The sequence below is a fragment of the Kitasatospora acidiphila genome, assembly GCF_006636205.1.
GTDB lineage: Bacteria > Actinomycetota > Actinomycetes > Streptomycetales > Streptomycetaceae > Kitasatospora > Kitasatospora acidiphila.
Genome location: NZ_VIGB01000003.1, coordinates 970,198 through 1,027,330 on the forward strand (window position 1 = coordinate 970,198; position 57,133 = coordinate 1,027,330).

Below are 57,133 nucleotides of genomic sequence, written 5' to 3' on the forward strand. Positions count from 1 at the left end.
CATCGAGGCCGACCACCCCCATCAGCTGAGCGTGTTCTTCCGCTACCGGGGCCAGCACTCCGCCCGCCTCGGCGAGGGCCGCTCCGGGCTCACCGCCGCCGCACCCGGCAGCGCCGCAGCCGTCCGCGCCCAACTGGGTGTCCGCAACTCCAGCACCTTCCGCATCACCGGGCCCGCCGTCCGGGTGTGATCCGGCGGGACCGACAGTTGAGCCCCGAGGGATGTCATCCCCCGGGGCCCGGCGTTCGGTTGGGGCCCACCGAGCAGAACTCGGCTCGGGCCGACCGATCAGAAGAAGTCGCGACGCTCGATGATCTCCTCGCGCTCGATGACCTCTTCGCCGCCGAAGAGGCCACCGAAGAAGCCGTCGCGCTCCACGACGGTCTCACGCTCGATGATCTCCTCCCGGCCCCAGCGGTCACGGCGCACGATCTCCTCGCGCTCGATGACCTCCTCGCCGCCGAAGAAGCCGTCGCGCTCGATGATCTCCTCGCGCTCGTAGTACTCGCGCATGGTCACTCCCCTGCCCTGGTCACTGCTGCTGACGTGCTGACAAGCGAGACCCTAACGCAGTCCCTCGAACGTGATCGAAACAGGTGTGCAACAGCTTCGCCACCGGTTCTGACCTCCTCTCACTCGGCGTCCGCCGCCCCCGGGACACTCGGCATCCGCCACCGCGGAACCGGTTCACCAGTCGCCGCGTCCCATCGCCGGAACCGGCACCCGCGATCACGGGGTGCGACGAGAGGCGGGGGACGAGCATGCGAACCAAGCGCACGGGCTGGGTGGCGGGGCTTGCAGCGCTGGCGGCGCTACTCGCGGGGTGCGGCAGCAGCGGCGCACCAGGAGCGGGCGAGCTGCGCGCGGCGCCGGTGGCCGAAGCGGTACCGACCGATTCGGAGCTGAAGGGCACCGCGGCCGGCACCGAGGCGTTCGGCCTGGACCTCTACCGGACCGTGGGCGGGCAGCGGAACATGGTGCTCTCCCCCGCCGGACTGGCCTCGGCGCTGGGAATGGCGCTGCCGGGTGCGCGTGGCACCACGGCGCGGGAGATGAGCACCGTGCTGCACACCGACCTGCCCGCCGACCGCTACGCGATGGCACTCGGCGCGCTGACCGGCGATCAGAAGTCGGGCGGCGACGGCCTGGTGCTGAAGCAATCGGACACCGCCTGGACCCAGCGCGGCTACCCGGTGAGCCAGGACTACCTGGCGCTGCTTGCCGCGGCCTTCCACGCCGGCCTCTACACGGCGGACTTCGAGAAGGACCCGCAGGGAGCGACCAAGGCCGTGAACGCGCTGGTCGAGCAGCAGACCGGGGGTCGGATCAAGAACCTCTTCGACCCGGGCTCGCTGGGCCCCGGCACCCTGCTGACGCTCACCGACGCGCTCTACTTCACGGCGAAGTGGCAGCAGCCGTTCAAGCCGGAGGACAGCGCCGACCAGCCGTTCCACCGGCTTGACGGCAGCACGGATACCGTCCGCATGATGAACCAGACGAGCCGGCTGGGCTATGCCCACGGCGGTGGCGGGAGCTCCGGCCCGTCCTGGCAGGCGGTGGAACTCCCGTATCAGGGCGGCAATCTGGCGATGGACCTGGTGCTGCCCGACTCGGGCGAGCTCGAAGCCTTCCGCAAGAGCCTGAGCGGTGCCGCCCTGGACGGCATGCTCGGCGCGCTCCACGACACCGAGGTGGAGCTGGCGGTGCCGAAGTTCGGTTTCAACAGCGGCGGGTCGCTGAATGAGCCGCTGGCCGCCCTCGGCATGGGCTCGGCCTTCGGCCCGTCGGCCGACTTCTCCGGGCTGGCCGCCCCTGGGGCGAAGCCGCCGACGATCGACCAGGTGGTGCAGAAGGCCATGGTGCTGGTGGACGAGAAGGGCACCACGGCGGCGGCCGGCAGCGGGGTCCACATGGGCGCGACTGCGGCGGCGCCGCCGCAGGTCGCGGTGCACCTGGTCCTCGACCGCCCGTTCTTCTTCCTGATTCGCAATGTGCAGACCGGACAGCCGCTCTTTCTCGGCCAGGTGACCGATCCGGCGACGAACTGAGTATTTTCGCTTTATTCAAGCACCTCTTGACGGCTTTTCGGTTAGCACACTATCTTGCCGATGGATCGGCAGATCAGAAGTGGACTGGCCCGGAAAGAAGTTGACCGACTTTCTGATTTGTCAGATTAGTCAGGGGGTGCCTCGATGAATACTGAAGAACCGGATGTGACGGAAGTGAACTCCGTCGCAGCGTCGGAGTCCTGGCCGGCTTCGGAGCCCCGCCCGGGCTCGGGGTCCTGGTCAGGCTCGGCATCCTGGCCGGGTTCGCAGTCCTGGTCGGAGCCGGAGCCGGAGTCCTGGTCAGGCCCGGTCGCGCTGATCGGTGCCCGGCTCATCGACGGCACAGGGGCTGCGGCGTGCCCCGCCACCGATCTGCTGATCGAGGGTGGGCGAATCATCCGGCTAGGGCCCACCGGTTCGGTCGGAATTCCGCCACACGCCCGGCTCGTTCCGTGTGACGGGCTGTCGGTGCTGCCGGGATTCATCGATTCGCACACCCATGTGGAACGCGATATTCCCGCCGTCCTGCACGGTTTTCTACAGGATGGCGTGACCAGCATCGGCAATACCGGCAGCGGCCCCCAGCTGATCGAGGAGCTGCACCGCGCCGGGCGGCAGCCCGGTGCGGCCAACGTCTTCGTCGCCGGGCCCGCGATCACCGCGCCCGGCGGCTATCCGGTGATCCGCGGCGACGGCTCGGCGGCCCGCCCCGTCCACACCGCAGACGAGGCCCGGGCCGCGGTTGACGAACTGGCTGCCCGCGGCGTGGACTTCATCAAGGTCACCCAGGAGTCCTTCGACTTCAACTACCGATCGCCAGGCCGGCTCCCGGTGCTGCCCCCCGCCCTGATCCAGGCGGCGGCCCGCCGGGCGCACGAGCACGGGCTGCCGGTCCGCTCCCATGTCCACCACGTCGACCAGCTCGATGCCGCGCTGGCTGCCGCCGTGGACAGCATCGAGCACCTGCTCTTCCCGCTGCCCCCGGAGACCGGATACGTCGAACTGCAGCGCGCCGGCCGACTGCGCCTGGATGCCCTGCCCGATTTCGCCCGGTGGATCGATCGCATGGTCGCGGCCGGCGTGCGCCTGGTGCCGACCCTCGGCAGCGAGCTGACCAGCATCCGCATCGGTCTGCCCGAACTGCCGGACGCCACCCTGACCGAGATCGAGCAGCTGCTGGTCGAGGTGGTCCGGCGCTTCACGGCGGCCGGCGGGCGGATCGCGCTGGGCAGCGACTGGGTCGGGCTCCCCGGGATCCCCGCCGGGCGCCCCCGCCAGGAGCTGCACCGGCTGCTCGCCGCCGGGCTGACCCCGCTGCAGGTGATCGAGGCCGCGACCCAGGGCGCTGCGGCGGTCTGCGGCCGAGCCGGCCGGCTCGGAGTGCTGGCCCCCGGCCTGCCGGCCGACCTGCTTCTGGTCGACGGCGATCCCAGCGCCGATCTCGCGGCACTTGACGCCCTTCGCGTGGTCCTCAAGGACGGCCGAGTGGTGGCCGGCCGACTGCCCGTCGCCCCGGCGACGGCCCTGCCGAGCTGACGGACTGCCATGGCCTCCGACTCCGCCTCCACCACCCGGTCCGGCGCACCGCCCCGCCCCGGCCGCTCGCCCTGGCAGACGCTGCTGGCGGTCTCGGTCGGCTCGTTCATGACCATCCTGGACACCACGGTGGTCAATGTCGCGGTGCATGCGCTGCAACTGCACTATGCGGCGCCCACGTCCGAGGTCCAGTGGGTGGTCAGCGGCTATGCCCTGGCGCTCGGCATCGCCACCCCGCTGGCCGGCGAGCTGGGCGACCGGTTCGGCACCAAGCGGGTGTTCCTCGCCTCGCTCGTCGGCTTCGCCGGTGCGTCACTGCTCTGCGGGCTGGCACCGACCCTCGGGCTGCTGATCGCCGCCCGGGTGCTGCAGGGCCTGGCCGGGGGCTTCGCCCTGCCGCTGGGCTCCGCGCGGCTGTTCACCGCCTTCCCGCCCGAGCGGCGGGGCATCGCCTTCGGCGTCTTCGGCCTGGTGCTGGTCTTCGCCCCGATGATCGGGCCGCTGGTCGGCGGCGCCTTCATCGACGCCCATCTGACCAGCTGGATCTTCTTCGTCAACGTCCCGATCGGGGTGGTCGGGGTGCTGCTCGGCCACCGCGTGCTGGCGCCCGACGAACCTCGGGATCCCTCCCGCCCGCGACCGGACTGGCTGAGCCTGGCCGCCATCTGCCCCGCCTTCGGCGGTCTGCTGCTGGGAGCCACGCAGCTCGGGTCGGGTCGGCGTGCGATGGCGCTGCTCGCCTTCGGGGTGGGGGCGGCGGCACTCGTCTTCCTGGTGGTGCGGCAGTTCTCGGGCCACGCGGGTCCGTTCGACTTCCGGCTCTACCGCCTGCGCAGCTACGGGATCGGCAGCGCGATCAACGTTCTCGGTCAAGTCCCGTTCTTCGGCACGCAGTTCCTGCTCCCGCTCTCCATCCAGGTGGTCCATGGCGCCACCGCGCTCGACGCCGGCTTGGCCGTCCTGCCCATGGCGGTGGCGGGCGGCGCCACCGGGCTGCTCGGTGGCCGGATCCGGGACCGCTGGGGGCCGCGGCTGCCGCTCACCGCCGGGTTCCTGCTGCTCGCCGTGGGCATCGCGCTGCTGCGGGCCAGGGCCGGCGACCCGGATCCGGCCCGGCTGGCCCTGCCACTGGTGATCGCCGGGGCCGGCGCCGGGGTCGTCCCGCCGCTCACCCAGGTCACCGCGCTCAGTGATGTCCCGCGCCCGGCCGTCACCCGCGGGACCGCGCTCTTCCAGGCCACCCAGCGCGTCTGCCAGGCCCTGGGCGTCGCCGTGCTCAGTGCGCTCGCCATACGCTCCGTCACCACCCCGGTCGGCAGCCCCCGGTATGCGGCCCAGTTCGCCTCCGGCCTGGCGGATGCCTACGGGCTGGCCCTGCTGCTCGCGCTCTGCTGCGCGGCTCTGGCGCTGCTCCTCCCAGGCGGGCGGCTGGAGCGGCGGGAGGACCAACCGCAGCCGGTCGATGCCTGAGCCCCAACCTGCCGCACCTGCCCGCCCCGCCCGGCACTGAGCGCGCTGAGCCTGCGCTGAGCCCAGGCTGACCCACCTGCCCGTGACCCACGCCACCGAGGAGCCCGCCGCCGCCCGGACCCCGCTCGGCCGCCGAGCCCCGCGCACCCGCTGACCATCCGCCTCCCAGGCACCGAACCGCCTGGGCCACTCGGGCCGCCCCGAAGCGGCCATCCGCCCCCGAAACGGCCAACCGCGCCAACCGCCCCGGCGGTTTGCGGGAGCACCCGACCCCGGCCCACCCGCGAACGCCGCCCACCACAACACCCGGCGAGGACCCATTGCTGACCGGCCCCCGCGTACCCGCTCAGGCCCATGCTCCGTCAGAGCAACCGCCACCGGCCACCGGATTGACACCCCTGCGCGGACGAGACGCCGAACTCGACCAGCTCACCCTGTGGATGGACCGGGTCCTCGGGAGCCGGCAAGCACTGCTAGCAGCGGTCAGTGGACCGGCGGGCTACGGCCGGACGCGGCTGTTCAGCGAGGGTGAACACCTCGCCGACGCACGCGGCTTCCGAGTGGTCCGGGTGCTCCGCGGCACCGCCGAGCCGCTGGCCGCCAGCCTGGTCGCCGCGCTCGGCTCGGCGGCATCGGCAGGTGCCATGGCAACGGCAAGCGGCACGGCAAGTGGCGCGGCAAGTGGCACAGCATCGGCGGTCGGCGCGGCATCTGCTACCGGCATGGCAACGATCGCGGCGACCGGCCCAGGAGCCCCGGCGGGCCCGGCCGGCCAGGCAGGCCCGGCGACCGGCCCAGCCTCCGGCGATACCGCATCAGGCGGTGCCCCGGTCCACCCCGCGCTGCGCCGGGCCCACAGCCTGCTGGCCGAGCACCTCCGCACCGCCCCCGTGCTCATCACCTGCGACCACCCCGCCGTGCCATTGCCGATGCTGCGTCAACTGGTGGCCGCGTACCGCGAGAAGGCCTTGCTGGTGCTCGCCGGTGAGGCCTGGAGCGGCGAGCCACCCGTCACCGCGGACCGCGTCCCCCGGCTGCTGCTACGCCCGCTCGCCCCCGCCGCCGTGCTGCAGGTGGGCGCCGACCTGCTCGGCGCGCCACCGGATGCGGAGCTGGCCGAGCTGTTGGGCATGGCCCAGGGCAGCCCCCGGCTACTGATCGAACTGCTCAACGCGCTCGATGCAGACGCCACCCTGCGACTCGACGGCGGCCACGCCCGCCTGACCGAGGCGACCGCACCCACCACCGCGCTGCACGAACTGGCCGGTCGCCGGATCGGGGCGGTGCCCTCGCCCGCCCGTGAACTGCTGGAAGCCGCAGCCGTGTTGGGACGCTCCAGTCTCCCCGAGGACGTGGCCCAGCTGCTTCAACGCCCAGTGGGCGCACTCGCCACCGCACTCCGCGCAGCCGCAAGCACCGGCCTGCTGGACAGCACATCGGACGAGCTGACGTTCCGCCATGAGCTGCTGCGCCAAGTGGTCCTGTCCGATCTCCCGCGCGCGATCCGGGCCGCACTGCACCGGCAGGCGCTGAGCATCCAGTTGGCGCGCGGCCACTCCATCACCGCGGCCGCCCCGCACCTGCTGCACGGCGCCCACCCCGACGACCCGGCCACCGGCACCCTGCTACGCGTCGCGGCCAGCGAGTCCTTGGCCGACAACCCGGGCACGGCAGCCGCGTTGGCCCTGCGCGGCGTCGACGTCCTCGCCGACGCCCGCGCCGCCACCCCGATGGTGGCCCTCGCCGCCGAGGCCTGCCTGCGCTCGGGCGCGGTGGCGAAGGCGATGAGCCTCGCCCGCAACGCCCTCGGCGCGGAGCTCCACCCCCCGAACCAACCGCCACCCGCCGCACCTGCAGCCGCAGCCGCCCACGCCCGCACCCCGCTGGGCAGCCCCGGCCGCCCGCTCCCAGCTCCGACAGCCAGCCCACTCACGCCCGCACCCGCACCAGACCCGATCGTCGCCGCCCGGCTGCGCACCTCGCTGGCCACCGCCCTGCTCCTGCGCGGCGAGTACCGCGAGTGCCTCGCCACCGTGGCCGAGCCGGCCACCCTCCCCGGACTGCCGGCCACGGTGCGACTGGATGCGCTCCTCACCAAGATCGCGGCGCTGGCAGCGCAAACGGCTCCTGACGCCGCCCGCCAACTGGCAGAGGTCCAGCGGCTCGCCCTCGCCCAGGGGCTTGACCCCCGTGCCGCCGTCCGGCTCGGCGAAGCCACGCTCGCCTGGCGGCACGGGCAGGTCGGCGAGGCGCTGACGCTCGCCGCAGAGGCAGTCGCCCTGCGCGCCGACGGCTCGGCGGTCGGCTGGCACAGTCCGCCCGAGCTGCTGCATGCCCTGCTGCTGGTGCAGCTCGGCCACACCACCCAGGCCAGGGCGGCACTGGCGGCGGCCCCGGCCGGCGCCGAGTTCACCGTTCCGCTGCTGCGCCACCTGGTCACCGCCCAACTCGCCATGGCCGAGGGCCGCCCGCTGGACGCCCTGGCCGAGGCGACCGCGGCGCTCAACCAAGCCCGTACCGCCGGGTTCGACTGGCCGGAGCAGCAGGCGCGCACCATCCTGGCCACCCTCGCGGTGCAGCGCGGCGAGTTCACGTCAGCGACCGAGCACGCGCGCGCCCTGACCAAGCAGCCGGCGCGATCCGCCGCACGCCCGGGGACCGCACCTCACCCAGCGGCGCCCACCCCCGCCAAGTCCCCACGGCCCAAGTCCGCACGCGCCAAGTCCCCGCACCCGCAGCCGCCGCTCCCCGCTCTCCCAAGCCCGAACCCGAACCCGAACCCGAGCCCGAGCCCGAGCCCGAGCCCGACCACCACCGCCCAGTGGATCGAGGCCCAACTCGCCGCCGCCGAGGACGACTCGGACCACCTGCGCACCGCACTCGCCACCCTGTGGCCAAGTCCCGCCCCAGCCACCGCGCCCACGCTCCTCGCCCGTGAACCGGCGCTCGCCCCCTGGCTGGTGCGCGCGCTACTGCTGACCGGGCGACCGGACGACGCCGCCGCTGTCAGCAGGGCGATCCGGGCGCTCGCGGATGCCAACCCTGATACCCCCGCCATCCACGCGGCCGCCGCCCACACCGACGGGCTGCTGAGGCATGACGCCCCCTCACTGGAGAGGGCGGCCCATGGCCACCGTGACGCCTGGGCCCGGGTCTCGGCCGTCGAGGACTTGGGCGCGTTGCTGCGGACGGTCGACCGGGCCGGGGCCATCAAGAAGTTGGAGGAGGCGCTGGACGGCTATCTGCACCTGGGCGCGGATCGTGACGCCGCCCGGGCCCGACGGCGACTGCGTGCACTGGGCATGCGGCAGCGATCGCTCCGGGAACGCCCCGGCCACCCTCGGGAACGCCGCCCGGCCAACGGCTGGCCGAGTCTCACCGACACGGAGCGCACGGTGGCCGAGTACGCCGCCCAAGGCATGACCAACCGCCAGATCGCCGGCCGGATGTTCCTCTCCCCGCACACCGTGGCGTTCCATCTGCGCCAGATCTTCCGCAAGTTGGGCATCCACTCACGCCTTGAGCTCGCACTGCGGGTCCGCGAGGGCTGAGCCCGCGCCACCGCCCACGCCCCCTGGAACACCGCCTGCCTCCGCAACCTCAGAGGCCGAGCCGCACCGTCCCCGCCGGGAGCCCGAAGGCGATCAGCGCCGACAGCGGGGTCCCGAGGTCGCGGGGCGAGAACACGTCCGAGCCGTCATAGCCGACGATCTCCGCCAGCCGCCACCAGCGGAGACCGGTCATGTTCTCAGCCGCGAGCTCCTCGTCGGACATCGCGCCACGGGGCTGGAACACCGTTGTGCGGACGAGGAAGTAGTCGTTGACCACCCCGTCATAGCCGGGCGCGTGCCCGGGATCGACAACCTCCTGATGCCACACATGCGGCGGGTCATCGTCGATGGCGAGTCCCACCTCCTCGTACAGCTCCCGACGAAGGGCGGCCAGCGGGGTCTCCCCCTGCTCAACGCCACCACCGGGTGCCGCCCAGACGACAATCGGTCCGGACGGCTTCGGAATGACGAGCCGACACAGCAGGGTGCGATCGTCCTCGTCCATGATGAGCGCGCGGACCGCATGCCGGAGGTTCATCGAAGTCGAAGCCATCCGGCCATGTTATCGAACACCCGGACGCTGGCCGCCGGCCGCCGATCGCCCCCAAACGAAGCGACTCGCGCGGCAACAGCAGCTCGATCCGCTCCGCTGAGCAAAAGTGAGCCTCCACCGATTTGAAGTCACAGGTCGAAGGGCCGGCGTGACGGTCTTTCGAGGTGCCCACGCTGGTCGTGGCTGGGAGACTGTGCAGTGGATCGTCTGTCAGCTCGGCACGTGACCTCTGGGCCTCCGGGATGACATGTCCGATCATGAGTGGATGACTGCCTTCTACCATGTGTGCTTCGTGGTCCCGGACATCGAGCAGGCGATGCAAGACTTTCAGCGTTCGGCCGGCGTTGAGTGGAGTGATCCTGCGTGCGACCGGCTTGGTGAGTGGGACTACCGCATCGCCTTCACCGCAGGCGGGCCGCCCTTCATCGAGCTCATCCAAGGGCCACCACGCAGTCCCTGGGACGCGTCCAAGGGAGCCAGGTTCGATCACATCGGCTTCTGGACCAGCGATCTGCGGCAAGGTTCCCGGCGTTTGGAGGAAGCGGGCATGCCCATGGACTTCTCCGGCTGTCCCTACGGGCGGCCGTTCGCCTATCACCAGGTGGACAGCATCGGTGCACGGATCGAACTCGTAGATGTCAGCAGGCAAGCCGGCTTTCTCAGCAGGTGGCATCCGGGTGAGAACCCGATGGCCGCTATCGATGAGACGTCCAGAAGCTGAGCTCATGTCGCACTGTGCAGCCTCGAACGGTGTTCCTGTGTCGCATCCCCTCCAACGGCCGTCAGGGGCACCCCGGATGCTCCTGCCCCGCTCCGCTCCGGGCGATGGTTGTGCGCCGCGGGATCAGCATCACCGCCCGTACGCCCACCTGCCCGGACGTCGGCCTAGCCGAGGCGCGTTCACCGGCGAGCTGTCCCCCACCCACGCGAGAACTAACTCGCCGTCGCCGAACGACATCTCCTCCGACTCGCCGCCGCTGTACATGTCGGCGGTGTCGATGAGGTTGATCCCGGCCTCGAGAGCGGCGTCGACAATGGCGGTGGCTTCGTCCTGGGTGGTGCGTCCGATCCTGCCGAAGTTCATCGCGCCGAGCGCGAGGGTGCTGACCTGCACACCGGTGCGGCCCAGGTTGCGGTACTGCATGGCCGTGTTCCTCCATGACGGGTTGAAGCGTGACGGCCGGGTGGCCGAACGGCGGACGGCGGACGGCGCGATGGCCGCCCGGCCGGGTGGCCGGACGGCGTGATGGCCGGACGGCCGGGTGGCGCGATAGCCGGACGGCCATGCGTGGCGCGGGTCGGCTGGGTGGCGCGATAGCCGGACGGCCATGCGTGGCGCGGGTCGGCTGGGTGGCGCGATAGCCGGACGGCCATGCGTGGCGCGGGTCGGCTGGGTGGGCCTACTTGGATTCGACTCGTCCGAGCGGGTCGGGCCTAGCCGTGAGCACCTCACACGCCGTCCTCCAGGCGGGATCCCCGGGGTAGAGCTCGCTACGGAGGTAGGCCCAGGTGAGTCGCTGGACTGCGGCGACTCGCTCGGGGTTCTCGTCCGTGGTCTCGGCGACGTCGTACCCGGAGACCCCGCCGAGACCGTGCTCCGCGCCGAACAGCGTGAGCAGGGACTTGGGGCCCGGAGCGAGGACATACGGGTCGGTGTGCCAGGCCGCGCCGCGAACCGTCAGGTGGGCGGAGGGGTCGTTGTCGCCGGCGACCACGAGGGCGGGCGTCGTCATCCCGGAGAAGTCCGTGGTCAGCAAGAACGGGTAGTTCTGGGCCACGAACTCGGTGAGGGCATCGCCGCCTCTGCCGGGCGCGGCGAGCAGCACGCCCGCCTTGATCCGGGGCTCGGCCAAGTCCACCTCCGTGCCGTCGTGGGGGTCGGTGAGCCGAGCGCCCAGCAGCACGCTCGCGGTGTGGCCACCCATCGAGTGCCCGGCCACGGCGACCTTGCTCCGGTCCAGGCGTCCGAGGAGCTGCGGGACGGCGGTTTCGATCACGTCGAGCTGGTCGAGGATGAGCTTCATGTCCTCGGCCCGCGACCGCCAGTACAGCGGCGCCCCAGGGGTGCCGGGGTCCAGGCGCAGCGTCCTGGAGCTCAGATGGGTGGGTTGGATGACGACGAAGCCGTGCGCCGCCCAGTAGTTGGCGAGTGGGGCGTAGCCGTTCAGTGAGGAGAGGTTGTTCGAGGGTCCGTGGCCGTGCGAGAGGAGGATGATCGGCAGGTCGCTTCCGGCCACCGGGGCGGAGACGCGAACATGCAGGTCCACGGCGCGGCCGGGAGCCGGCAGGACCACTGGACTGACCGAGAGGACGGCAGCGGGCTCGCCGATGGTGTCAGCTGTATAAGTCGATGAAGTCATGAGGTGCCTTTCCCTTCCCGCGGCCTTGCTGCCGGTCTCGTTCGGCTGGCGGCGGCGGGTGAGACGGACGGGAGGGTTCGCTTCGACTAAGCTCAAAGCGGAACCTTGTTCCAGATACGATACGGAACAGCGTTCCGCTTAGTCAACCGCCGAGGGAGAACGTGGTGTCCACTGCAGACCGGTCCACAGAGGTGCCGACTCGAAGCAAGCGGGCCGACGCGCTGCGCAACCAGCAGGCGCTCCTCGCCGCCGCGGCCGAGGTGTTCGTCACCTCCGGCGTCGATGCGCCGATCCGCGAGATCGCGGCCAGAGCCGGCGTCGGAGTCGGGACGATCTACCGCCACTTCCCGACCCGCGCGGAACTCGTCGTCGCCGTCTACCGCCATCAGGTGGAAGCCTGCGCCGAGGCCGGTCCGAACCTGCTGGCCGACACCGCGTCTCCCCTCGCAGCGCTCCGCCAGTGGGTCGACCTCTTCGTTGACTTCCTGGTCACCAAGCACGGACTCGCCGGCGCCCTGCAATCGGACAGCGGCTTCGACGCGCTGCACGCCTACTTCCTCGACCGCTTGGTACCCGTCTGCTCTCAGCTACTCGACGCCGCGGTCGAGGCCGGCGAGATCAAGCCGGGCACGCAGGCCTACGAACTGATGCGAGGCATCGGCAACCTCTGCATCGGGGGCAACAGCGATCCCCGCTACGACCCTCGCCGCTTGATCGCGCTGCTCCTCCAGGGCCTGCGGCAACCACAGTCACCCTGACGGGTGCCACAACCTCAGTGCCACAACCTCAGTGCCTCAGACCGAGTCCGTCAGCCATCAACGGCCCAACAGCCGCTCCCAGCCGATCACCTGACGAGCAAGCTCATCAGCCCTCCTCGGGACCGTGCCCCGCGAACCAGTCGAGCCGCTCCCCGTGCGGTCCCGTGAACGCCACCGGCTGCTCATCGAGAGCCAGGACGAACGCGGCCCGGTCGGCCGGAGCGGGCTCCGGCAGCTTGTCCAGCAGTTCGGGGAAGACTCCGGGCGCCTCATTGGAGATCCAGTGGCACGGCAGGTCGCGCACCGTCCGCGTGAACTGCGCGCGTGCCTGCGGGTCGAGGTAGGCCAGCACGGCGCTGTGGAACACCACCGGGGTGGCCCCGTCGGGCACCTGGGCGACCAACTGGCGCACCGTCTCGTTGAGATCGCCGCGAACCAGGTGTGCCGGCTCGGTGCGGGCCACCCCGAGGGCACCGCGCAGCCGCTCCAGCCACTCGGTCTGCTCCGGCCACACCAGGCTCTCCAGCCAGCCGGCATCCTCCGGGTCGGCCGGGTCGAGTGGGTTGAGGTCGACCCCGGCCCGCCAGACCACCTCGGGCAGCTGACGAGGCGTCGGCACCGGTCCTGAGGTCCGGCAGGGCAGCGTGACCGGACTGCCCGTCGGGCCGAACTCCTCGCCCCGGTCATAGCGGTAGCGGTACCGGTCCGGATAGAGGCACAGCCCGGCCGAGGCGCCGACCTCGATCAGCGCCAGCGGTTGCGGCAGCGCGGCCAGCAGCGGCAGCAGGGTCGCGCAACGCGCACTCTCGTTCGTCTGGGTCCGCCGGGTGAGCACCAGACTGCGCACCCGCTCCCAGTTGGCCACCACCCAGTCGAGGAACCGGTCGGCCGCGTCGACGGGTGCGCCGAGATGCCGGGCTGCGGCCAGCAGGAGGTTGGGCTGACGCTTGATCGGCGGAAGCGTGTGCAGCAGGGCGAGGAGCCGCTCGTCCCCGGCGACGCCGAAACTCAGCGCCTCATAGCTGGGCGAATGTCCCCTCGCCTGGTACCGCGCGAACCTCCGGTACTCGTCCGCGATCGCGAGCCCGTCGAGCTCTGCGGCGACCCCGGCCGGCGACCGACTGCCCATCACTGCCTCCACTGCTGCCACCGCCCTATCGCCGGTGATCACGCCCTGACCTGCGTGATGGGAGAAGGCGCCGCGAGTCGATGTCACTATGATCACAACTGCTGGCCGCTGCCTCTGCCTCCGTTCCTCTCGCACGGGTTCATGGCTCGCCATCACCCTCACCCTCACCCGCGCCCCGCGCCGTGTCGACCACCGCATCCGCCCCGGCACCACGCGGCGCATCCGTCCACCCACCGCGCCATGCCACATGCCCGTCCGGCCGCACCAGGACCAGCGGCGCGCGGTAGCAGCCGGCCACCGCGGCGTCCCGGCAGACCGTGACCGCCAGCGGGACACGGCGCGCGCGGCACGCCCGCTCCAGCGGCCCCGGGTCGGCGGCCTGCGGATCGAAGGCCAGCAGCCGGAAGCCGGGGCCGAAGAGGTCCAGGGTGGAGCGGCCCGGAGCGAGCCAGGCGTGCGGAGCGCGCGATCCGGGGCGGCTGTTGGGGCGGTCCACCGGCTCGTCGGCAAGGGCAGCGGCGCCGCCCACCAACTCCTCCTCCGGCAGCACGATCTGCGAGGCATAGCGGTAGCCCATGTGGATCATGGGCGCGTCGAACTCCCGCCGGGCTCCTTCTGCTTCCAATCGTGCGGCCAGGTCGGCGCGGACGGCGGCACCGACCGGGCCGTCCTCGTACAGCTCGGCGGGCAAGGTCCGGTCGATGGTGCGCCGCAGGTTGCGGTGTGCCTCGTCCAGCGCTTCGAGGGCCACCGGGCGGCGTTCGGCCTGATAGCTGTCGAGTAGCGCCGGGCCTGCCCAGCCGGCGAGTTCGGCGGCGAGCTTCCAGCCCAGGTTGGCGGCGGCGGCGATGCCGGCGTTCGCGCCGAAGCCGCCGGAGGGCGAGAGGGTGTGCGCCGCGTCGCCGAGCAGGAAGACACGGCCGCTGCGGAACTCGGTGGCCAACCGGTGGGTCAGCCGCCAGTACTGATCGGAGAGCACGCGCAGCGGGGTCGGCACCGCGATGGCGCGACGGAGCAGGGCCATCGCCGGTTGCGCGGCCTCGGGTGTCCCGCCGCACCGGATGGAGAGCCGGAACATCCCCTGGCCGTCCACCGCACGCAACGGGAACCTGAGGGCGTCGGAGAGCAGCAGGTAGTAGAAGAGGGCGTGCCGCTCACCGAGTCGGGCGCGCAGCTCGGGGGCCTCGAAGAGGATGTTGCGCAGCACCTGGGTGGGGTACCTGGCGGGTGCGGTGATGCCGATCGCGGCGCGCACCGCGGAGTCGGCGCCGTCGGCGGCCACCAGGTAGCGGGCCTGGATCGTCGCGGTGGCGTGGCGGGCGCGGTCGTTGACCTTCGCGGTGACCGAGTCGTTCGCCTGTTGGAGGCCTTCCAGGCGGTGGCGCAGCAGGAGCGGCCCGCCGGGATGGTGGCCGAGGGCGTCGGCGAGCAGCGGGGTGAGCCAGTGCTGGGGGCAGATGGCCTCGGGTTCGGGGGTGTGGCGGAACGGGGCCCTGGTGGCTGTGGTGCCGACCCGCAACCGGTGGACCTCATGGCCGCCGACTCGGGTGACCCATGCGGTGTCGAGGCTGTGGTCCGTGGGCCAGCCGGCCTCGCGGATCCGGTCGGCCAGGCCCCAGCGGCGGAAATGCTCCATGGCACGCGGGCCGACGGCGCTCACCTTGGGGTGCGGGACGGTGCCGTCACCCGCGTCGATCAGCACGAAGTCGACGCCTTGGAAACGCAGTTCGAGGGCGAGCGCCAGCCCGACCGGTCCGGCGCCGACGATCAGCACCTCGGTTTCGGATGGCAGGCTCTGTTGGGCGTCCCTCATGCTCTGGTGGGCGTCCCTCATGCTCCGAGGGGCCTCCGTCGAGCTCTCCGTCATGAGCCGCCTCCGAAGAGTCCGTCCAGGTAGTCCAAGGTCCCGCCGACGTGCTCCGGTATGAGCTCGCAGTCGCGCACCGCCTGTCGCAACCGGCGGGTGCGGCGGCGCAGCAGCTCCCGGGCTCGGAGCGGGTCGGGCACTGGGGTAGGGGCCCGGGTGAGCGCGAACGGCGGACCGGCGGTGCGCCCGGGCACACCGGACGGGATGGTGGCCAGCAACTCGGCCAGGGGGCGGAGCACGCCGTTCATCACATCGATGGCGGCGTTCATCAGCGCCGAGCGGCGCAGGCTGGGCGTGCTCGCCTCGCCGAAGTGCTGGACCATCAACTGCGCTGTCAGAGCGTAGGACTCGTCGCAGAGCCGGGCCAGCTCACGAGCCGTCGGGTCGGTGATCTGCTGCTGGTTTCCGTTGGCGGTGTGCCTGGTCGGGTTGCGCAGCACGGGGTAGCCGAGGGCGGGGACCAGGTGACCGCTCGGGTCGGGGTCGAGGGGGCCGAGGCTGTCGAGCAGGACCGCGATCCTCCGGAAGGAGTCGTAGTGCGATTCCTCTCCCGACCCTCCCGACCCTCCCGATCCTTGCTGCTCCGGGGCTGACTCCTGCCCCTCGCCCTGTTCGGTGACGAAGTCGATGGCGAACAGGGCGCTGGAGAGGTCGTCGACTTGGAGCTGGTAGTCGGGATGGGTCGAGTTGACGGCCTGCCGGAGGAAGACGTGGTGTTCGCCGCCGGCTCGCCGGGTGCCCTTCTCGAACAGCTCCGGCTGGTGGCGCAGCCCCTCGCGAATGGCGGCGTAGAGACCGCTGAGCGTGTCGGAGCGGGCCGGCCCGGTGGCGGTGCGGCTGCCGTAACACGGTTCGGGAAAGGTGCGGTCGGGCTGTTCGAGGGTGATGAAGCGCTGGACGCTGCCCGGGGTGAGGCCTTCCAGCGCGAGGTCGAGCGGGATCCGCGACTGGCGGTTGACGGTGCCGAAGTCGATGGCGGGGAACCGGAACGGCTCACCGATCGCGGTCAGCACGTTGTTGACGACCAGGAAGTGGGTCATCTCCTCGCGGGCGACTCGCAGCAGGGTGCTGCGGATGCCGTGGTCGAGCGTTTCGCCGCCGTCGCCGCTGATCAGCCGCAGCCGCTCCGCACTCCAGGCACCGTGCCGCTGGTAGGCCAGGCCGGCGCCGTGCGTGGGCAGGGAGTAGGCGGCGTACAAGTACTGCAGGGTGACGGCCAGTTCGAGGGTGACGGCCTCGTGCAGGGCGGCGACCAGCTGGGCGCGGGTGGTCAGGTGGGTCGGGGCCCGTCGCCGGGCGGAGTCGAAGGTGAGCAGGGCGGGTGGGGCCTGCTGCTTGCGCAGGTAGGCGAGCAGCAGGCGGGCCTTGGGCTCGGTGAGGTCGCGGGTGGGCGGCATGTAGTAGGTGCGGGTCTTGTTGCGCGGGTCGCACATCTGCCAGACCAGCCGGGCGTAGGTTTCCACTCGGGCCCGGTCGGCCAGGCTGAAGACCTCTTCCTTCATGAAGCTGGAGGTCAGCTCGTAGAAGGCGAAGACCTCGCGGTAGAGGAGGTCGAAGGTCAGCTGCTCGGGCGGCAGTTCGGCGAGCCGCCAGTCATCGGGCAGGACCCGCACGGCGGCATGGCCGACGCCGGACCAGTAGCCGTGGATGTCGGCGTCGTCGTAGCGCTCCGCGGCGCTCGCTGCCAGGCCGGCCGCGCTGCGGTCGGCCGGGGCGAGCGGGTCGGACGGGCCGGGAGCGTCGGGCGGGGCGAACAGCAGGCGGGCGCAGCCCGCTTGGGCGCCGCGCACCGTGAATCGGGCCAGGCCGTCGGAGTCGGTGTCCAGGCTGCACGACTCGCCCCAGTCACCCCGGTCGGCCCGGTCCACCGGTTCGGGGCCGCCGGACCGCAGGCGCACCACCGGCTCGGCGGCACCCTCGTCCAGGGGGCGCGCCCTCGGGTTCGGGTACTGCTCGACTCGGATGCCCTGGACGGCGGTTGGGCGACCGCGAACCAGGGAGCGGATGGTGACCTCGGTGTCGTACTCGGCGTCTCCCGGGTGGCGGGGGTGTTCCATGATCAACCCGGCCTGGTCGCTCTGGATGTTCACCTCCTGCTCGTGCAGGGCCGGCAGCCGGGTGCCATCGGGGGCGACCCAGTCCAGTCGCAGCGGTTCCACCGGGTCGGCCGGGCCGGGCGCGCCAGCCGGGCCGGGCGCGCGGGGAACGGTGAGCACGGTGCGTGGCAGCGGGTCGGGCAGCTCCGCGATCAGCTGGTCGGTGCCGGCGGTGCGCAGCTCCCAGTGGCCGCGGCCCGCTCGACCGCCGCCGGGTGCCGCGATCAGGTTGACGCCGACCTGCTGGTCGTCGACGGCGACGCAGAGCTGCCGCGGTGCGGCGGGCGTCAGCGGCTGCGGCTCGGGCCCAGGCCCGGGGCGGGCGGTCAGCAGGCGCCCGGCGGGGCAGCTGCGCAGCTCGCCGCTGTGCCAGGGGGCGATGGTGCCGTCCAGCTGCCAGCCGAGGGGCCGCCCGGTGGGCAGCGGGGTGGGCGGCAGATTGAGTGCGAACTGCACCACCAGGCCGGCCGCCGCGCCGCTCTCGGTGAGCTCACGCAGCCGGGCCACGGTCGGCGAGGGCTCGTCGGACGGCCAGCTCAGCGCCCCGGCCGGCACGGTGAACTGGTGGACGCTGCGCAACGGCAGCCGTGGCACGGCCGACCGACCGGGTGGGAAGACCTGCCAGCGGGGTGGCTGCCAGCCCGTCACCTCGCCGCTGCACAGATAGCCGACGTCATGGGAGCGGCCGAGCCGCCCGAAGCAGAAGTGGCCCACCATCAGGGTGGTGGTCCAGGAGGAGGCCGGATCGATGTCGAAGACCCGGGCCCGGTTGGCGGTGGTGGCGAAGTACTCGTTGTAGTGGCCCCACATGTCGACGCTGCGGCCGATCACCGGGTCGGGCTCGGGCGGCTGCGGGTCGACACCGGTGACGGTGGCATCGACGGTGAAGTGGCCGTTGCCGCCGAAGTGGGCGCCCGGGGCGGTGCGCAGCTCCAACTGGTCGAGCTGCTGGTGGTATTCGTGGGCCGGGCGGTCGGCCGGAAACGGCTGGCCGGCCGGGGTGAGCGCGGCGTTTCGCGCCAGATCCAGCAGGCCGGTGCGCAGACCGGTGGGCAGCTGGGTGGTGGCCGTCCCGGAGAAGTGCAGCCGTGGCAGGTCGAAGACGCTCATGCGCCCACCTCGCAGGGCTCGTCGGCTTCGAGTGCCGAGGCCGGATAGCGGTGGATCTGGCGCACCGCCTGCTGGGCGGACTCCACGGCGCCCTCGATCCAGGCGGGATAGCTGGAGCAGTGCTCGCCGGCGAAGAACAGCCGGCCCTGTGGCCGGGCCATCCGGTCGCGCTCCTCGTCGCAGGCGACGGCGTCCTTGCCCCAGCGCACGGCGGCGGCCCCTTGGGTGGAGGGCTCGCTGCCCCAGACCTGGTCGGCCACGGCCAGCACCATGCCGGGGCGCCGCAGTTCGGGGTGGACGGCGCCGAGTTCCTCCAGCACGGCCGCGATCCGGGTGGGTCGGCTGAGCGAGCCGAGCTGGTCGGCGTCCCGGCCGATGGTGTAGCTGGCCAGCAGGGCGGCGCCCAGCCGCGGGTCGCCCTCGACGGGTGGGTAGTAGGTCTGGCGGATCAGCCCGCCGGTGAAGGAGCCGCCGCCTCGGATGCCGTCGCACTCCCAGAACGGCTCCCGGCAGTGCAGCGCGACCTTGGTGGCGTTCCAGTAGCGCTGGCTGCCGATGGCGGCCATCTTCTCGTCGTCCAGCCCGTGCAGCTCCAGGCCGCGCAGCACCGAGAACGGGATGGTGCAGAGCACGAAGTCGCAAGCACGGGTCCGAGTGCCGAAGCCGTGCCGGATGCGCAGCCGGACCTGACGGCTGCCGACCTCCAGGCCGGTCACCTCGTTGCCGCAGTGCACCGGGCCGCGGATCCGCTTGCGCAGCCGGTGCACCAGTTGGTCGAGGCCGCCGCGGAGCCGTAGCAGGGTGGAGCCGGTCTCGTTGACGATGTCGTCGACGAAGCGGTAGAGCCGCCCGCGGCAGCCGGCCCTGATCTGCGGATGGTCGGCGAACAGGGCGCGCAGGTCGATCAGTTCGGCGCTGCCGGAGGTGCCGGTGTAGCGGCTCAGGTCGATCCCGGCGACCAGGCCCATCAGCTCGGCGTCCAGTCCGTGGCTGACCGCGTCGCGGAAGTCGCCGGGGGCGAGCGCGTTGACCCGGACCGCCATCCAGGCGCCGAAGAGCAGCATCTCCGGGCTGTAGCAGGAGAGTTCGGCGGCAGGCAGCCGGCTGCTCAGCTCCTCGACCAGGGTGGCGGAGGCCTCGCGGATCCGCTGGTGGCCCTGGCTGGTGTGGACGTAGGCCGCCTCGTCCTGGAAGAGCGTGGTGAACTCCTGCAGTTGGTCGGCGAGCCCGAGGGTGCGCAGGTAGCCCATGGTGCGCTCGTGGGCGGCGGGTATCCGCATCGCGCCCAGCTCGACCAGCGGACCGGGGCGACCGGGCAGGAAGCGGTGGGTGCGTATCCGGCCGCCGATCTCCGGGTGGCCCTCCAACACGTCGACCTGGTGGCCGAGCCGCTCCAGCTCGTAGGCCGCCACCAGGCCGGCGACACCGGCTCCGATGATCGTGACGCGCTTCGCCGCCATGCCATCCCCTTCGGTCGGGCGACCGGCTGGTGCTGGTCGTCGGTCGGTGGCTGGTTCCCCGACTATCTATCAATTGTCCGAAAGGTCACCCTTCGTCCACATCCCCAGACCTGACGGGTTATCAGCGACCGAGCCACACGGTCACCACCCGTTCACGCCAACTGACCGCCGATCACCCCGCATGATCGAACGGTTTGCCATGGCACGCACCCGAACGACCCATTGCCACAGCCATGCTGGAGAGCGACCACACGCGCGCCTGAGAAGGAGGGATCAGCGATGGCACGAACGACACCGCAGCCGCAGTCCGCACCGCCCACTGCCCACGGCCCGATGCCCCAGGCGCTGGAAAGCGCGGTCTACGGGCTGTTCGCCACCTGTGCACTGGATCTCGCCGTGCGGCACGGCGTCTTCCGCGAGCTGACCGAGCACGGGCCTAGCCGCTCGGCAGAGTTGGCCACCGCGCTCGGGGTGGACCAGGACACCCTCGGGCGGCTGCTCACCCTGCTCCGCTCCCTGGAGGTGCTGGCCGCCGACGGCGAGGGCCGCTACACCGTGCCCGATCAGGCCCGCCCCTACCTGGACGGCAGTGACGCGCGGTATCTCGGCGGCTTCGTCCACCACCTGGTCGACAGCACGTTCGGCCGGCTGCGGCACCTGGAGAGCTGCCTCACCCGGGGCAAGGCCGCGGCCGACGCCACCCGGCCCGAGCCCTTCGCCGAGATCTACCGGGACGAGGAGGCCACCGATCGCTTCCTGGACGCCATGTGGCAGCTCAGCTTCGACGTGTCCGGGGAGCTGGTGGAGGCGGCCGGCTTGGATCAGGTCCACCACCTGGTGGATGTCGGCGGTGCCGGCGGACCGTTCTCGGTGGCGGCGCTGCTGCGCCGTCCCGGGCTCCGCGCCACCGTGTTCGATCTGCCGCAGGTGGCACCACGGCTGCAGCAGGCCCGGCAGCGGTACCGGCTCGGCGCCCGGCTCGCCTTCATCCCCGGGGACTTCCACCGGGACGAACTGCCGCGCGGGGATTGCCTGGCGTTCGGCTACATCCTCTCCGACTGGACCGACGACACCTGCCTGGAGCTGCTGCGCAAGGCGCATCGCGCGCTGGCACCGGGCGGCCTGGTGCTGGTCATGGAGCGGCTCTTCGACGAGGACGGCTACCGTCCGCTGGCGACCGCCGCGATGAACCTGTCGATGCAGGCGGAGACCCAGGGGCGCCATCGCACTGCGGCGGAGTATCTCGCCCTGCTGCGGAGGGCCGGGTTCGCCGGCTGCGAGGTGCGCCGTTCCGGCCGGGAGAAGCACTTGGTGATCGGGCGGCGTGCCGACAACGCCCATCCGCCCGGACGGTGGTGGTGAGCCATGACCGAATGCCCGGAGCCTTCGGCCGGTCCGGCACTCCCCGGCCGGAGCGAGGAAATACTGCGCATGCAGAGCTCGTTCGGGCGGGCCGCACTGAGCGCGGCTCAGCGGGAGCAGCTCGCCGACTACTACGAGGAGGCCTGCCGGCCACACGGCGAGAAGTCGGCCGCGTCCCGGGAGGAGCGCCAAGTGGTCGCGCTGCTCACTCGTCCGTTCAGCCGGCAGCCGGACATCCCCGAGTACTACCGCTACACCAGCCTGCATGTCTACGACTGGTTCCTGACGCTCTATCACCGCGAGCCGGTGGCGGCCGGGATCACTGCCCTCCGGGCCACCCTGCTCGACTTGGCGGAGCGGGAGCGGACTCCGCTGCCGCCGCAGCCCGGGTACGGCCCCGCCGAGGCTACGGAACGCCGCGCCAGGTTGGCCGGCCTGATCGAGACGCTCGACGGCCTGCTCACCGCTCCCTGGGGGCAGTCCGACGAGCGGCTCGGCCGACGGCTCCAGGTGCTGGTCCAGTGCACCGGCCTGCCGCAGTCGTCGATCCACCACGAGCACCTGTTCCTTCGTTCGGTGCACGCCTGCGAGCTCGCGTTCTTCCTCACCCGTTGGAGTGCTTGTCAGGCGATAGCGGCCATCTGCGCGGGCGACCGGAAGTCGGCGGTGCAGCACACCCTGCGTACCGCCGGCTGCGCGGATCTGTTCAGCGGTGTGCTCCATGTGCTGCGCACGCTCTCGCCGGAGCAGTTCATGAGCTTCCGGGCGGCGACCGGTGCGGCCAGCGCCGTGCAGTCGCTCAACTACCATCTGGCCGAGCTGGCGGTCTACGGGTTCGACCCGCGCAAGGCCGAGATCTTCCTGCGGCTGCGCCATCTGCAGCGGCTCAACCAGTCGCCCTACCGGGACTTCTGGCCGCTGCGGGCCGCCGTGCGGACCGTTCGCGACCCGGATCTCAGTGCGGCGCTCAGCATGGTGGAGCGCTCGCTGCGCTCCTGGCGGGGTCGGCATTACGGCTTCGGCCGCATCTATCTGCCACAGGACATCAAGGGCTCCGGCGGCACCGAGGGCGCCGGCTATCTCAAACGCATCGTCGACAAGGAGATCTGCGCCACCGGCCCACCCGGCCCGGTGCCCGAGGCCATGTTCCGCTTCGGGCTCTCCTGAGCCACCGTGATATCGAGAGCGGCATAAGGTCATACCTGACTTGTCGTCAACTTCTCTGTGTCACAAGGGAATCAGCTTACTCCAGTCATATCGTCACACCACTTGTGCATATCCATCGAAAGGACTCCCCCATGAGCAACGCCCCCGTGCTGAACGCCGCCCTGGCCCGCCGCATCCTGGATGCCGCCCTGGCCCAGGCCGTGCAGCTGAACGTCGCCGTCGCGGTCGCGGTGGTGGACGCCGGCGGCAATGTGCTGACCGTCGCCCGGGCCGATGGTGCGACCTTCTGGGCCACCACGGTGGCCACCCACAAGGCGGTCACCGCCGCCGGGCTGGGCATCCCCACCCTCGACTTCGGCAAGGCCGCCGCGGCCGACCCGGTGCTGCTCGCCACCATGGCCGCCCAGCCGGGCTTCGCCCTGCTGCCCGGCGGCATCCCGATCATGATCAACGGCGCCATCGCCGGAGCGATCGGGGTAGCCGGCGGCACCCGTGGCGAGGACCAGCCGGTGGCCGAGGCCGGCGTCGAGGCCGGCGCGGCGGGCTGACACCGGCGTCCGCCGTCCCATCCGACTGCTGCCGGTGCGCTCGCGCGGCGCACCGGCAGCGCACCCTCCGCCCGGGAGACTCGACCTCATGCGCGTATCGGTGATCGGCTGCGGCCACCTCGGCACCTCACATGCTGCCGCGATGGCCGAGCTGGGGCACGACGTGATCGGTGTCGAACAGGATCCGGAGAAGTGCCGGGCCTTGGCCGCCGGCCGTGCGCCGTTCTTCGAGACCGGGTTGGACGAGCTCCTGGCCAAGCACACCGCCGGCGGTCGGCTGCGTTTCAGCACCGAGCTGGCCGCGGCCGCCGACCACGCGGAGCTGCACTTCGTCGCCGTCGGTACCCCGCTGCGGCCGGACGGGCAGGGCTATGACGTCGACCAGGTGGTGGGCGCCGTGCGCTCGCTGGTCCCGCTGCTGCACCGGCCGTGCACCATCGTGGGCAAGAGCACGGTGACCGTGGGCACGGTGACCCGTCTCCAGGCCATCGTCGACCAGTTGGCCAATGTGCCCGGCGTGGAGCTGGTCTGGAACCCGGAGTTCCTGCGCGAGGGCCATGCGGTCATCGACACCCTGAAGCCGGACCGGATCCTGGCCGGGCTCAGCTCCACGGCGGCCCGCAAGGCCCTGGAGGAGGTGTATGCGCCGATCCTGGCCCGCGGCGAGGCCCAACTCATCATCACCGATCCGGCCACCGCCGAGGTCGCCAAGTCCGCAGCCAACGCCTGCCTCGCCGCCAAGATCTCCTTCGCCAACGCGATGGCCGAGGTCTGCGAGCTGACCGGGGCGGATGTCGCCGAGGTCACCCGGGTGCTCGGCATCGACCCGCGCATCGGGCCGCTCGGCATGCGGCCGGGCATCGGGTACGGCGGCGGCTGTCTGCCCAAGGACCTCGCGGCCTTCACACATCGGGTCAAGGAGCTGGGTGCGGTGCGGGCGGCCGGGCTGCTGGACGCCGTCGAGGCGGTGAACCAGGGCCGCTTGGAGGCCGCCGTGGAGCTGGTGGAGCGGGCGGCGGGCGGCACCCTGGACGGAGTCCGGGTCGGCTTGCTCGGTGCCGCGTTCAAGGCTGGTACCAGCGATGTGCGGGACTCCCCCGCCCTGCGGCTGGCCGACCGCCTCCATCTTCGCGGTGCCACCGTGGTGATCCACGACCCGCAGGCGCTCCCGTACGCACAGCGGGCGCTGCCACTGGCGCAGTACCGGGAGACCGCCCTCGAAGCCGCCGCCGATGCGGATCTGCTGGTGATCGGCACCGAGTGGCCCGAATATGTGGCGAACCCTCAACTCCCATCCGCAGCAGCCATCATGGTGCGTCGTCTGGTGCTGGTGGATGTGCGCACCGCGGTCGATCCGGCCCCCTGGTCGGCCGCCGGCTGGTCGGTCTGGCAACTCGGCCGCCCGGTCAGCCGTCCAACGGTCCCACCGGCGACCGCCGCACCGGCAGGCTGACCTCGCCACCGTCAGCCCCGGTCGGCGCCGGTGCACAACGCCCGGGCGGCGGTCGCCGGCAGGCAGCCGAGCCGGGTCGATCCGCACAAGGCGTAGCCGAACTCGTCCTGCGGCCGGATCCCGTCGACGGTCGGGCAGGCCTACCTTCGGTGTACCGGGTGCGCCGCGAGTCGGGCGCGACGCACCCGATATGCGCCAGAAGGGACCGGCCGATGACCGTCCAGCTGACCGTGGAACAGGTGGAGCAAGCGCAGGCGGAGCAGACGGAGCAGGCGGTGCCCTTCACCAGTACCGAGATCTGCCCGGAGGCGCGGGTCGCCGCGCTGCGGGTGCTGGCCTCCGGTCGGGTCGCGACCGGGGCGCAGGCTGCCATGTTCGAGCGGGAGTTCGCGGCCCGGGTGAAGGCTCGGCATGCGGTGGCGGTCTCCTCGGGGACGGCGGCGATCGAACTGGCCCTGCGGGCGATGCGACTGCCACCGGGCGGAATCGTGCTGGTTCCGGCGGTGACCTTCTGCGGGGTGGCGCAGGCGGTGCTGCATGCGGGCCTGCGGCCGCTGCTGGTGGACGTCGATCCGGTGACCGCGATGCCCAGCCCCGCGACCGTGGCCGCCGCACTGCAGGGGCATGCGCACGGGCGGATCCGTCCGGCCGCCATGCTGGTGCTGCACTTCGGCGGCGCCCCGTCCCCGTTGCCGGAACTCGCGGCCGCGGCCGGCCTGCCGCTGTACCGGGTGGTCGAGGACGCGGCGCACGGCCCAGGCACCACCATCCACGGGCGCGCGGTCGGCGCTCTGTCCCGGGCCGCTTGCTTCAGCTTCTCCCCCACCTCGAATCTGCCGATCGGCGAGGGCGGCATGGTGACCTGCGACGACGGCGAGCTCGCCGCCCGGGTCCGCCGGGCCGGCCGGAACGGGATGTCCGCCGACGTCCGCCAGCGCGACGGTACGGCCGGCAGCGCCTGGCACTTCACGGTCGAGGACGGCGGCCTGAAGGCGAACATGTCCGATCTGGAGGCCGCGATCGGCCGTGCCCAACTGCGCCGACTGCCCAGTTGGCAGCGCCTGCGCGAACAACTCGCTGCCGGCTACACGCTCCGGCTGCACGACGTGGGCACGCTGCTGCCCCCGTCCATACCGACCGGAGGACGGCACGCCTGGAACCTCTATGTGCTGCAGGTGACCGAGCGCTACGGCCGGTCGCGTGACGAGTTGGCCGCCGCGCTGGCGGAGCGCGGCATCAGCACCGCCGTGCACTACGTCCCGCTGCACCGGCTCGGCTACTTCCGCCATGCGGCGCTGCGGCCGATCAGCGGACTGCCCGGCGCCGACCAGCTCTTCCCCCGGTTGCTCTCGCTGCCGCTCTACCCCGGCCTCACCGAGCACCGGGTGGACCGCATCTGCGCCGAGCTGCACCGGCTCGCCCGCTGATCCCAGGCGGCCTGGTCGGTCCCGGTCCGCGCCCTAGTCGGTACCGTTCCGGCCTGTCGAGTCGGTACCGTTCCGGCCAGTCGGTGCCCTTTGGCCGAGCGGTCCGGTCGGTGCGGCGCGGTCGGCCTGATGGGCCATGGCGACGGCTTCCAGGCGGGAGTGCACGCCCAGCTTGTCCAGCACGTTCTGCACATGGGTGCGGGCGGTGCTGGTGGTCATCCGCAGCGCGCGGGCGATCTCGATGGTGTCATCGCCCTCGGCCAGGCGGGCCAGCACCTCGCGCTCCCGGTGGGTGAGCCGGTGCAGCGGCTCTGCGTGGTCCGGGGTGCGGGCCCGGCGCAGCGCCTCCTGGGCGAGGGTCGGCTCGATGAAGCGCTCACCGGCCGCGACCGTGCGCAACGCCCGGTCCAGCAGCTCAAGCCCCTTGTCCTTGCCCAGGTAGCCGGCGACTCCGGCGGCGGCCGCCGCGACCACCGCGTCCGGGTCCAGCTCCCGGGAGAGCGCCACGATCCCGATGCCGGGGTCACTGCGCCGGATCTGGGCGATGGCGTCCAGGGCCCGGCCGTCCAGGAGTTGCAGGTCGAGCAGGCACAGCTCCGGTCGGCAGGCGGCTACGGCACGCAGCAGCCCGCCTCTGGTGGTGGCGGTCGCCTGCACCAGGTAGCCGCGCCCGGCGAGCACCAGGGCCAGCGCCTCGGCGTGCAGCCGGCTGGCGTCCGCGATCACCAGGCGGGCCAGCGGGCGGGGGCCCGCCGCAGCGGGCGGTGGCGCTGCGGGTCCTGCGGAGCGTTCCCGGGGGCGGCTCCCGGGTCGGCCCATGGACGATTCGGTCATGGCGCTGCCCTTGCCTGTGCGGCCGGCCGCCGGGCGTCGCGCTCCGTACCGCTGCCCGGAGCGGGTTCCGGTGCGCCTGCCGCGCGATCCGGCATCCCCCCGTGTCATCCAGCGAATCAGACAACATCGCCGCAGTCCACCGGCGCCTCTATTCTCGAACCGTGGCCGGCGAGATCCAGGTCGTGGTGGCCGACCGCCGACGCTCGGTGGCCGAGGTGTTGGCCCTGGGACTGCGGCAGGTCGGGATGGCCAGCCATGCGGTCACCGGGATGCGCGCGGCCTGCCGGGTCGCCGCCGCGGAGCACGCCGATGTGGTGGTGGCCGATATCGGACTGGTGGCCGAGGAGGGCGCCGCCTCGCCGTGGCCGCGTCGGCTCGGCGTTCCGCTGGTGGTGCTCAGCGATGGTGGCCGCAGCGAGGATCTGGCCTGTGCGGCGATCCGGGCCGGGGTGCGCGGCTGGGTGTCCAAGGACAGCTCGATGCAGCAGTTGCTCACGGTGATCCGCGGGGTCCGGCGCGGGGAGACCTGGATCCCACCTTCCTTGCTCACCCGGGTGCTGAGCGAGTTGATGACGCTGCGCGACAGCTTGGAGGAGGAGAGTGGGCGGCTGGCCAGCCTCACCGCCCGGGAGCGCGAGGTGCTGGGGTGCCTGTCGGCCGGGATGAGCCGAGCCGAGATCGGGCGGCGGCTCTTCCTGTCCACCAACACCGTGCGCACCCATGTGCAGAATCTGATGATCAAACTGGATGTGCACTCCTCGGTCGCGGCCGTGGCACTCGCGCACCGCGTCGCACCGCCCGACGCCCTGAACCCGCCACCGGCGCACCGGCCCTGATGACGCTGCCACCACCGCCGCCCCGGTACCGCCGCGCAGTGGTCCGGCGTGCGGATCGTCCGGCAGACGGCCAGTCCGGCCTGGAGATCATCCGGCCTGCGAATCATCCGGCCCATGGGCCACCATCCGACCTGCGGGCCCCAGTACGTTTCTCCCATGACGCGCGTACTCGTAACCGGCGGTGCCGGTTTCATCGGCTCGGAATTCGTCCGCTCGATGCTTCGCACCCGACCACTGGACCGCGTCACGGTATTCGACAAGCTGACCTATTCGGGCGTCCGGCAGAATCTTGCGGAGGTGGCCGACCATCCCCGTTTCTCCTTCGTACTCGGGGACATCTGTGATCCGGTGGCGGTGGACCAGGTGATGGCCGGTCAGGACGCGGTGGTGAACTTCGCCGCCGAGTCACATGTGGACCGCTCGATCCGGGGCGCCGAGGACTTCGTCCGCACCAATGTGATGGGCACTCAGGTGCTGCTGGATGCCGCGCTTCGGCACCGGGTCGGCCGGTTCGTCCAGGTCTCCACGGACGAGGTCTACGGCTCGATCGACCGCGGCTCGTGGACCGAGCGGCAACCGCTCGCTCCCAACTCGCCCTATGCCGCCAGCAAGGCCGGGGCCGATCTGCTGGCCCTGGCCTGCCATCGCACCCATGGCCTGGATGTGGTGGTCACCCGATGCTCCAACAACTACGGCCCTTACCAGTTCCCGGAGAAGGTGATCCCGCTCTTCACCACCAGGTTGCTGAACGGCCGTTCGGTGCCGCTGTACGGGGACGGGCGCAACGTGCGCGACTGGCTGCACGTCCAGGACCATGGCCGGGCCCTCGCCCTGGTCCTTGACCGCGGCCGAGCAGGCGAGGTCTACCACATCGGTGGCGGTACCGAGATCTCCAACCGTGAACTGACCGACCTGCTGCTCACGGCCCTTGACGCGGACCCGGGGTTGGTGGAGCGGGTGCCGGATCGCAAGGGCCACGACCGGCGGTACTCGCTGGACACCGAGAAGATCCGGACCGAGCTGGGCTTCGAACCGCGCATCCCGTTCACCGACGGCCTTGCGCAGACCATCTCCTGGTACCGCGACCACCGAGACTGGTGGGAGCCGCTGCTTGAGCGTGCGGCTCTGGAGTGACCCGGTGGCGGTGAGCCTGCAACGCACTGGGCCCGGTGGGCACCGGCACCACTAACGTTTCTCTGACGGCGTGTCAATCCTGCTAAGTCGCAGGCCGAACCAGCCCCGGCGACCATCCCACCGACCGATCCTGCACAGCCCGCCGACTTCTCGTCACACGTAGTCCGCAGGTCGGGAACAAACCACTGAACAGGCCCGTTGGCCTGCAAAATGACGCAACAGAACGACGCAACGGGAGGGTTGTCGATGAAGGCGATCGGATTCACCGAGAACGGCGCGCCCCAGGTCCTGCGCCCCGTGGAGCTGCCGGTGCCGGAGCCCGGGCCCGGCCAGGTGCTGATCAAGGTGGCGTATGCGGGCGTCAACTACGGCGAGGTCCAGCACCGCCTCGGTGACTTCGGGGCGCCGGACGGTGTGGACGTCACCGGGCTCGAGGCGTCCGGGCACATCGCCGCGCTCGGGCCCGGCGTGGAGCCGGGAGAGGGGTTCGCGATCGGTGACCCGGTCGCGGCCTACCTGCCCACGGGTGGCGGGTACGCCGAGTATGCCGTGGCGCCTGCCGAGTTGGTCTTCCCGCTGCACACCGCCGCGGGCGAGATCGACCTGCGCACGGCGGGCGGCGCCGGCCTGGTGCTGCCCACGGCCTACGGCCTGCTCGCCGAGGCCGCACGGCTCCGCCCCGGTGACACCGTGCTGATCCACGCCGCGGCCGGCGGAGTCGGTTCGGCCGCCGCGCAGTTGGCCCGCGCCCTCGGCGCCAAGGCCGTGTACGGCACCGTGGGCAGCACCGCCAAGGCCGAGTACGCCACCCGGTTCGGTTATGACGAACTCTTCGGCCGGGAGGGCTTCACCGAGGCCGTGCTGAAGGCCACCGGAGGTCGCGGGGTGGATGTGGTGCTCGACCCGGTCGGTGGCCCCACCCGCCTGGCGAGCCTGGAGGCACTCGCCCCGTTCGGCCGGGTGACGATCTTCGGTGAGGCCGCTCGCCATCCCGACCTCGAGCTGCCCCTGCTGTCGCTCTGGAAGAACAACCGCACGCTGGCCGGCTACAACATAGCCGACCTGTCCCGTCGTGATCCGCAGCTGGCGCGCAGTCACGGCCTCGCCGCCTTCGATCTGCTGGCAACGGGACAGGTGACCATCGACATCACCGGAGTGCTGCCGCTCAGCGCCGCCGTCGAGGCCCATGAGCGGATGCAGGCGGGTGCGGTGCAGGGCAAGCTGCTGCTCCAGGTGGCCGACGAAGCGTAGGCACCGGCGAGCGGCCCCTGCGGCGAGCGGTCAGCCCTCGGGTGGCCGGCCGAACCAGCGGGTCAGCGGAAGTAGTGCCCAGCATCAAGGTCCTCGATGAGGCCGGGCTCGACCGGGCTCCAGCCGAGGAGCTGCTGGGTCACGGCGCTCGATGCGGGGACGTCCGCCGCGTAGATGCCGCCGAGCCAGCCGAAGTGGTCAACCACCTCTTCGGCTGGGATGGCAGCGACGGGCAGGTTCAGGTGCCGGCCGATCACCTCGGCGATCTCGCGGACCGGAACGGCCTGGTCGGCAACGCCGTGCAGTCGGCTGCCGGCCGGTGCCGACTCCACAGCGAGCCGGAACAGCCGTGCGGCGTCGAGTCGGTGGACGGCGGGCCAGCGGTTGGTCCCGTCGCCCGGGTAGGCGGACACACCCTTGTCGCGGGCGACCCCGATCAGGGTCGGGACGAAGCCGTGGTCGCCCTCATCGTGCACCGACGGCGGCAGCCGGACCACCGAGGTCCGGACGCCGCGCTCAGCGAACCCGAGTGCCGCCTGCTCCGAAGGAATGCGGAACCCCCTGGGCGACTCGGGGTCGGCGGAGTCATCCTCAGTGCCGAGTCGACCAGAGGCCAGACCAGCCGTTCCGGAGGTGACGACCAATGGCCGGTCCGATCCCACGAGCGCCTCACCCAGTGCCTCGATCGCGCGCAGGTCCATTCGCGCGCCACCGACGAAGTCGGCGAAGTCATGCGCAAACGCGGTGTGGATGACGCCGTCCGCTGCCACCGCCCCTGCCCGCAGGCTGTCGAGGTCCTCCAGCGAGCCGCGGTGCACCTCGGCGCCGGCAGCGGTCAGTGCCTCCGCACCACGGTCCGAGCGAGCGAGGCCGAGCACCTTGTGCCCCTCCCCCAACAGCTCACGAACGATGGCGCTACCGATGAATCCGGTGGCGCCGGTGACGAACACGCGCATGGTGCACTCCTTCAGTACTTTCAGCACTCTCGGCACTCTCGGTGCTGCTGGGGTTTCTCCTCGCAGCGGCCCGGTAGTTCCACCATGCGGTCGCGAGCGCGAGCGCGTCCAAGACCGGCTCCGCACCGGGCCATACCGTTCGGGTATCACCGCAGCTCATACGGAATCGGAGAAGTCCACACCAGCCATGAATATGATGTCCCGTCATATCGACCATGCCTCATCACTCCCCGCTGCCGGCTTCATGGGCATCGCGGTGGATATCGGGATCGGGATGACCAGCTGAGGGGAGCGGAGATGATCCGCTGGGTATACGCCTTCGTAGACCGGCCGCGGGAGCACTTCACCGTGGCAGCCGAGTTCTGGACAGCGGTCACGGGGACTTCGCTCTCCGAACGACGCGGTACAGAAGGGGAGTTCGCAACCCTGCTACCGACTGGGACGAAGGTCGGGCACCAGGCGAGGACCACCGACGGCGCACCCGAACCGGACGCCTGCCTGAAACTGCAAGGCGTTGCGAGCGAATCGGGCGGGACGCACCTTGATCTGGCGGTCGAGGACATCCCGGCGCTGGTCGCGCGCGCGGTCTCGCTGGGCGCAACCGTGGTGGCCGAGCAGGGCTTCGTGGTACTCGCCTCCCCCGCAAAACAGTTGTTCTGCGCGGTCACCTGGCATGGCGAGGCGCGGCGGCCCAGCATCTTCGAAGGCGCCCGGCTCGACCAGATCTCGATCGACATCCCGCCGGAGCTGTACGAGGAGGAGACAACGTTCTGGGGCGAGCTGACGGGATGGCCGGTGCTGACCGGATCGCGGCCGGAGTTCCGAGCGGTGAAGCCACCGGCAGGGCTGCCGGTCCGGATCCTGCTCCACCGGCTGGGCACCGGGAACGCCATGAGCGCCCCGGCCTCACCGCACCGCTTGGGGCCTCAGGCCACCGCTGCTCCGCCCACCCCGGGCGTCCAACGCACCCAGGGTGGCCCGCACAGCACCGGCGAGCCCGCCAAGGCCGGCGCCCACCTTGACTTCGCCTGCGCAGACCGTGCCACCACCCGGGTGGCACATGAGAAGTTGGGCGCGAGCTTCGTCGCCGAGTACCCGTACTGGACCGTGATGAGCGACCCGACGGGCGCCCACTACTGCCTCACCGCCCGGGATCCGGACACCGGCCTGCTCGGCAACCCCCATGACTGACGTAGCAAGCCCCGACGCAGCAGTCCCGACGCAGCAGTCCTGACGTGCGAGTCCTGACGTGCGAGTCCTGACGTAGCAAGCCGACGTACCAACTCCTCAGCCCTGTCCGCCGACCAGCGCGTCACCCAACTCCGTGCGCCCGTAGAGCACCAGGCGTCCGGAGCGCCGGCGGCGGAGCAGGCCCGCATCGTGCAGCACCCTGAGGTGGCGGCCGACCGAGCCCAGCGGCTGGCCGGTCAGGGCAACCAGGTGCGTGGTGCTCAGCGGGGTCTCCAGGAGGACCAGCACCCGGGCGCGGGCCGGGCCGAGCAGCCTGGCGAGCGCCTCGGGCGGGGCGGCGGACCCAGCGTCGGCGAGTGCGCCGGTGCAGGGGTAGATGACGGCGTGTCGGTGCTGGTCCCAGGCCAGCCAGCCCTGGCTGGGCGTCACCGGTACGAACAGCAGCCGGGTGCCCGCGAGCTCACGTGGCGGCTGATCACGCAAGGTGATCCGCAGGCGGCTGGCACCGAGCCAGCGCATGCCGGGGCGTAGCTCGTCCAAGGCGGACTCCCAACCGCCGTGGGCGAGCCGGGCGGTGCGGACCAGGATGTCGCACTCCAGGATCCGGCGTCGGCGCGGCCAGTCCGGCTGGACGGTGTGCCGCCAGACACGGTCCAGCAACTCGGCCGCGCGCTGGGGCAGGTCGGGGCGGTCGAGCTCGGCGGGGAGCGGGCCACCGAGCGCCTCGGCCAGGTCGGCGCAGGCGACGGCGGGGGCGGTGCTGGCGAGACGGTCCAGTTCGCGGGCGAAGTCGGGTTCGGTCGCATCGGGGGTCGGGGTGAGGAAGGTCGCGTTCCAGGAGCCGCCCAGGCCCGCTCGGACCAGGCGTGCCGTGACCGGGTCGGCGGCCAGCCAGTCGCGGTAGACGGGCAGGTGGGCGGCCAACCAGGTCCGTTCACCGGGATCGGCCGCGATCGCCCGCTCCAGGAGCTTCAGGGCTGCCGTGGTCTCCGCGAGGGGCGAGACCGCGAACCGGCTTGCCGCCAGGGTGTCCGCGGTGACCTCCCACCAACTCAACGCCTGCGACCCTTCCACGCTGCCACACCCATCGCCCCCCGCCTTTCGCGCTCATGCCTTTCGCGCTCATGCCTTTCGCGCTCACGCGAAACGGTACCCGCGCCGCCGCAACCCCCGGCAGGCTCCCCGCATGCCCAGCTATCGCAACCTGTTCCGCACCCCGGAGTTCACACCGCTCTTCCTCCTCAACAGCGCCCAAGTCGCCGCCCAGACGGTCGGTTCGCTGGCGCTCGGCACCCTGGTCTTCAACTCGACCGGGTCACCGCTGCTGGCCGCCCTGGCGATGTTCGGCCCGGCGCTGGCCCAGGTGCTGGGCGCCGCCACGCTGCTGCGCGCCGCCGACCGGCTGCCGCCACGGGCCACGCTGGCGGGCCTGGCCCTGTTGTTCGCGGCCGGCACGGCGCTGCAGGCGGCACCGGGTCTGCCGGAGTGGGCGCTGTTCGGACTGCTGCTGGTGCTGGGGATGGCGGGGGCACTCGGCGGCGGGGTGCGGTACGGGCTGCTGTCCGAACTGCTCCCGGGCGACCAGTACCCGCTGGGCCGGGCCGCCCTGAACGTCGCCAACGGCCTGCTGCAGGTCTGCGGCTTCGCGGTCGGCGGCGTGCTCACGGCCGCCCTGACGCCCGGCCGGACGCTGCTGCTCGGCGCCGCGCTGCATCTGACGGGGGCGATCGCGGCCCTGCTGGGGCTGAGCCGCCGGACACCGCGTGCCGCTGCGGGCCACAGGAGCGTGCCCACCGCCCGGCTGCTCGCCGACCGGACCCGCCGTTCGGTCTACCTGGCGCTCTGGGTGCCGAACGGCCTGATCGTGGGCTGCGAGTCGCTCTTCCTGCCCTACGCTCCCCGGCAGGCGGGGCTGCTGCTGTCCGCGGCCGCCGCCGGGATGCTGCTCGGGGACGCGGTGGTCGGCCGGTTCCTGACACCGCGGTTGCGGGCCCGGCTCGGCATTCCGCTGAACCTCCTCCTCGCCGCGCCCTATCTGCTGTTCGCCGTCCACCCACCCCTGGCCCTCGCACTGGTAACGGCCGCAGTCGCCTCGGTCGGCTATGCGGCCGCGCTCCCGCTCCAGGAGCAGTTGCTCGCCCGCACGCCCGCCACCGGCCACGGCCAGGCGCTCGGACTGCACTCGGCGGGCATGGGCACCGCGCAGGGCCTCAGCGCGGCCCTGGCCGGCGCGGTGGCCGAGCACGCCGGCCCGGCACTCGCCATCGCACTGCTGGCCGCGGGTTCGCTGGCGGTCACCTCGGTCCTGGCACCGGGGCTGGCCGACCGCCCGCGCTAGCCAGCCAACCGGCCGGCCGGCCAACCGGCGGGCCAGCCGGCCGCGTCGCCAACCCGCCCCCCGCGCCTGCCCAACCGCCCTGTCAGTGGGCCACGGTAGTGTGGCTGAAGATCAACTGTCGCCGTACCGGTGGCAACCGGACCGAGAGGAGGGGAACCGTGCGTGACACTCAGCTGGCGGCCTATCTCCAGCGGATCGACGTACCCCGCCCCAGCGCCCCTGACCTGGCGAGCCTGCGCGCCCTGCAGCGAGCCCACCTCGCCGCGGTGCCGTTCGAGAACCTGAGCGTCCGGCTGGGCGAGCCGATCGTTCTGGACCAGGACGCGCTGGTCGCCAAGGTGGTGGAGCAGCGTCGCGGCGGCTTCTGCTACGAACTCAACGGTGCGTTCGCCGCGCTGCTCACCGCGCTGGGGTACCAGGTGGAGTTGCTCGGTGCCCGGGTGTTCACCGAGGGCACGCCGGGGATTCCGATGGACCACCTGACCCTGCGGGTCCAGCTCGACCAGGCGTGGCTGGTGGACGTGGGCTTCGGCCGGTTCAGTTTCCTGCCGCTGTGCCTGGATGAGCGCGGCGAGCAGGTCGACCCGGCCGGCACCTTCCGGATCACCGAGCAGCACACCGGGAGCAGCGGCTTTCCGCCGGACCTGGATGTGCTCGCCGACGGTCAGCCGCAGTACCGGATCGACCAACGCCCCTACCAGCTCGCCGACTTCGCACCGGTCTGCTGGTTCCAGGCGACGTCCCCTGCGTCCACTTTCACCCAGCGCACCTTGTGCTCGCTGCCCACCAAGGCCGGTCGGGTCTCCCTGGTCGGCAACCGGCTGATCCACACCGGCGACGACGGGGAGCGGACCGAGCAGCAACTGGCCACCGACCAGCAGCGGTTGGACGCCTACCGCGAGCACTTCGGCATCACGCTCACCCTGGACCAGCTCCAGCGCCTCGGCTGACCGGGCAGGATCAGTTCATCACGTTCTCCAGCGGCTCCCCGTTGGCGAACCGGGTGAGCTGTGCGCCGATCAGCCGCTGGGCGCGCGGCAGGAACGCCGAAGAGCTGCCCCCGACGTGCGGCGAGATCAGCACGCCGGGCGCGTGCCAGAGCGGGTGGCCGGCGGGCAGCGGCTCCGGGTCGGTGACGTCCAGCGCGGCCCGCAGCCGCCCGACCGTCAGCTCCGCGAGCAGGTCGTCGGTGCGCACCACGGCGCCGCGGGCCACGTTGACCAGCAGCGCGCCGTCCCGCATGGCGGCCAGGAACCGGGCGTCCACCAGGTGCCGGGTCTGGTCGGTGAGCGGCACGGCGAGGATCACCACATCGGCGTGCGGCAGCAGCTCGGGCAGCTCGGCGAGCGAGTGCACCGGGCCCTGCGGCGCGGTCCTGGCGGTGCGGGCCACCCGCGTCACCTCGACCTCGAAGGGGAGCAGCCGGGCCTCGATCGCTGCACCCACCGAGCCGTAGCCGACGATCAGCACCCGCTTGTCGGCCAGCGCGGGGTAGAAGCCGGACCGCCACTGCTCGGCGTCCTGGCCGCGTACGAAGCCGGGCAGGTCGCGCAGCGAGGCCAGAGCGAGCGCCACGGCGAGCTCGGCGGTGCTGGCGTCGTGGACCCCGCGCGCGTTGCAGAGGGTGACCCCGGCGGGCAGGTGCGGGGCGATGTCGTCGACCCCGGCGGTCTGCGTCTGGACCACCCGCAGGCGCGGCATCGAGCCGAGGAACGGCAGCACGGTGCCGGTCCGCAGATAGGGGGTGACCAGCATCTCGACGCGGGCGAGCAGCTCGGCGGGCGGCGGCCCGGGGCGGCCGTCACAGGCGTCGCCGTCGAAGGTGTGCAGTTCGAGGCCGTCGGGCAGGCCGGGGACCTGCTCGGCGGGGTACGGCAGCAGCACGACGGGCGCGGACCCGGTGGCAGCCGAATCCGTGGCAGCCGAATCCACAGCAACGGACGCGGTAGCAGCGGGCTCAGCGGCAGCAGACCCGCTGGCATCGGACTCGGTGGCGGCGGACGCGGTGGCAGGCGCAGGGATCATGTTGCGCAATCTACCGACCCGGCTGCACCCGCCCGCTACCGGTCCAGCGGCCGTCGTTTGGCCGCTCGACCGGCACTCCGTACGATTCATCGAGTAATCAGTACGGGTTACCAGGACGAGCAGGGAAGCGGCAGCGGAATGACGAGGGCAGTGGAGCAGCAGGTCGCGGGCGAGATCGAGTACGGTCCCGGCATCGACCCCGAGCGGCTGCGGCACTGCTTGGACGTGCTGGCGGAGCTGGACGAGCTGGATGTCGACCACCCGGACGCGATCGCCGTCCGCAGGGCGGTCGCGCACATCTTCCGCACCGTGAAGCAGCGCCGCCGCCAGGAGACGCGGGCGGCGAAGACCGCCAACGACCGTGCGGTGACCTCCCGGACCGCGACCGGCGCGCCGGGGCGGATCGACGACGAGACGGCCGGTGTGTTCGGCCTCACCTCGCCGACGCCGAGCCAGGAGATCGCCGGCATTCTGACGCGGCCGCGCTCCTGCTACGTCTGCAAGCAGCGCTATGTCGAGGTGGACGCGTTCTACCACCAGCTCTGCCCGACGTGTGCGGTCACCAATCGGATCAAGCGCGACCAGAAGGTCGACCTGACGGGTCGCCGTGCGCTCCTCACCGGCGGCCGGGCCAAGATCGGGATGTACATCGCGCTGAAGCTGCTGCGGGACGGCGCGCACACCACGATCACCACCCGGTTCCCGAACGACGCCATCCGCCGGTTCAAGGCGATGCCGGACAGCGCCGACTGGCTGCACCGGCTGAAGATCGTCGGCATCGATCTGCGCGACCCCGCCCAGGTGGTCGCGCTGGCCGACTCGGTGGCCGCGGACGGCGCGCTGGACATCCTGATCAACAACGCCGCGCAGACCGTGCGCCGCTCCCCGGCCGCCTACGCGGAGCTGGTGAGCGCCGAGTCGGCACCGCTGCCGGCCGGTGAGCTGCCGGCCAGCGAGGTCATCGGCGCGTTCGGCAGTGGCTCGGTGGAGCGTCCGGCACTGCCCGGGCGGGCGGGCGGCGACGGGCTGTCGGCGCAGCAGGTCGCCGAGCTGGCACTGGTCACCGGTTCGGCCTCGCCGGCCCGGATCGAGGCCGGCACGGCGATCGACGCGGGCGGCCTGGTGCCCGACCTGGTGGACACCAACAGCTGGGTGCAGACGGTGAGCGAGGTCGACCCGATCGAGCTGCTGGAGGTCCAGCTGTGCAACTCGACGGCGCCGTTCATCCTGGTCAGCCGGCTGCGCCCGGCGCTGGCCGCATCGCCGGCCCGCCGCAAGTACGTGGTGAACGTCTCCGCGATGGAGGGCCAGTTCTCCCGCGGCTACAAGGGCGCCGGCCACCCGCACACCAACATGGCGAAGGCCGCGCTGAACATGCTCACCCGGACCAGTGCCCGGGAGATGCTGGAGACCGACGGCATCCTGATGACGGCCGTGGACACCGGCTGGATCACCGACGAGCGGCCGCACCCGGAGAAGATGCGGCTGGCGGAAGAGGGCTTCCACGCCCCGCTCGACCTGGTGGACGGCGCGGCCCGGGTGTACGACCCGGTCGTGCGCGGTGAGCGCGGCGAGGACCTGTTCGGCTGCTTCCTGAAGGACTTCGAACCCAGCAACTGGTGATGACTGGAAGGAACAGCTGATCAGATGACCGCGACCCCGGCCATGCGCCCCCTCCTGGTGAACCCGCCGATCAAGTCACCCCTGATCGGCGCGGGGGTGATCGTTCCGACCACGGACGGTCGCGGTGTGCTGATCGGTCGCCGCACCACGGCCGGGGAGTCGCCGAGTTGGAGCCTGCCCGGTGGCAAGGCGGACCAGCCCGGCGAGTCCTTCGAGCAGACCGCCGCGCGCGAACTGGCCGAGGAGACCGGGATCGTGCTGCCCGCCGAGCGGATGCGGGTGCTGGGCGTGGTGCTGGACCATCTGGCGGGGTGGCCGCGGCTGACGGCGGCGGTGCTGGCGCCGCCGTCCGACGATCCGGCGTATGTCACCGAGCCGCACGCCTGCGCGGGTTGGGAGCGGCGGGGGCTGGACGAGCTGCCGGAGCCGATGTTCGGGCCGTCCGCCTGGGTGTTGGCGCAGTGGCTGCCGAACGCCGCCGAGCTGCCGCCGGGTGTGCACGCCTACCGCCTCTGACGGCGCGTCAGTCCTCCTCCAGCACGCCGACGAGCCAGCGGTCCAGCGCGGATGTGCACTGCTCGCCCCCCGATGGCACATGGGCATAGCTGCGGTCCAGGAAGTCCCGCAGGGCCCTCTCGGCCGCCCACAGCACGGCCGCCGCTCCATTGGCGCCGCGCAGCAGCATCCGTACGTGGTCGAGGTCGGCCTCGGGTTGCAGCACCACGTCGCCGTCGCCGGCCGGGGCGTCCAGGCCCTCGGCGAGCAGTTCCCGGGCGAAGGTCCAGCGCTCGGGGCCGCCGAGCGGCATCAGGAAGTCGACCCGGACCGCCAGCGGATCGTAGCTGTCATAGGCCCAGGTAGATCGCAGCGCGATCCGTTCCGGCTGGCCGGGGACCAGTAGTTCGATCTCCACCTCGGCCGTCACCGTCGAGTCGTTCACACTCATCTCGTACGCCTCCGATCCGGCCGGTGCGCTCCCCCGGGCGCTGTCGTGCGAGCGCTCCTGCCCCGATCCGCGCCGCCCAAACCCGGCGGCGCCCGCCGGATCGGCGCGAAGCCGCCGGGGCCTGCGCCAACTCGCCCGGGCCGGTGCGGACCTGCGCACCTGGCCGATACCGGATCAGTCGGCTACTGCGCTTCCCAGTCGGCGACCAGGGCGAGCAGTCCGGGGAAGCGCTGCTCCAGATCGGCCACCCGCACCTGGCTGCGGCGCTCCAGCCCGTACTGGCGCTGGCGGGTGACTCCGGCCTCGCGCAGCACCCGGAAGTGGTGCGTCAGCGAGGACTTGGGGCGGTCGATGCCGAACCAGCCGCACGGGTGGTCGAACTCCTCGGCCTCCAGCAGGAGTTTCTGCACGATGGCCAGCCGCAGCGGGTCGGCCAGCGCGCCGAGGATGTGCTCCAGGCGCAGCTCCTCGACGGCGGGTTCGGCGAGCGGCTCCGGCGTGTCGGGGCGCGGCGGGTGCGCCTTGAAGGGTGACGGCGCGGTGCTGGTCACGTGGGTCCCTCCCGATCACGAACAGTACGACGTCAATCGTCGCGAGCAGTACGACTTCAATCGTACTGTATGGTCAGTTCGAGAAATCTCGTACTACTCTCGTTCTGCTCCGCCTGACGCTTCATCAGGACAGGGTCAGGACACCCCTACCGTCTCCCGGGAGACCTCTCATGGCTTTCGCCCGCAGTAGCGTTTCCGCACCGATACCGACCCGGTCGATCCCCGCCCCCGCGGCCACCGCCGGCGCCGGCGCCCCGCGCCGGTGGATCTGGGCGGCGGCCTGGCCCGTGACCGCGGTCTTCATGCTGTCCAACGCCGCGACCCCGCTCTATGTGCTGTGGCAGCACTCCATCGGGTTCTCCAAGGGCACCCTGACGGTCGTCTTCGCCTGCTACATCGCGGGGTTGCTGGCGTCGCTGCTGGTCAGCGGTATCGCCTCGGACCGGCTGGGACGCAAGGTGGTGCTGCTGCCCGCGCTCGCACTGGGCCTGGTGGCGTGCGCGGTCTTCGCCACCGCGGAGTCGGTCGCGGCGCTGATCGTCGCCCGCCTGCTCACCGGCATCGCGGTCGGCGCGGTGGTGAGCGCGGGCATGGCCGCGGTCACCGACGTGGCCGGCCCCGCGCGCCGGCCGCTGGCCGCGCTGGTCGCCTCCTGCGCCATGGTCGTCGGCGCCGGACTCGGCCCGCTGCTGGCCGGCGTGCTCGCCCAGACCCTGCCCGGCCCCACCGTCACCGTCTTCGCCCTGGAGGCCGCCCTGCTGCTGACCGCCGTGGTCACCGTGCTGCGGATGCCACTGCGCCGGCCGCAGGAGCGTGGCCAGGGGCGCTGGGTGCGGATCCCCGGCGTACCGGCCGAGGGCCGGGTGCCACTGCTGCTCGGCATCGCCGCCTTCGCGCCCGGCATCACGGCCACCTCGTTCGTGCTCTCGCTCGGCCCCTCGCTGCTGGCCGGCCTGCTGCACTCCAGCAGCCGAATTCTGGCCGGAGCCATGGCGTTCGTGATGTTCACGGCTGCCACCGGAGCCCAGTTCGCGGTCCAGCGCGCCAAGCGGCGCCAGGTGCTGCTCGCCAGTGGCGCCGCGACCGTGCTCGCCATGGCGGTGCTGGTCGCCGCGGTGCGCAGCGGCTCGGTGGTGCTGCTGGTGCTCGCGGCCGTGCTGGCCGGCGCCGGCCAGGGCCTGGGCCAGCTGGCGGGTCTGTCGCTGCTCAGCGCCGCGGTGCCGACCGAGCGGTTGGCGGAGGCCAACGCGGCGCTGAATGTCGGCGGTTACCTGCCGGCCGGGCTGCTGCCGGTGGCCGCCGGCTACCTCAGCGACGCGATCGGCCTGACCACCGGAGCCACGGTCTTCGCCGCCGTGCTGGCCGGCCTGGCGCTGCTCGGCGGGGTGCTGGTGACGGCCAACCGCCGACGGATCGTCGAACCCCGCTGACGCCGACCCGGCCGGCCAGCCGCCCAGCGCCAACCCCGATTGGAAGCCGGGGATGGCCGAGAGCCGCACCACCGTGGACGCTGGGACACAAAAGCTGGACCATGGGCCATTTTCCGTCTCACCCGCCCCGCCTACCGTTGATCACGTCAACGAGAGCCCGGCGAACTACCGGGCCATCAGGGAGGGAACCCCCAATGCGTGCTGTTGTTCAGAAGTCCTTCGGCGGTCCCGAGGTGCTGGAGGTCGTGGAGACCGAGCGCCCCAAGCCGCTCTCCGGGGAGGTGCTGATCCGGGTGCACGCCAGCGCCATCAACCCGGTGGACGCGGCCGTCCGCTCCGGCGCCTTCCCGCTGCTGGGCGAGCCGGTGTTCGGCCTCGGGTGGGACATCTCCGGTGTGGTCGAGGAGGCCGGCCCGGGCGCCCGGTACGAGGTGGGCGAGGAGGTGTACGGGATGCCGTTCTTCCCCCGCGAGGCCGGCGGCCACGCCGAGTACGTCGCCACCCCGTCGCGGCAGGTGGCCCGCAAGCCCGCCGGCATCGACCACGTGCACGCCGCCGCGCTCCCGCTCGCCGCGCTGACCGCCTGGCAGGGCCTGGTGGACCGGGCGAAGATCGGCCCGCGCGACCGGGTGGTGATCCACCGGGCGGCCGGCGGCGTCGGCCACCTGGCGGTGCAGATCGCCAAGGCCCGTGGCGCGTACGTGATCGCGCTGGCGAGCGCGGCCCGGCACGACTTCGTGCGCGGCCTGGGCGCGGACGAGGTGATCGACTCCCGGGCCGTCGACTTCTCCGAGGTGCTGAGCGGGGTCGATGTGGTCTTCGACTCCAACGCCGAGGGCGAGAAGTCGCTGAAGGTCCTGCGTCCGGGCGGCACCCTGGTCACCGTCCTGGAGCACGGCAACCCGGAGTTGGCCGAGAAGGTCGCCGCCGCCGGCCGACGGTTCGTCGGCGTCTCGGTGGAGCCGGACTACGCGGCGCTGGAGGCCATCGCCGCACTGGTGGAGGAGGGGAAGATCCGTCCGCACGTCTCCGAGGTGCTGCCGCTGGAGGAGGCCGGCAAGGCCCATGCGCTGATCGAGAGCGGTCACACCCAGGGCAAGATCGTCCTGACGGTCTGACAGCAGTCGACTGGTCCTGGCAGCACCACATGGAGGGGAACGGGATGGACGTCCTGACGGAGGCACTGAGTTCGATGCGCACCGGCCAGCCGGCCTCGGTGCGCACCGAGGGCCGCGCGCCCTGGGGCCTGCGGCTGGCGCCGGTGCCCGGCGCGAGCTTCCATGTGGTGCTGCAGGGCACCTGCTGGCTGCTGCCCGGGGAGGGCAGCGCGGGCTCGACCGAGTCGATCGCGCTCGGCCCGGGTGACGTGGTCTTCCTGCGCGACGGGCGCGGCCACATCCTGGCCGACCACCCCTCCTCCCCCGTCGCCGAGTCCGGGACCACCAGCTGCCACCCGGACGCCCCGATCGGCACCCTGTCGCTCGGCGGTGACGGTGCCCGCACCAGCCTGCTCTGCGGCGCCTACCACCTGGACCAGGGCCGGCCGCACCCGCTGCTCGGCCAGCTGCCCGCGCTGATCCACCTGCCGGCCCGGCCGGGCGCCTACCCCGAACTGACCGCCGCCGTGCAGCTGCTCGGCCGCGAACTGGAGAACCCCCGGATCGGTTCGCACGGCATCGTGCCGCTGCTGATCGACTCGCTCCTGCTCTACATCCTGCGCGCCTGGCTGGACGAGCAGCCCGCCGACACCGCCTGCGGCTGGGCGGCCGCACTGCGCGACCGGGCCGTCGCGTCCGCGCTGTCCGCGATCCATGACGATCCGTCAGCGCCATGGACGGTGGCGTCGCTGGCCGACCGGGCCGGGCTCTCCAGGGCCGGCTTCGCGCGCCGGTTCGCCGAGCAGGTGGGCGAGCCGCCGCTGGCGTACCTCACCCGCTGGCGGATGACCACGGCCGCCAAGCTGCTCCGGGAGAGCGACACCCCGCTGAGCATCGTCGCCGACCGGACCGGCTACGGCTCGGAGTACGCCCTCGGCAAGGCCTTCAAGCGGGAGTACGGCCAGGCGCCGGGCAGTTACCGCCGCCAGAACCGGGCCGCCTGACGGCCCGTTGATCGCCCGTGTCGCGGACGGTGTGCAAAGACTCCAGGAACTAGGGTCGAGCCTGTTCAACGGCCGACTATCCGTGGAGTCCCATGGCGTCCGCGATCCCCCCGAGCCCCGGCCCCCGGCAGGTCGGCGCCCTCGCGCTGCTGCGCCGCTGGAAGCTGTGGCTGTTTCCGACCGTCCTGAGCGGGCTGGTCGCCATGTTCCTCTCGCTGCTCTACATGGGCGGCATCGTCGACCCGAGCCGCAGCCTGCACCATCTGCCGATCGCCCTGGTGAACGGCGACACCGGCCCGCCGCCGCCCGGCCAGCAGCAGAACGTGGGCACCCAGGTCGCCGCGGCGGTCGTGGCCGGCACGCCGAGCGGCCAGGTCTCCTGGCACCAGGAGAGCCTGGCGCGGGCACAGGACGAGCTGGCGTCGGGCAAGGTGTACGGCGCGCTGGTCATCCCCGCCGACTTCACCGCCTCGATCGCCGCGCTGACCACCCCGAACGCCACCGGCCGGCCGACGTTGACGGTGCTGACCAACCCGAGTGCCGGCAGCCTGGCCTCCTCACTGGCCAGCCAGATCAACCAGGGCGCGGCCCAGCAGTCGGCCGCCGCGATCGGGAAGCAGCTGTCGGCCAACGCCGCCAGCACGGGGGCCGACGCCACCACCCGCGTGCTGCTGGCCGATCCAGTCACCATCACCACCAGGCCGGGTCATCCGATCAGCAGTCACAGCGGCCTCGGCCTGACCGCCTTCTACTACACCCTGCTGCTGGTGCTGGCCGGTTTCATCGGCGGCAACATCATCCACAACGGTGTCGACACGGCGCTCGGCTATGCCGACAGCGAGATCGGCCCGCTGCACACCCGCCGTCCCACCGTGCCGATCAGCCGCACCCAGACGCTGCTGCTGAAGATGGGGATGACGGCCGGCATCGCCCTGGTGACCAGCTCGCTGGTGATGGTGGCCACCGTGTCGATCCTGGGGATGGACGCACCGCACGCGGGGCTGCTCTGGCTGTTCTCGTACTGCGCCGCACTGGCGGTGGGGCTGGGCGTCCAGGCCATCAACGCGGCGTTCGGCGGGATCGGGCAGCTGATCTCGATGTTCGTCTTCATCGCGCTGGCGCTGCCCTCCTCGGGAGCCACCGTCCCGCTGGAGGCCTCGCCGGGCTTCTACCGCTTCCTGGGCAACTTCGAGCCGATGCGCCAACTGGTCGGCGGGGTACGGGCGATCATCTACTTCGACGCCCGCGCCGACGCCGGCCTGACCCGGGGTTGGGTGATGATCGCGATCGCGATCGCGGCGGCGCTGCTCTTCGGGTTCCTGATGACCCGCTACTACGACCACAAGGGCCTGCACCGGCTGACCCCGCAACCGGCCGAGGACCATGTCTGACGGGACGCGGCAGTGCTTGGAGCCCTGATCACGCACCCTGGCCACGACCACCCTCGAAAACCCTGAGCGCTCCCCTCGCCGGCTCGCTACCTTCAGCCGCATGGCTGACGAGCTCTTCACCGATCCGCGCCTCGCCGTACTCTATGACCCGCTGGAGGCGGACCGTCCGGACCTCGACGCGTATCTCCGCATCGCCGAGCAGCTCAACGCCCGTACGGTGCTGGACATCGGCTGCGGGACGGGCATGTTCGCACTGCTACTGGCCGACCGTGGATTCGAGGTCACCGGCCTGGACCCGGCCGCCGCCTCCCTCGATGTGGCGCGCGCCAAACCGGGTGCGGAGCAGATCCGTTGGCTGCACGGTGATGCAACCGCACTGCCGCCGCTGCAGGTTGACCTGGTCACCATGACCGCCAACGTCGCTCAGGCAATAGTCGACCCCGGTCTCTGGCACACCACGCTGACCCGCGCGGCAGCCGCACTGCGACCAGGCGGCCACCTGGTCTTCGAGACGCGGAACCCGGCAAGGCGCGCCTGGGAGTCCTGGACCCGGGCGAACTCCCATGCGGTGACCGAAGTCTTGGGCATCGGCGAGGTGGAATCGTGGGTCGAACTGATCGACGTCGACGGCCCGCTGGCCACCTTCCGCTGGCACTACGTCTTCGCATCCAACGGCGAGACCCTGACGTCCGACTCCACCCTGCGCTTCCGCGAACGCGAGGAGATCGAGGCGGACTTGCTGACTGCGGGCTACCAGCTCCGAGAGGTGCGCGACGCTCCGGACCGCCCGGGCAAGGAGTTCGTCTTCCTCGCGCAGCGGCCGGCCCAGTAAGCCGCCGACCGCGTCAGGCGGGCGCCGGCAGTGCCCCGCAGCCGATCGCGAAAGGCGACGGCTTCCGCGTCCCACCCGGCTGGTGTCGGCCCGATGGTGTAAATAGAACCGGGGCGACTTGAACGTTCCTCTTGAACGTTCGTCGGCGCCCCCGGGCGCGTCCGCGCGGCGTTGGTTTCCGCAGTGCCTTGCACCAGACCAAACGACCCACGGCCGGTGCCGGGTTCCCATTCCAGGTGTGACATTTCCCGATCACGCGAGCCCTTCTCGCCATGGTGATCGGGACCCCATGATGCGTTCCGCAGCGGAACCGTGAGTGAGCAGGGAGAGCAGGACATGAGCAGCACGAAGGCGACCATCGACGCGTCCGCCGCCGGCAGTTGGCGACTGGGCGATCTGACCGTCAACCGGCTCGGGTTCGGGGCGATGCGGCTGACCGGGAGTGCGGCGTTCGATCTCGGGACGCCGAGTGACCGGGAGACGTCGATCAAGGTGTTGCGGCGGGCGGTGGAGTTGGGGGTCAACCACATTGACACCGCGGCCTTCTACTTCTCCCGGCTGCGGTCGGCGAACGAGCTGATCAACACGGCGCTGGCGCCGTACTCCGACGAGTTGGTGATCGCCACCAAGGTGGGGCCGGGGCGGGATCCGTCCGGGGAGTGGGACACCGCCCGGCCGGAGCAGTTGCGCGGGCAGGTGGAGGAGAATCTTCGGCAGCTCGGGCGGGACCACCTGGATGTGGTGAACCTGCGCCGGATGCCCTCGATGTCGTCGATCGCCGAACACTTCGGGGCGCTGGCCGAGTTGCGCGAGGCCGGACTGATCCGGCACCTGGGGGTGTCCAATGTGACGGTCGACCACCTGGCCGAGGCGCAGGCGATCGCACCGGTGGTGTGCGTGCAGAACAAGTTCGGGCTCGGGCTTCAGGAGCACGACGAGGTGCTGGCGCGGTGCGGGGAGCAGGGCATCGCCTTCGTGCCGTTCTTCGCGATCGCCGGGGACACCCGCGAGCAGGGCGCGGCGGCCAGGACGGGCGAGGATGAGCGGATCGCCGAGGTCGCGGCGGCGCACGGGGTTTCGCCGTCCCAGGTGCGACTGGCGTGGACGCTGCACCAGGGCCCGAATGTGCTGGCGATCCCGGGCACCGGCAACCCGGCGCACCTGGAGGAGAACGTCGCGGCCGGCGCACTCCGCTTGACGGGCGAGGAGCTCGCGCAGCTCGGCTGACCGGGCGGGCCGGACGCTATCCCCGGATGCGGAGCCAGGACAGCGCGCAGGCCGCGGCGTTGAGGATGGACAGGTGGCCGTCCGCCGGGTAACGGCGCAGCTCGGCACCGGGGATGGCGCGGGCGAGCCATTCGCCGTGGCTGGCGGGGACGACGCGGTCGGCGCCGCCGTGCAGGAGCAGCACCGGGACGGTGATCCGCTCGGGGTCGAAGCCCCAGGGCGCGACGTAGGCGAGGTCGTCGTCCAGGATGCCGTCCAGGCCGGATGCGGTGCCGCGCTGGGCGACGTCGCCCAGCCAGGACCAGTCGCCCTGGAGCGCGGCGTGGTCCTGCGGGGTGAACATCTCGGGATCGAAGTCGGCCAGGGCGAGCTCGGCGGTGAGTTCCGCACGGTCGGCGACGGCCGCGCGGAGCTCGGCCCTGCCCCCGGGGTACATGCCCGCGAACCAGTCCAACCCTGGCGCGCCGTACGGGGCCAGACCGGCCACGCTGACCACGCCGGCCACCCGGTCGGGCAGCAGTGCGGCGCAGGCCAGCGCGTGGTTGGCGCCACCGGAGGCGCCGAGCACGCCGAACCGCGTGATCCCCAGCGCGTCCGCCACCGCGGCGGTGTCGGCGGCAGCGGCGGCCAGGTCGCGCCCGGCGGCGGGCGTCGAACCGCCGTATCCGGGGCGGTCGTAGGAGATCCAGCGGATGCCGTGCCGTCGTGCGGCCGCGAACAGCGGCTGCGGTGGCAGGCCGATGCTGGGGGTGCCGTGGTGCCACAGCACGGGCAGCGGCTCGGCACCGCGCTCGGTGTCGCCCGCCGGGGAGTGGTCGTACACGTGCAGGGTGCGGCCGTCGGTCAGCCGGATGTCGAACTCGGTCGTCATGTGGCGGACCATACCCACTTCTTGAGGTTGACGGGTCGTCAGGCCGGAGTCAGGTCCAATCAATGGTGAGCGAACTCCATTGGCACGAGCCGGGCTCAGCTCGTGGTCGAGAGGCCGGTGGGGTGGTTCGGTCCCGGAACGGGCTCCAGCAGCCTGAGCACTTCCGCCGCGTGGTCGCACAGCGCGGCCCGGTGCGGTCGGCCGGTCTTGGCCAGCAGGCTGGCCACGTGCTTCTCGACCGTGCGGGGCGAGATGAACAGCCGCTGCGCGATCTCCTGGTTGCCCAGCCGATGGAGCAGCAGGAGGAACACCTCGTACTCGCGAACCGTCAGGCCCTGGCGCCGCAGCTCGGCCGGCACCGCCGCGGTGCCGGTGCGGCGCTGCGGAACGGCCGCGCCCGCCCGCCGCAGCAGCTCGCGGCAGGCGCCGGCGACCGAGGGGACGGCGGCGGTGTGGAAGTACTCCTCGGCGCCGCGCAGCCACTCCACCGGATCGCCCCAGCCGTCCGCCAGGGCGGCCTCCGCGACCAGCCGCAGCCCGAGCCGGTGGGCCATCAGGAACGGCGCGCCGGCTCGGCCCGCCTCGGCAACGGCCTCCAGCGCGGCGGCGGTTCGCCCGGCCCGCCCCTCGTGCACCGCGTGCGCCAGCCGCTCGAACTGGCGGTTCCAGGGCAGCGCGGCGGCCGGATGGGCGGCCGCGGCGGCGTGCTCCGCCGGATCGGCCTGCCCGGACAGGGCCCGCAGCAGCGGCCGCAGGCCGTAGCGGCCGCTGAGGTAGAAGACCGAGGGGTTCTGGTCCTCCCAGGCCAGCGCGCGGTCCAGTTCGCCCAGTGCCTCCCGGCGGTCCTCCTCCAGCAGCGCACAGACCGCTCGGCTGCCGAAGACGAGGGGCAGTTGCAGCGACCTCTCGCCGTCCCAGCGGCGGAACTCGGCGAGTTCCCGCTCCATCTCGCGCCGCCGTCCCCGGTGCGCGGCGAGCGCCGCCCGGGTGAGCAGCACGAGTTGGTGGTTGTCGGCGTTGCGCAGCCTGGCGGTGGCCTCGACGCAGCGGTCCGTCAGGTCGCGGGCGGTGGCGTACTCGCCGCGCAGGACCGCCTGGATGGCCAGGGTGGCCTCGGCGGTGTGCATCAGCACCAGGGCGCCGTGGCGCAGGGCCGCGCGGTGGGCGCGCTGCAGCCGGGCGGAGGAGCCGCTGCGCAGGAACTCGTTGGCGCCGAGCCGCAGCAGGAGGGTCACCTGCCAGGTGGTCAGCCCGTGTTCGGTGGCCAGCGCGAGGCCGCGTTCCAGGCAGGCGTCGGCCCGGTCGAAACCGTGCCGGCGCTCGAACAGGGCCAGCAGGTCCCAGGCCTGGCAGGCGACTTCGGCGAGCCCGGCCTGTTCGGCGCCGGCGGCGGCTCGGCGCGCCAGCCGTTCCGCTTCGGCGGCCCGGTCGGTACCGGTCCGTTCCACGCCGGCGAACACCAGGTACGCCTCGACCACATCCACCGCCGGCGTCTGGGCGGCGCTGTCGAAGCCGCCGAGCAGGCCGCGGACGTGCTGCACCCGGGTGGCGGCGTCCTGGTACCGCGAGGCGGTGACGGCGGCCCAGGCGAGCCGGGTGTGCAGCGCGACGGTGCGGGCGGCGTCGAGCGCCCCCGGTCCGGCTTCCGGCAGCGCCTCGGCCAGGGTGAGCGCGCGGTCCAGCTGGCCGGTCTCGATCAGTGTGTAGACCAGCTGTTCGGCCACCGGTGTCCGGTCGGCGGCCGCGGCGGGATCGGCGAGCAGCTCGTGGGCCTGCTCCAGCAGCGCGACGGCGGAGTTGACGGCTCCACCGGCCCGCGCCGCCCGCGCGGCCTCGGCGTAGCGCAGCGCGGCCGCCCGGGTGTCCCCGGCCGTCAACCGCAGTGCCGCGACCTGCGGGCACCACTCGCCGGGCAGGCCCGGGTGGGCGCGTTCGACGGCGTCGGCGGCCTGGGAGGCGATGGCCGCCCGCTCGGAGGGGAGCAGTTGGGCGAGCAGTGCCTCGGCGGTCAGTGCGTGCCGGAACTCGTACCAGTCGCCCACCGGGCCGCTGGGCGAGATCAGTTGGGCGTCGATGCCGGCCCGCAGGTGGACCAGCAGGTCGCGGTCGTCCAGTCCGGTGACCAGCTTGAGCACGGGGAGCGAAAAGCGTCGCCCGAGCACGGCGGCGCGCTCCAGCATGGTCCGCCCGGCCGGGCTGAGGCGGGCGGCGCGCTGGGCCACGCTGTGCACCACGGTGGTCGGTACGTCGATGCCCAGGTCGCCGCGGATCTGCCAGTCGCCGGCCGGCCCACGGCTCAGCCCGCCCGCGCTGACCATGCCGCCGAGCAGTTCCTCGACCACGAAGGGGTTGCCCTCGGCATCGCGGACCAGCCGGTCGGCCACCTCCGCGGGCAGCTGTCCGTCGCCGATCGCGAGCGCGGCGGCGGCCATGGTGCGGACCTCGTCGGCGGTCAGCGGTCGCAGCTCGGTGAGTACGGCGGTCCGGCGCAGGGCCGCGGTCCGGGCCAACTCGCCGGCCTGGTCCGCGTCGGGGCGCAGGGTGGCCACCAGGCAGACGGGCAGGTTGCGGAGGTTGTCGCAGAGGTACTCCAGGACGGCCAGGGTCTCGGCTTCGGCGTCGTGCAGGTCCTCGATGACCAACAGGCAGCCGGGCTGCCGGTGTTGACCCAGGTCGCGCCCGATCGCGAGCAGCAGGCGCAGCACCGCCTCGGCGGTCTCGAACAGCGAGGCGGGTTCGCCGGCCGGTTCAGCGGTGCGCCACTCGGGCAGCAGGTTGCCCAACGCGGAGCGGTACGGCACCAGTTCGGGGCTCTGCGGCGGTCCGCCGAGCCGGAAGTAGGAGAGCAGGGCCTCGGCGATCGGGCGGAACGGCATGGTCGCCCCGGTGGTCGCGGCCCGGCCGCGCAACACGGCCAGGCCGCTCGAGAACGCGCGGTACGCGCACTCGGCGGCCAGCCGCGACTTGCCGATCCCGGCCTCGCCGAGCAGGAACACTGCCCGGCCCTCCCCTTGCCGTGCGGCGGCGAGGCAGGCGTCCAGAAGCGTGAGCTCATCGCCCCGACCCACCACCACCGGTGATGTGATGAGCATGTGCAGAGGCTATCGCCAGTTCTGACGATCCGCCAGAACATGGACAGGTCTGGGTCGCACGGGATCACTGGCCGGTGACGCTGCGGGTGGGAACGGAGAGGTGAGCGTGCAGTACCGGATCAGTGCCCGGTGACGCTGCAGGTGGGGAACGGAGAGGTGAGCGTGCAGTACGGGTCGATGGCGGGAGCGGGCAGGGCGGCGAGCAGCCGGGCCCGGCGGCCGACCGTCGCGCTGGTGGCGAGCCGGATCTCGCCGGCCGGGTGGGCGGGCCCGCTCCAGGCCGCGGTAGCCGGGCTCTGCCAGCCGGTGGCCGGTGTGTCATTGCTCATCGGACTGCTCCTTCGTGGGGTGGTGGGTCGTCAGTTGTGCGGGTTCGCGGGGTGCAGCAGGAGGACCGACGGGACGCGGCTGCCGAAGCCGAGCCTGAGCAGCCCGTACCCGATGCCGGCCAGTCCGGCCAGCAGCCCGGGGCTGCTGACCGCGTCGGGCGTGCCGCAGCGCGGGCCGAACCGGTCGAGTCCGGCCAGCAGTGCGCCTGCCCGGGGCACCACGGCCCCGGGATCGGCCAGGCCCGCCGCACCGGCGGTGAGCAGCAGCTCGATGGCGCCGGTCGCGCCGTGGCAGAGGCTGTGATCGCCGACGGTGCGCGAGGCGGCGGCTGCGACGGCGCGGTCCAGCAGGGCGGCCAGTGCGGGGTCGGCGGTCGCGGTGCCGCTGTCGGCCAGGGCCAGTGCGGTCCCTGACGGTCCGTCGCACCAGCCGGTGCCGACGGCGGCGGTGGCCTCCCGGTCGGCTGCCGTGTGCAGCGCTGCCAGGCCCGCCGCGGCGTGCCGGGCCGTGCCGCCGGCCGCGGCGTACCGCAGCAGCGCCCAGCCGATGCCGGCCGCGCCGCTGCGGAAGCCGCCGGACGGGAGGTCCTCGGGCGCCCGGGCGGCGAGCCGGTCGGCGCAGGCGAGGGCGGCCCGGGCGGCGCGCGCGGAGCCGGTGCTCCGCTGGACGGCGAGCATCGCGGCCAGGCATCCGGCGTCGCCGTCCAGCAGCCCGGCCTCTTCGGCCGGTCCGGTCGTCAGCCCGGCCTCTTCGGCCGGTCCGGTCGTCAGGTCGACCGCCATGGCCGCCAGGTCGACGGCGGTGTCGGCCCAGGCGGCGATTTCGCCGTCGTCCAGCAGGGCGGCGAGCCGGCTGAGCGCGTAGGCGATCCCGCCGAGGCCGGCGAAGCCGGCGCCGATGGCCGTCAGGTCGCCCGGCCGGTCGGCCAGCGCGGTGAGCAGGCTGGGGACGGGGGTCAGCGTGCGCCTGGCCGCCGAGGTGAACCGCTCGGTGCCGGTGAGCGCGGCGAGTTGGGCCAGGAAGAGCGCGGTGCCGCAGTATCCGTGGGGCAGGCCGGCGCCCTGCGGCAGGATCGCCCAGAGTCGGTCGTCGAGCGGTTCCAGGCCGAGCCAGTTCACCCGGCGGCCGTCGTCGTGCGCGTCGGCCAGGATCCGGTCGGCGATCCCGCAGGCGGCTGCCAGCAGCCGCTCCGGGTCGGGGACCGTCGCGGCCAGTGGACTGGGCGGCGGTGCGGCGGTGGCGTGGTGGCCGGTGCGGCGGGTGGCGAGCGCGGCGCGGATCACCCATTCCTGGTCGGACCGGTCGGTTCGGTTCATCGTGGCGAGCCGGCGCTCGGCGCGGGCCAGACCGGATTCCTTGACCAGCCCGGTGGCCGTGCGGGTGCCCGCCGTCAGTTCGGTGCTGCCGGGCCGGCAGCCGACCAGCGGGACGTCGCCCGCCCAGAGCGCGGCCGACTCGGCGCCGGTCAGCGGGTGCGGCGCCGGTTCCACGGACGGGTCCCGCCACAGGGTGTCGAGCAGCCGGTCGCGTTCCAGGGCGTCGCGCAGCACGTCGGGGTGGGTGGACTCGTCGAGCAGGGTGGCGTACCAGTGGGTGGGGCGCAGCACGGCCCGGGTCTCGTCGGCCGCGAAGCCGGCCAACAGGCCGTCGGGGCCGGTCAGTTCGTCGCGATGGGCGAGGATGGCGTCGTAGCCGTCGCGGAAGCCGTCGAGCAGTGCCTCGGTGTGCCCGCCCGGGTCGGCGTCGATGCCCGCCAGCCGCGGCCGGTTGGCCGCGCCCTGGAACACGCCGGTGGTGCGGACCAGGCGCATCTCGTCGGTGGCGGGCGCGTCCCAGCCGGTGACGTCGTTCGGCAGCGGGGTGTCGCGGTCTCCGCCGAGCGCGGAGAGGTCGAGGGTGCCGTGCTCGCCGGCCACCAGGCAGGGCAGCAGCGCGGTCCGGTAGACGGAGGACTGGAAGGCCGCCAGGGCGGGGTCGTCCGCCGCCGGCTGAGCCGGGGCGGGGTGGAAGAGCGTCTCCAGGTCCACCAGGACCGGCTGGTCCGCGCAGGCGAGCAGGTTCTCGAAGTGGACGTCGGTGCCCCCGAGGGCGTGGACCAGGGCCAGCAGTGTGCCGAGCCGCCGGTAGAACCGGCCGACCTGCGCCTGGTCGGTGCACGGCGCGGCGGCAGCGTGCTCCACCCAGCCGTAACCGGGCCGCTCAAGTACGGCCAGGGTCCGCAGGTCCAGGCCGGGCAGCCGGGAGTTGAGCCAGCGGACGGTGTCGTTGAAATGGCGGTGCACGGCGAGCGGACGGGGTTTGAGGACCGCTCTGGCGCCGTGCTCGAAGCGCAGGACGGCGACCGATCGGCCGCCGCGGTGGCGGTCGCCGGCCCCGGTGGTCACCTCGACCAGCCGGCCCGGGTCGGCGCCCGCGAGGAGTGCTCCGACCAGCGCGGTCCGGTCGGCGCACAAGCGCTCCAGCAGTTCGGACCAGGCCGCCACGGCCTGGTCGCAGCACTGCGCCAACAGCCGGGCCAGCACCGGGTATTCGGTGAGCAGGGCGCGCAGGCTAGGCCGCGCCGAGGTCTGCCGGACGAAGTCCGCGAACCGCCGCTCGGGCGTACCGCCCTGCAGCCGCCCGGCCACCCGCAGCACATTGAGCTCCAACACCAGGGTCCGCCGTGCCAGTTGGACCAGTGCCGCGCCCAACTGATCGGTGAAGCAGCGGCGCAGGGCCGCCAGATCGGCCAGGGCGCCGAGGCCGGCCTGCTCGGCGGCCCGCAGCAGCCGCTCGGCCGCCGTCTCGGTGAACGGCGCGAGCACCGCCGCGAAGCCTTCCGACCAGGAGCCGTCGCCCGGCGGCAGCGCCGGGTCGAGCGGAGCGGCCGCGATCGCCCGCTCGACCGTGCCGACCCAGGGCGGCTCGCCGATCCGGGCCGCCAGCGCCGCGGGCTCCTCGGCGAGCAGGGCGCACAGCCCGTTCTCGTCCAGCCCGAGGTCGGCCAGCCGGGCCCTGAAGAGCGCGGCCGACGGGTAGTCGCGGCGCCACAGCCCGGTCAAGTCACCCGGGTCGGCGGCGGGTTGCGGGGGTGCCGGCAGCCGCTCGGCCAGCGCCACGCCGCCCGCCCACCAGGTCTGCGGATCGGTCATGCCCGAGAGCATGCCAGCGCGCGGGCGGGTGCCGTATGGGGGCCGGCCCCCATATTCCGGGGTGGACGGCGACCGCGGCCGGGCCGGAGCGCGGAATGCGGGGGCCGCTACCCATGGGAAGCCGGTGCCCGGCGGGCCACGCTCGGTCCATGAATCCGAAAACTTCGGCGCTGCCGATCAACGACGTACGGATCAGCGTGCTCGGCCCGGTCACCGCCCTGGTGGGCGGCGTGCGGGTCCCCCTCGGCGGGCGTCGGCCGAAGGCGCTGCTGGCCGCGCTGCTGCTGGCCGAGGGGCGCTGGTCTCGGAGGAGCAGCTGATCGACGCGGTCTGGGACGACCGCCTGCCGGAGAAGCCCCGGCAGGCCCTGCACACCTACATCGCCGACCTGCGGCGGGTGTTGGAGCCTCGGCGGCGGTCCCGGGAGGAGCCGTTGGTGCTGCGGCGCCGACCGGCCGGCTATGCGCTCGCGGTCGATCCCTGGGCGGTGGACGCGCGCCGGTTCGGCGAGCTGGTGCTGGCCGCCCACCGCGCGTCCACCATCGGGCAGCCGGCCGAGGCGAGGAGTTGGGCCGACCAGGCACTGGGCCTGTGGACCGGCCCGGCCTACGCGGACCTGGCGGACGCCCGCTTCCTGTGCGCCGAGATCAGCCGGTTGGAGGAGCTGCGCTCGCTCGCCCGCGAGGTGCGGGTCGCGGCCCGGCTCGCCCTCGGCGAGCACCGGCTCTCGCTGCTGGAGAGCCGGGCCCTGACGACCGAGTACCCGCTGCGCGAGTCCGGGTGGGCGCTGTGGGCGCTGGCGCTGTACCGTTCCGGGCGGCAGGCCGAGGCGCTGGAGGCCCTCGGGGCCGCCCGTCGGCTGCTGCGCGAGCAACTCGGGGCCGACCCCGGCCCGGAGTTGACGCTGCTCACGCAGCGGGTGCTGGCCCATGATCCGGTACTGCTGGAGAAGTGACGCCGACTCGGTCGGCCTTCGGCTCGGCGGCCCGGGGCGCCGCCACGTCCAGCCCCCGGCCCAGCACGACGGTCAGCGCGCAGCACGCGAACAGCCCGGCGACCACGCCGAGCGCGCTGCGCGCACCGCCGGTCTGCACCAGCACTCCGGCGGCGAGCGGCGCGAGCGGCTGCAGCGCGCTGCCGATGAACGAGCTGGTGCCGGTCACCCGGCCGTACACCTCGTAGTCCACCAGCTGCATCGTGGTCGCCCCGATCGCCGCACCCACCACCGGTCCGAGCAGCAGCACCGCGGCCAGTGCGCCGCCGAGCGCCACCGGTCCGCCGACCAGCGCCGCGACCGCGGCCGCCAGCAGCCGCACCAGGCAGACGGCCAGCATCAGCCGCCGCAGCCCGAGTCGCCGGTAGACCCAGGGGGCCACCGTCGAGCCGGCCAGACCGGCGGCCGCGGCGGCGGACAGCGAGAGGCCCACGCCGCCCCCGCCGGCCCCGGGCCGCAGCAGCACCACGAACAGCAGCATCGAGACGGCGGGGTTCGCGAGTTGTGAGTACACCAGGGTGCTGCGCAGGAACGGCGTGGTGCGCAGCACCCGCAGGCCTTCCCGCAGTCGGGGCCGCTCGGGGCGCCCGGTCCGCTCGTCCGGTGCGGGCGCTGCCCCGGCCGGCAGGCCGCGGACCGCGACCAGCGAAGCGGCGTACGTCAGGGCGTCGGTCAGGAACGGCACCGCCCGGCCGGCGGCGAAGAGCGCGCCGCCGACGGCCGGGCCCACGATGCTCGCCGTGTAGCCGCGGATCTGGTTGACCGAGACCGCCTCCGGCAGCTGGTCGGCCGGTACGACGGTCCGCAGCATCTTGCCCGCGGCCGGTCCGAAGGGCATCGACGCCGCATTGGCGACCACCACGGCCAGGGCCAGCAGCCAGAACGGCGTGCGGTGGAGCAGCGCGCCCGCCGCGATCGTGCCGACCGCGACCAGCCGGACCGTGTCGCAGGCGAGCAGGACCCGCCGCGGCGGGTACCGGTCGGCCAGCTGCCCCGCGGGCATGGACGTCAACCAGGTGGTCAGGAAGGTGAGCGTGCCGAGCACACCGGCCTCGGCGGCCGAGCCGCTGGCGGCCACCGCCAGCATGGGCAGCGCCAGGACGGTGACCGAGCTGCCCAGGTCGGAGGTGAACTGGCCGATCCACATCCGCCGGAAGGCGGGGTTGCCGCTGATCGCGGCGAACCGCCGCCCCGGCAGCCTCATGGCAGCAGTCCGTCCACCGTGAAGAGGGCGTTGGTCCGCCCGCCCGGCCGGGCCTTGCGCAGCCGGTCGAGGAAGAGCGCCACCCCGATCGAACCGGTGGCCAGGTCCACGGACTCGCGGATGGCCTGCTCGCCGGGGAAGGCGATGCCCTCCGGCCGCTCGATCCGGCTCAGCAGCACGCCCTTCGCCACCCGCCGCGCCTCGGCGAACCAGCGCTGTTCGCCGAGTAGTTCGCCGGCGTCCAGCAGCAGGTTGCCCTGCCCGGCCAGGCCGTGGAAGAGCTGCGGCATGACGGTGTACTTGGCGACCGAGCCGGCCACCAGACGCGGGACGGCCGCCTCCAGTTCACGGTCGGGCCGGGCCACCAGCCAGCGCAGCGCGGCGGTCGCCACACCCGCCGTGCCCTCGTCCCAGTAGCAGCGCAGCACCGGGTCGGCCGGCGGCTCGTCGGCATCCGCGGAGCGGGCGTAGCGGCGGAAGAACCACCGGTCGTCGGCGGTCACGACCGCCTGGTCCAGCTCGAACCCGAGGGCCGCACGGCCGAGTTCACACCACCGCTGCTCGCCGGTGGCCAGGTGCAGGTAGAGCAGGAAGAGCGAGATGCCGGACGCGCCGTAGGCGTAGCCCAGCCTGGCGGGGGACGACTGGCCGTGCCGCTCGGGTTCGGGCCAGTGGACGCCGGCCGCGTCGCGCACGCAGGCGGCGGCGAGCGCCTCACCGGCGGCCCGGGCGTCGTCCAGCAGCCGCTGCTCGCCGGTCCGTTGCCACAGCTGCAGGCAGGCCAGGCCGTAACCGGCCGAGCCGTGCAGCACGTTGTGCGCGGCGAACCGGAGCGGGTGGGCGCGGGCCCGGTCCATCAGCGCCAACGCGGCTGGGGAGTGACCGAGTTCGTCCAGCACCCAGGCGATGCCGGCCTGGCCGAGGAAGAGGCCCGGCGGGTAGTGGGAGGA

The 57,133-nt window shown here is 72.6% G+C and carries 47 protein-coding genes and 2 pseudogenes (2 of these 49 running past the window's edge); 29 read left to right on the forward strand and 20 right to left on the reverse strand.

All coding sequences use genetic code 11. From position 1 onward, the window contains the following. Positions 1–190, forward strand: the 3' portion of a protein-coding gene (locus tag E6W39_RS05230; protein WP_141632489.1) for a hypothetical protein. Its footprint begins 140 nt before the window's first position; 190 of the gene's 330 nt are visible here — the last part of the coding sequence; its start codon lies beyond the left edge, outside the window; it ends in the stop codon at positions 188–190. 98 nt (positions 191–288) lie between these two features. Here E6W39_RS05230 and E6W39_RS05235 read toward each other — a convergent pair whose 3' ends face one another. Then, complete coding sequence (locus tag E6W39_RS05235; protein ID WP_101384033.1) at positions 289–513, reverse strand: hypothetical protein; 225 nt, start codon at positions 511–513, stop codon at positions 289–291. Positions 514–761: 248 nt separating this feature from the next. Between E6W39_RS05235 and E6W39_RS05240 the strand changes: the two genes are divergently transcribed. The 4 genes from E6W39_RS05240 to E6W39_RS05255 all read left to right on the forward strand — a co-directional run bounded on the left by E6W39_RS05240 (position 762) and on the right by E6W39_RS05255 (position 8,605). Continuing rightward, positions 762–2,048, forward strand: coding sequence for a serpin family protein (locus tag E6W39_RS05240; RefSeq protein WP_141632490.1), 1,287 nt, complete (start codon positions 762–764; stop codon positions 2,046–2,048). Positions 2,049–2,192: 144 nt separating this feature from the next. Then, positions 2,193–3,584, forward strand: a complete 1,392-nt coding sequence (locus E6W39_RS05245) for an amidohydrolase family protein (protein WP_141632491.1) — start codon at positions 2,193–2,195, stop codon at positions 3,582–3,584. A gap of 9 nt (positions 3,585–3,593) precedes the next feature. Next, positions 3,594–5,054, forward strand: a complete 1,461-nt coding sequence (locus tag E6W39_RS05250) for a DHA2 family efflux MFS transporter permease subunit (protein WP_141632492.1) — start codon at positions 3,594–3,596, stop codon at positions 5,052–5,054. Between the two features lie 389 nt (positions 5,055–5,443). Continuing rightward, entirely contained in the window at positions 5,444–8,605 is a 3,162-nt protein-coding gene (locus tag E6W39_RS05255; RefSeq protein WP_141632493.1) for a helix-turn-helix transcriptional regulator, read from the forward strand. A 49-nt stretch (positions 8,606–8,654) separates the two neighbouring features. Here E6W39_RS05255 and E6W39_RS05260 read toward each other — a convergent pair whose 3' ends face one another. Next, positions 8,655–9,158, reverse strand: coding sequence for an NUDIX hydrolase (locus E6W39_RS05260; protein WP_220140166.1), 504 nt, complete (start codon positions 9,156–9,158; stop codon positions 8,655–8,657). Between the two features lie 265 nt (positions 9,159–9,423). On the opposite strand from E6W39_RS05260, the gene E6W39_RS05265 reads away from it, so the two are divergent. Continuing rightward, entirely contained in the window at positions 9,424–9,879 is a 456-nt protein-coding gene (locus tag E6W39_RS05265) for a VOC family protein (RefSeq protein ID WP_141632494.1), read from the forward strand. Positions 9,880–10,113: 234 nt separating this feature from the next. Here the strand turns inward: E6W39_RS05265 and E6W39_RS05270 are convergent. After that, positions 10,114–10,302 (reverse strand): annotated as a pseudogene (locus tag E6W39_RS05270) (aldo/keto reductase); the annotation flags it as partial. Positions 10,303–10,558: 256 nt separating this feature from the next. Beyond that, positions 10,559–11,518: an alpha/beta hydrolase family protein gene (locus E6W39_RS05275; protein ID WP_141632495.1), complete on the reverse strand. Its 960-nt coding sequence runs from the start codon at positions 11,516–11,518 to the stop codon at positions 10,559–10,561. 164 nt (positions 11,519–11,682) lie between these two features. On the opposite strand from E6W39_RS05275, the gene E6W39_RS05280 reads away from it, so the two are divergent. Continuing rightward, the gene (locus E6W39_RS05280) at positions 11,683–12,276 is read left to right on the forward strand and encodes a TetR/AcrR family transcriptional regulator (protein ID WP_141632496.1); all 594 of its coding nucleotides are present in this window, start codon (positions 11,683–11,685) and stop codon (positions 12,274–12,276) included. 106 nt (positions 12,277–12,382) lie between these two features. Here the strand turns inward: E6W39_RS05280 and E6W39_RS05285 are convergent, their stop codons facing one another. The 4 genes from E6W39_RS05285 to E6W39_RS05300 form a co-directional block, all read right to left on the reverse strand. After that, complete coding sequence (locus tag E6W39_RS05285; RefSeq protein ID WP_141632497.1) at positions 12,383–13,405, reverse strand: DUF2332 domain-containing protein; 1,023 nt, start codon at positions 13,403–13,405, stop codon at positions 12,383–12,385. Between the two features lie 139 nt (positions 13,406–13,544). Further along, complete coding sequence (locus tag E6W39_RS05290) at positions 13,545–15,218, reverse strand: FAD-dependent monooxygenase (RefSeq protein WP_141632498.1); 1,674 nt, start codon at positions 15,216–15,218, stop codon at positions 13,545–13,547. A 50-nt stretch (positions 15,219–15,268) separates the two neighbouring features. Beyond that, the gene (locus E6W39_RS05295) at positions 15,269–18,478 is read right to left on the reverse strand and encodes a ferritin-like domain-containing protein (RefSeq protein ID WP_141632499.1); all 3,210 of its coding nucleotides are present in this window, start codon (positions 18,476–18,478) and stop codon (positions 15,269–15,271) included. Beyond that, positions 18,475–19,938 carry a flavin monoamine oxidase family protein gene (locus E6W39_RS05300; protein WP_141632500.1) on the reverse strand — a complete coding sequence of 488 codons (1,464 nt, stop codon included), beginning with the start codon at positions 19,936–19,938 and terminating at the stop codon, positions 18,475–18,477. Before E6W39_RS05300 ends, E6W39_RS05295 begins: the two co-directional genes overlap by 4 nt. A gap of 279 nt (positions 19,939–20,217) precedes the next feature. Here E6W39_RS05300 and E6W39_RS05305 point away from each other — a divergent pair, with 279 nt between their 5' ends. From E6W39_RS05305 to E6W39_RS05325, 5 genes are all read left to right on the forward strand, one after another. Continuing rightward, positions 20,218–21,300: a methyltransferase gene (locus tag E6W39_RS05305; RefSeq protein WP_228717979.1), complete on the forward strand. Its 1,083-nt coding sequence runs from the start codon at positions 20,218–20,220 to the stop codon at positions 21,298–21,300. A 69-nt stretch (positions 21,301–21,369) separates the two neighbouring features. Next, positions 21,370–22,467, forward strand: a complete 1,098-nt coding sequence (locus tag E6W39_RS05310; RefSeq protein WP_181799113.1) for a tryptophan 2,3-dioxygenase — start codon at positions 21,370–21,372, stop codon at positions 22,465–22,467. A 131-nt stretch (positions 22,468–22,598) separates the two neighbouring features. Beyond that, positions 22,599–23,015 (forward strand): GlcG/HbpS family heme-binding protein, encoded by a 417-nt coding sequence (locus tag E6W39_RS05315; RefSeq protein WP_141632501.1) that lies wholly within the window; start codon positions 22,599–22,601, stop codon positions 23,013–23,015. Positions 23,016–23,103: 88 nt separating this feature from the next. After that, positions 23,104–24,468, forward strand: coding sequence for a UDP-glucose dehydrogenase family protein (locus E6W39_RS05320; protein WP_141632502.1), 1,365 nt, complete (start codon positions 23,104–23,106; stop codon positions 24,466–24,468). Positions 24,469–24,680: 212 nt separating this feature from the next. Beyond that, complete coding sequence (locus tag E6W39_RS05325) at positions 24,681–25,895, forward strand: DegT/DnrJ/EryC1/StrS family aminotransferase (protein ID WP_181799114.1); 1,215 nt, start codon at positions 24,681–24,683, stop codon at positions 25,893–25,895. A gap of 33 nt (positions 25,896–25,928) precedes the next feature. Here the strand turns inward: E6W39_RS05325 and E6W39_RS05330 are convergent, their stop codons facing one another. Continuing rightward, complete coding sequence (locus E6W39_RS05330; protein ID WP_181799115.1) at positions 25,929–26,729, reverse strand: response regulator transcription factor; 801 nt, start codon at positions 26,727–26,729, stop codon at positions 25,929–25,931. Positions 26,730–26,890: 161 nt separating this feature from the next. On the opposite strand from E6W39_RS05330, the gene E6W39_RS05335 reads away from it, so the two are divergent. The 3 genes from E6W39_RS05335 (at position 26,891) to E6W39_RS05345 (ending at position 29,950) form a co-directional block, all read left to right on the forward strand. Next, entirely contained in the window at positions 26,891–27,565 is a 675-nt protein-coding gene (locus E6W39_RS05335) for a response regulator transcription factor (protein ID WP_181799116.1), read from the forward strand. Between the two features lie 156 nt (positions 27,566–27,721). Further along, entirely contained in the window at positions 27,722–28,699 is a 978-nt protein-coding gene (rfbB, locus tag E6W39_RS05340) for a dTDP-glucose 4,6-dehydratase (RefSeq protein ID WP_141632505.1), read from the forward strand. A 246-nt stretch (positions 28,700–28,945) separates the two neighbouring features. Continuing rightward, entirely contained in the window at positions 28,946–29,950 is a 1,005-nt protein-coding gene (locus E6W39_RS05345) for a quinone oxidoreductase family protein (RefSeq protein ID WP_141632506.1), read from the forward strand. 62 nt (positions 29,951–30,012) lie between these two features. Here E6W39_RS05345 and E6W39_RS05350 read toward each other — a convergent pair whose 3' ends face one another. Further along, positions 30,013–30,906, reverse strand: a complete 894-nt coding sequence (locus E6W39_RS05350; protein ID WP_141632507.1) for an SDR family oxidoreductase — start codon at positions 30,904–30,906, stop codon at positions 30,013–30,015. 297 nt (positions 30,907–31,203) lie between these two features. Here E6W39_RS05350 and E6W39_RS05355 point away from each other — a divergent pair, with 297 nt between their 5' ends. Then, entirely contained in the window at positions 31,204–32,097 is an 894-nt protein-coding gene (locus tag E6W39_RS05355; protein ID WP_141632508.1) for a VOC family protein, read from the forward strand. 96 nt (positions 32,098–32,193) lie between these two features. Here the strand turns inward: E6W39_RS05355 and E6W39_RS05360 are convergent, their stop codons facing one another. Beyond that, a complete protein-coding gene (locus tag E6W39_RS05360) occupies positions 32,194–33,153 on the reverse strand; it encodes a helix-turn-helix domain-containing protein (protein WP_141637559.1) in 960 nt (319 codons plus the stop codon). 130 nt (positions 33,154–33,283) lie between these two features. Here E6W39_RS05360 and E6W39_RS05365 point away from each other — a divergent pair, with 130 nt between their 5' ends. Then, positions 33,284–34,435, forward strand: coding sequence for an MFS transporter (locus E6W39_RS05365; RefSeq protein WP_141632509.1), 1,152 nt, complete (start codon positions 33,284–33,286; stop codon positions 34,433–34,435). 158 nt (positions 34,436–34,593) lie between these two features. Further along, positions 34,594–35,385 carry an arylamine N-acetyltransferase family protein gene (locus E6W39_RS05370; protein WP_220140168.1) on the forward strand — a complete coding sequence of 264 codons (792 nt, stop codon included), beginning with the start codon at positions 34,594–34,596 and terminating at the stop codon, positions 35,383–35,385. Positions 35,386–35,395: 10 nt separating this feature from the next. On the opposite strand, the gene E6W39_RS05375 is transcribed toward E6W39_RS05370, so the two are convergent. Next, complete coding sequence (locus E6W39_RS05375) at positions 35,396–36,319, reverse strand: 2-hydroxyacid dehydrogenase (RefSeq protein WP_228717980.1); 924 nt, start codon at positions 36,317–36,319, stop codon at positions 35,396–35,398. A 279-nt stretch (positions 36,320–36,598) separates the two neighbouring features. On the opposite strand from E6W39_RS05375, the gene E6W39_RS05380 reads away from it, so the two are divergent. Both E6W39_RS05380 and E6W39_RS05385 read left to right on the forward strand, forming a co-directional pair. Beyond that, positions 36,599–38,083: an SDR family NAD(P)-dependent oxidoreductase gene (locus E6W39_RS05380; protein ID WP_141632511.1), complete on the forward strand. Its 1,485-nt coding sequence runs from the start codon at positions 36,599–36,601 to the stop codon at positions 38,081–38,083. 24 nt (positions 38,084–38,107) lie between these two features. Next, entirely contained in the window at positions 38,108–38,599 is a 492-nt protein-coding gene (locus E6W39_RS05385) for a nucleotide triphosphate diphosphatase NUDT15 (protein WP_141632512.1), read from the forward strand. A gap of 7 nt (positions 38,600–38,606) precedes the next feature. On the opposite strand, the gene E6W39_RS05390 is transcribed toward E6W39_RS05385, so the two are convergent. Both E6W39_RS05390 and E6W39_RS05395 read right to left on the reverse strand, forming a co-directional pair. After that, positions 38,607–39,029 carry an SsgA family sporulation/cell division regulator gene (locus E6W39_RS05390; protein WP_141632513.1) on the reverse strand — a complete coding sequence of 141 codons (423 nt, stop codon included), beginning with the start codon at positions 39,027–39,029 and terminating at the stop codon, positions 38,607–38,609. A gap of 182 nt (positions 39,030–39,211) precedes the next feature. Further along, positions 39,212–39,580: an ArsR/SmtB family transcription factor gene (locus tag E6W39_RS05395; protein ID WP_141632514.1), complete on the reverse strand. Its 369-nt coding sequence runs from the start codon at positions 39,578–39,580 to the stop codon at positions 39,212–39,214. Positions 39,581–39,750: 170 nt separating this feature from the next. Between E6W39_RS05395 and E6W39_RS05400 the strand changes: the two genes are divergently transcribed. The 6 genes from E6W39_RS05400 (at position 39,751) to E6W39_RS05425 (ending at position 46,561) form a co-directional block, all read left to right on the forward strand. Further along, the gene (locus E6W39_RS05400) at positions 39,751–41,010 is read left to right on the forward strand and encodes an MFS transporter (RefSeq protein ID WP_141632515.1); all 1,260 of its coding nucleotides are present in this window, start codon (positions 39,751–39,753) and stop codon (positions 41,008–41,010) included. A 194-nt stretch (positions 41,011–41,204) separates the two neighbouring features. Then, the gene (locus E6W39_RS05405; protein ID WP_141632516.1) at positions 41,205–42,128 is read left to right on the forward strand and encodes an NADP-dependent oxidoreductase; all 924 of its coding nucleotides are present in this window, start codon (positions 41,205–41,207) and stop codon (positions 42,126–42,128) included. A gap of 44 nt (positions 42,129–42,172) precedes the next feature. Further along, a complete protein-coding gene (locus tag E6W39_RS05410) occupies positions 42,173–43,111 on the forward strand; it encodes an AraC family transcriptional regulator (RefSeq protein ID WP_141632517.1) in 939 nt (312 codons plus the stop codon). Between the two features lie 92 nt (positions 43,112–43,203). After that, positions 43,204–44,502 (forward strand): YhgE/Pip domain-containing protein, encoded by a 1,299-nt coding sequence (locus E6W39_RS05415; RefSeq protein WP_141632518.1) that lies wholly within the window; start codon positions 43,204–43,206, stop codon positions 44,500–44,502. Between the two features lie 100 nt (positions 44,503–44,602). Then, positions 44,603–45,334 carry a class I SAM-dependent methyltransferase gene (locus tag E6W39_RS05420; protein WP_141632519.1) on the forward strand — a complete coding sequence of 244 codons (732 nt, stop codon included), beginning with the start codon at positions 44,603–44,605 and terminating at the stop codon, positions 45,332–45,334. A 336-nt stretch (positions 45,335–45,670) separates the two neighbouring features. Then, on the forward strand, positions 45,671–46,561 hold the full coding sequence (locus E6W39_RS05425) for an oxidoreductase (protein WP_141632520.1): 891 nt from the start codon (positions 45,671–45,673) through the stop codon (positions 46,559–46,561). 16 nt (positions 46,562–46,577) lie between these two features. Here the strand turns inward: E6W39_RS05425 and E6W39_RS05430 are convergent, their stop codons facing one another. The 4 genes from E6W39_RS05430 to E6W39_RS05445 form a co-directional block, all read right to left on the reverse strand. After that, the gene (locus tag E6W39_RS05430) at positions 46,578–47,432 is read right to left on the reverse strand and encodes an alpha/beta fold hydrolase (protein ID WP_141632521.1); all 855 of its coding nucleotides are present in this window, start codon (positions 47,430–47,432) and stop codon (positions 46,578–46,580) included. Positions 47,433–47,527: 95 nt separating this feature from the next. Continuing rightward, the gene (locus E6W39_RS05435) at positions 47,528–50,524 is read right to left on the reverse strand and encodes an ATP-binding protein (RefSeq protein WP_141632522.1); all 2,997 of its coding nucleotides are present in this window, start codon (positions 50,522–50,524) and stop codon (positions 47,528–47,530) included. A 119-nt stretch (positions 50,525–50,643) separates the two neighbouring features. Then, complete coding sequence (locus E6W39_RS05440; RefSeq protein WP_141632523.1) at positions 50,644–50,853, reverse strand: hypothetical protein; 210 nt, start codon at positions 50,851–50,853, stop codon at positions 50,644–50,646. A 30-nt stretch (positions 50,854–50,883) separates the two neighbouring features. Continuing rightward, complete coding sequence (locus E6W39_RS05445; protein WP_141632524.1) at positions 50,884–53,985, reverse strand: type 2 lanthipeptide synthetase LanM family protein; 3,102 nt, start codon at positions 53,983–53,985, stop codon at positions 50,884–50,886. Positions 53,986–54,134: 149 nt separating this feature from the next. On the opposite strand from E6W39_RS05445, the gene E6W39_RS41045 reads away from it, so the two are divergent. The 3 genes and pseudogenes from E6W39_RS41045 (at position 54,135) to E6W39_RS05450 (ending at position 54,940) form a co-directional block, all read left to right on the forward strand. Beyond that, positions 54,135–54,305, forward strand: a complete 171-nt coding sequence (locus E6W39_RS41045) for a hypothetical protein (protein WP_228718788.1) — start codon at positions 54,135–54,137, stop codon at positions 54,303–54,305. 23 nt (positions 54,306–54,328) lie between these two features. After that, positions 54,329–54,394: pseudogene (locus E6W39_RS43975) on the forward strand (hypothetical protein); the annotation flags it as partial. A 27-nt stretch (positions 54,395–54,421) separates the two neighbouring features. Beyond that, positions 54,422–54,940: an AfsR/SARP family transcriptional regulator gene (locus E6W39_RS05450; RefSeq protein WP_267286671.1), complete on the forward strand. Its 519-nt coding sequence runs from the start codon at positions 54,422–54,424 to the stop codon at positions 54,938–54,940. On the opposite strand, the gene E6W39_RS05455 is transcribed toward E6W39_RS05450, so the two are convergent. Both E6W39_RS05455 and lanKC read right to left on the reverse strand, forming a co-directional pair. Then, positions 54,894–56,183, reverse strand: a complete 1,290-nt coding sequence (locus E6W39_RS05455) for an MFS transporter (RefSeq protein WP_141632526.1) — start codon at positions 56,181–56,183, stop codon at positions 54,894–54,896. The two genes, E6W39_RS05450 and E6W39_RS05455, sit on opposite strands and share 47 nt — an antisense overlap. Next, positions 56,180–57,133 carry the end of a class III lanthionine synthetase LanKC gene (gene lanKC, locus E6W39_RS05460; protein ID WP_141632527.1) on the reverse strand. 1,788 nt of this gene lie beyond the right edge of the window, so the window shows 954 of its 2,742 coding nt (coding positions 1,789–2,742); its start codon lies beyond the right edge, outside the window; the stop codon is at positions 56,180–56,182. Before lanKC ends, E6W39_RS05455 begins: the two co-directional genes overlap by 4 nt.

Coding starts and splice junctions, on each gene's coding strand:
- E6W39_RS05405 (WP_141632516.1), top strand. CDS start 41,205: ATGCGTGCTGTTGTTCAGAAGTCCTTCGGCGGTCCCGAGGTGCTGGAG.
- E6W39_RS05285 (WP_141632497.1), bottom strand. CDS start 13,405: ATGGGCAGTCGGTCGCCGGCCGGGGTCGCCGCAGAGCTCGACGGGCTC.
- E6W39_RS05440 (WP_141632523.1), bottom strand. CDS start 50,853: ATGAGCAATGACACACCGGCCACCGGCTGGCAGAGCCCGGCTACCGCG.
- E6W39_RS41045 (WP_228718788.1), top strand. CDS start 54,135: ATGAATCCGAAAACTTCGGCGCTGCCGATCAACGACGTACGGATCAGC.
- E6W39_RS05300 (WP_141632500.1), bottom strand. CDS start 19,938: ATGGCGGCGAAGCGCGTCACGATCATCGGAGCCGGTGTCGCCGGCCTG.
- E6W39_RS05330 (WP_181799115.1), bottom strand. CDS start 26,729: ATGACCGAATCGTCCATGGGCCGACCCGGGAGCCGCCCCCGGGAACGC.
- E6W39_RS05235 (WP_101384033.1), bottom strand. CDS start 513: ATGCGCGAGTACTACGAGCGCGAGGAGATCATCGAGCGCGACGGCTTC.
- E6W39_RS05425 (WP_141632520.1), top strand. CDS start 45,671: ATGAGCAGCACGAAGGCGACCATCGACGCGTCCGCCGCCGGCAGTTGG.
- E6W39_RS05290 (WP_141632498.1), bottom strand. CDS start 15,218: ATGAGGGACGCCCAACAGAGCCTGCCATCCGAAACCGAGGTGCTGATC.
- E6W39_RS05350 (WP_141632507.1), bottom strand. CDS start 30,906: ATGCGCGTGTTCGTCACCGGCGCCACCGGATTCATCGGTAGCGCCATC.
- E6W39_RS05345 (WP_141632506.1), top strand. CDS start 28,946: ATGAAGGCGATCGGATTCACCGAGAACGGCGCGCCCCAGGTCCTGCGC.
- E6W39_RS05240 (WP_141632490.1), top strand. CDS start 762: ATGCGAACCAAGCGCACGGGCTGGGTGGCGGGGCTTGCAGCGCTGGCG.
- E6W39_RS05310 (WP_181799113.1), top strand. CDS start 21,370: ATGCAGAGCTCGTTCGGGCGGGCCGCACTGAGCGCGGCTCAGCGGGAG.
- E6W39_RS05265 (WP_141632494.1), top strand. CDS start 9,424: ATGACTGCCTTCTACCATGTGTGCTTCGTGGTCCCGGACATCGAGCAG.
- E6W39_RS05295 (WP_141632499.1), bottom strand. CDS start 18,478: ATGAGCGTCTTCGACCTGCCACGGCTGCACTTCTCCGGGACGGCCACC.
- E6W39_RS05250 (WP_141632492.1), top strand. CDS start 3,594: ATGGCCTCCGACTCCGCCTCCACCACCCGGTCCGGCGCACCGCCCCGC.
- E6W39_RS05320 (WP_141632502.1), top strand. CDS start 23,104: ATGCGCGTATCGGTGATCGGCTGCGGCCACCTCGGCACCTCACATGCT.
- E6W39_RS05245 (WP_141632491.1), top strand. CDS start 2,193: ATGAATACTGAAGAACCGGATGTGACGGAAGTGAACTCCGTCGCAGCG.
- rfbB (WP_141632505.1), top strand. CDS start 27,722: ATGACGCGCGTACTCGTAACCGGCGGTGCCGGTTTCATCGGCTCGGAA.
- E6W39_RS05355 (WP_141632508.1), top strand. CDS start 31,204: ATGATCCGCTGGGTATACGCCTTCGTAGACCGGCCGCGGGAGCACTTC.
- E6W39_RS05435 (WP_141632522.1), bottom strand. CDS start 50,524: ATGCTCATCACATCACCGGTGGTGGTGGGTCGGGGCGATGAGCTCACG.
- E6W39_RS05385 (WP_141632512.1), top strand. CDS start 38,108: ATGACCGCGACCCCGGCCATGCGCCCCCTCCTGGTGAACCCGCCGATC.
- E6W39_RS05430 (WP_141632521.1), bottom strand. CDS start 47,432: ATGACGACCGAGTTCGACATCCGGCTGACCGACGGCCGCACCCTGCAC.
- E6W39_RS05380 (WP_141632511.1), top strand. CDS start 36,599: ATGACGAGGGCAGTGGAGCAGCAGGTCGCGGGCGAGATCGAGTACGGT.
- E6W39_RS05390 (WP_141632513.1), bottom strand. CDS start 39,029: ATGAGTGTGAACGACTCGACGGTGACGGCCGAGGTGGAGATCGAACTA.
- E6W39_RS05260 (WP_220140166.1), bottom strand. CDS start 9,158: ATGGCTTCGACTTCGATGAACCTCCGGCATGCGGTCCGCGCGCTCATC.
- E6W39_RS05455 (WP_141632526.1), bottom strand. CDS start 56,183: ATGAGGCTGCCGGGGCGGCGGTTCGCCGCGATCAGCGGCAACCCCGCC.
- E6W39_RS05415 (WP_141632518.1), top strand. CDS start 43,204: ATGGCGTCCGCGATCCCCCCGAGCCCCGGCCCCCGGCAGGTCGGCGCC.
- E6W39_RS05365 (WP_141632509.1), top strand. CDS start 33,284: ATGCCCAGCTATCGCAACCTGTTCCGCACCCCGGAGTTCACACCGCTC.
- E6W39_RS05275 (WP_141632495.1), bottom strand. CDS start 11,518: ATGACTTCATCGACTTATACAGCTGACACCATCGGCGAGCCCGCTGCC.
- E6W39_RS05445 (WP_141632524.1), bottom strand. CDS start 53,985: ATGACCGATCCGCAGACCTGGTGGGCGGGCGGCGTGGCGCTGGCCGAG.
- E6W39_RS05325 (WP_181799114.1), top strand. CDS start 24,681: ATGACCGTCCAGCTGACCGTGGAACAGGTGGAGCAAGCGCAGGCGGAG.
- E6W39_RS05420 (WP_141632519.1), top strand. CDS start 44,603: ATGGCTGACGAGCTCTTCACCGATCCGCGCCTCGCCGTACTCTATGAC.
- E6W39_RS05315 (WP_141632501.1), top strand. CDS start 22,599: ATGAGCAACGCCCCCGTGCTGAACGCCGCCCTGGCCCGCCGCATCCTG.
- E6W39_RS05410 (WP_141632517.1), top strand. CDS start 42,173: ATGGACGTCCTGACGGAGGCACTGAGTTCGATGCGCACCGGCCAGCCG.
- E6W39_RS05305 (WP_228717979.1), top strand. CDS start 20,218: ATGGCACGAACGACACCGCAGCCGCAGTCCGCACCGCCCACTGCCCAC.
- E6W39_RS05400 (WP_141632515.1), top strand. CDS start 39,751: ATGGCTTTCGCCCGCAGTAGCGTTTCCGCACCGATACCGACCCGGTCG.